This window comes from Xenorhabdus sp. IM139775, assembly GCF_028598745.1.
Lineage (GTDB): Bacteria > Pseudomonadota > Gammaproteobacteria > Enterobacterales > Enterobacteriaceae > Xenorhabdus.
On the sequence record NZ_JAQRFK010000014.1, the window covers coordinates 1 to 57,671 of the forward strand.

General features: G+C 43.7%; 52 protein-coding genes (1 of these 52 running past the window's edge). 31 read left to right on the top strand and 21 right to left on the bottom strand.

Translation table 11 applies throughout. The features are described from left to right. The first annotated feature begins 110 nt into the window (after nt 1-110). Entirely contained in the window at nt 111-2,012 is a 1,902-nt protein-coding gene (locus PSI17_RS04985) for a hypothetical protein (RefSeq protein WP_273550913.1), read from the top strand. 126 nt (nt 2,013-2,138) lie between these two features. Beyond that, complete coding sequence (locus tag PSI17_RS04990; protein WP_273550914.1) at nt 2,139-2,846, top strand: hypothetical protein; 708 nt, start codon at nt 2,139-2,141, stop codon at nt 2,844-2,846. 123 nt (nt 2,847-2,969) lie between these two features. On the opposite strand, the gene argS is transcribed toward PSI17_RS04990, so the two are convergent. Both argS and PSI17_RS05000 read right to left on the bottom strand, forming a co-directional pair. Next, nucleotides 2,970-4,700, bottom strand: coding sequence for an arginine--tRNA ligase (gene argS / locus PSI17_RS04995; RefSeq protein WP_273550915.1), 1,731 nt, complete (start codon nt 4,698-4,700; stop codon nt 2,970-2,972). A 120-nt stretch (nt 4,701-4,820) separates the two neighbouring features. Next, nucleotides 4,821-4,955 carry a hypothetical protein gene (locus PSI17_RS05000; RefSeq protein ID WP_273550916.1) on the bottom strand — a complete coding sequence of 45 codons (135 nt, stop codon included), beginning with the start codon at nt 4,953-4,955 and terminating at the stop codon, nt 4,821-4,823. A gap of 232 nt (nt 4,956-5,187) precedes the next feature. Between PSI17_RS05000 and cutC the strand changes: the two genes are divergently transcribed. Next, entirely contained in the window at nt 5,188-5,940 is a 753-nt protein-coding gene (gene cutC / locus PSI17_RS05005) for a copper homeostasis protein CutC (protein WP_273550917.1), read from the top strand. 75 nt (nt 5,941-6,015) lie between these two features. Here the strand turns inward: cutC and cmoB are convergent, their stop codons facing one another. The 3 genes from cmoB to PSI17_RS05020 form a co-directional block, all read right to left on the bottom strand. Continuing rightward, nucleotides 6,016-6,987 (bottom strand): tRNA 5-methoxyuridine(34)/uridine 5-oxyacetic acid(34) synthase CmoB, encoded by a 972-nt coding sequence (gene cmoB / locus PSI17_RS05010; protein WP_273550918.1) that lies wholly within the window; start codon nt 6,985-6,987, stop codon nt 6,016-6,018. Next, nucleotides 6,987-7,784: a carboxy-S-adenosyl-L-methionine synthase CmoA gene (gene cmoA, locus PSI17_RS05015; RefSeq protein WP_273550919.1), complete on the bottom strand. Its 798-nt coding sequence runs from the start codon at nt 7,782-7,784 to the stop codon at nt 6,987-6,989. The genes cmoB and cmoA overlap by 1 nt, the downstream gene beginning before the upstream one ends. Before the next feature lie 106 nt (nt 7,785-7,890). After that, on the bottom strand, nt 7,891-8,289 hold the full coding sequence (locus tag PSI17_RS05020; RefSeq protein WP_273550920.1) for an MAPEG family protein: 399 nt from the start codon (nt 8,287-8,289) through the stop codon (nt 7,891-7,893). A 266-nt stretch (nt 8,290-8,555) separates the two neighbouring features. Here PSI17_RS05020 and aspS point away from each other — a divergent pair, with 266 nt between their 5' ends. The 6 genes from aspS (at nt 8,556) to ruvB (ending at nt 14,058) form a co-directional block, all read left to right on the top strand. Then, on the top strand, nt 8,556-10,325 hold the full coding sequence (aspS, locus tag PSI17_RS05025) for an aspartate--tRNA ligase (protein WP_273550921.1): 1,770 nt from the start codon (nt 8,556-8,558) through the stop codon (nt 10,323-10,325). Then, complete coding sequence (gene nudB / locus PSI17_RS05030) at nt 10,325-10,759, top strand: dihydroneopterin triphosphate diphosphatase (RefSeq protein ID WP_273550922.1); 435 nt, start codon at nt 10,325-10,327, stop codon at nt 10,757-10,759. Before aspS ends, nudB begins: the two co-directional genes overlap by 1 nt. Before the next feature lie 30 nt (nt 10,760-10,789). Beyond that, entirely contained in the window at nt 10,790-11,533 is a 744-nt protein-coding gene (locus PSI17_RS05035; protein ID WP_273550923.1) for a YebC/PmpR family DNA-binding transcriptional regulator, read from the top strand. Nucleotides 11,534-11,679: 146 nt separating this feature from the next. Then, the gene (gene ruvC, locus PSI17_RS05040; protein ID WP_273550924.1) at nt 11,680-12,201 is read left to right on the top strand and encodes a crossover junction endodeoxyribonuclease RuvC; all 522 of its coding nucleotides are present in this window, start codon (nt 11,680-11,682) and stop codon (nt 12,199-12,201) included. A 218-nt stretch (nt 12,202-12,419) separates the two neighbouring features. Beyond that, on the top strand, nt 12,420-13,034 hold the full coding sequence (ruvA, locus tag PSI17_RS05045; RefSeq protein WP_273550925.1) for a Holliday junction branch migration protein RuvA: 615 nt from the start codon (nt 12,420-12,422) through the stop codon (nt 13,032-13,034). A gap of 16 nt (nt 13,035-13,050) precedes the next feature. After that, nucleotides 13,051-14,058: a Holliday junction branch migration DNA helicase RuvB gene (gene ruvB, locus PSI17_RS05050; protein ID WP_273550926.1), complete on the top strand. Its 1,008-nt coding sequence runs from the start codon at nt 13,051-13,053 to the stop codon at nt 14,056-14,058. 110 nt (nt 14,059-14,168) lie between these two features. On the opposite strand, the gene znuB is transcribed toward ruvB, so the two are convergent. Further along, entirely contained in the window at nt 14,169-14,954 is a 786-nt protein-coding gene (gene znuB, locus PSI17_RS05055) for a zinc ABC transporter permease subunit ZnuB (protein WP_273550927.1), read from the bottom strand. Beyond that, nucleotides 14,951-15,709: a zinc ABC transporter ATP-binding protein ZnuC gene (gene znuC / locus PSI17_RS05060; RefSeq protein ID WP_273550928.1), complete on the bottom strand. Its 759-nt coding sequence runs from the start codon at nt 15,707-15,709 to the stop codon at nt 14,951-14,953. The genes znuB and znuC overlap by 4 nt, the downstream gene beginning before the upstream one ends. Before the next feature lie 76 nt (nt 15,710-15,785). Here znuC and znuA point away from each other — a divergent pair, with 76 nt between their 5' ends. From znuA to lpxM, 3 genes are all read left to right on the top strand, one after another. After that, nucleotides 15,786-16,763, top strand: coding sequence for a zinc ABC transporter substrate-binding protein ZnuA (gene znuA, locus PSI17_RS05065; RefSeq protein ID WP_273550929.1), 978 nt, complete (start codon nt 15,786-15,788; stop codon nt 16,761-16,763). Nucleotides 16,764-16,784: 21 nt separating this feature from the next. Further along, nucleotides 16,785-18,098 (top strand): murein DD-endopeptidase MepM, encoded by a 1,314-nt coding sequence (gene mepM / locus PSI17_RS05070; RefSeq protein WP_273550930.1) that lies wholly within the window; start codon nt 16,785-16,787, stop codon nt 18,096-18,098. Between the two features lie 119 nt (nt 18,099-18,217). Further along, nucleotides 18,218-19,186 (top strand): lauroyl-Kdo(2)-lipid IV(A) myristoyltransferase, encoded by a 969-nt coding sequence (gene lpxM / locus PSI17_RS05075; RefSeq protein ID WP_273550931.1) that lies wholly within the window; start codon nt 18,218-18,220, stop codon nt 19,184-19,186. A 107-nt stretch (nt 19,187-19,293) separates the two neighbouring features. On the opposite strand, the gene pyk is transcribed toward lpxM, so the two are convergent. Both pyk and PSI17_RS05085 read right to left on the bottom strand, forming a co-directional pair. Continuing rightward, nucleotides 19,294-20,736: a pyruvate kinase gene (gene pyk, locus PSI17_RS05080; RefSeq protein ID WP_273550932.1), complete on the bottom strand. Its 1,443-nt coding sequence runs from the start codon at nt 20,734-20,736 to the stop codon at nt 19,294-19,296. 221 nt (nt 20,737-20,957) lie between these two features. Next, entirely contained in the window at nt 20,958-21,806 is an 849-nt protein-coding gene (locus PSI17_RS05085) for a MurR/RpiR family transcriptional regulator (RefSeq protein WP_273550933.1), read from the bottom strand. Between the two features lie 341 nt (nt 21,807-22,147). Here PSI17_RS05085 and zwf point away from each other — a divergent pair, with 341 nt between their 5' ends. The 3 genes from zwf to mdtI all read left to right on the top strand — a co-directional run bounded on the left by zwf (nt 22,148) and on the right by mdtI (nt 24,819). Next, nucleotides 22,148-23,623 (top strand): glucose-6-phosphate dehydrogenase, encoded by a 1,476-nt coding sequence (gene zwf / locus PSI17_RS05090; protein WP_273550934.1) that lies wholly within the window; start codon nt 22,148-22,150, stop codon nt 23,621-23,623. Nucleotides 23,624-24,110: 487 nt separating this feature from the next. After that, nucleotides 24,111-24,485, top strand: a complete 375-nt coding sequence (mdtJ, locus tag PSI17_RS05095; RefSeq protein ID WP_273550935.1) for a multidrug/spermidine efflux SMR transporter subunit MdtJ — start codon at nt 24,111-24,113, stop codon at nt 24,483-24,485. A 1-nt stretch (nt 24,486) separates the two neighbouring features. Then, on the top strand, nt 24,487-24,819 hold the full coding sequence (mdtI, locus tag PSI17_RS05100; RefSeq protein ID WP_273550936.1) for a multidrug/spermidine efflux SMR transporter subunit MdtI: 333 nt from the start codon (nt 24,487-24,489) through the stop codon (nt 24,817-24,819). Between the two features lie 105 nt (nt 24,820-24,924). Here mdtI and PSI17_RS05105 read toward each other — a convergent pair whose 3' ends face one another. Next, nucleotides 24,925-25,269: a RidA family protein gene (locus tag PSI17_RS05105; RefSeq protein ID WP_273550937.1), complete on the bottom strand. Its 345-nt coding sequence runs from the start codon at nt 25,267-25,269 to the stop codon at nt 24,925-24,927. 100 nt (nt 25,270-25,369) lie between these two features. On the opposite strand from PSI17_RS05105, the gene PSI17_RS05110 reads away from it, so the two are divergent. The 5 genes from PSI17_RS05110 (at nt 25,370) to rnd (ending at nt 32,146) form a co-directional block, all read left to right on the top strand. Then, complete coding sequence (locus tag PSI17_RS05110; RefSeq protein ID WP_273550938.1) at nt 25,370-27,286, top strand: ATP-dependent DNA helicase; 1,917 nt, start codon at nt 25,370-25,372, stop codon at nt 27,284-27,286. A gap of 93 nt (nt 27,287-27,379) precedes the next feature. Continuing rightward, nucleotides 27,380-28,075, top strand: coding sequence for a tRNA (adenosine(37)-N6)-threonylcarbamoyltransferase complex dimerization subunit type 1 TsaB (gene tsaB, locus PSI17_RS05115; protein ID WP_273550939.1), 696 nt, complete (start codon nt 27,380-27,382; stop codon nt 28,073-28,075). A gap of 134 nt (nt 28,076-28,209) precedes the next feature. Then, entirely contained in the window at nt 28,210-28,794 is a 585-nt protein-coding gene (locus tag PSI17_RS05120) for a Slp family lipoprotein (protein WP_273550940.1), read from the top strand. Nucleotides 28,795-29,213: 419 nt separating this feature from the next. After that, the gene (gene fadD, locus PSI17_RS05125) at nt 29,214-30,905 is read left to right on the top strand and encodes a long-chain-fatty-acid--CoA ligase FadD (protein ID WP_273550941.1); all 1,692 of its coding nucleotides are present in this window, start codon (nt 29,214-29,216) and stop codon (nt 30,903-30,905) included. 113 nt (nt 30,906-31,018) lie between these two features. Then, complete coding sequence (rnd, locus tag PSI17_RS05130) at nt 31,019-32,146, top strand: ribonuclease D (protein ID WP_273550942.1); 1,128 nt, start codon at nt 31,019-31,021, stop codon at nt 32,144-32,146. Between the two features lie 340 nt (nt 32,147-32,486). Here rnd and minE read toward each other — a convergent pair whose 3' ends face one another. From minE to minC, 3 genes are read right to left on the bottom strand one after another with little or no spacing between them, the layout of a single operon-like run. Further along, nucleotides 32,487-32,756 (bottom strand): cell division topological specificity factor MinE, encoded by a 270-nt coding sequence (gene minE / locus PSI17_RS05135; RefSeq protein ID WP_273550943.1) that lies wholly within the window; start codon nt 32,754-32,756, stop codon nt 32,487-32,489. Nucleotides 32,757-32,759: 3 nt separating this feature from the next. After that, a complete protein-coding gene (gene minD, locus PSI17_RS05140; RefSeq protein ID WP_273550944.1) occupies nt 32,760-33,572 on the bottom strand; it encodes a septum site-determining protein MinD in 813 nt (270 codons plus the stop codon). 23 nt (nt 33,573-33,595) lie between these two features. After that, nucleotides 33,596-34,279 carry a septum site-determining protein MinC gene (minC, locus tag PSI17_RS05145; protein ID WP_273550945.1) on the bottom strand — a complete coding sequence of 228 codons (684 nt, stop codon included), beginning with the start codon at nt 34,277-34,279 and terminating at the stop codon, nt 33,596-33,598. A gap of 189 nt (nt 34,280-34,468) precedes the next feature. On the opposite strand from minC, the gene PSI17_RS05150 reads away from it, so the two are divergent. From PSI17_RS05150 to PSI17_RS05175, 6 genes are all read left to right on the top strand, one after another. Beyond that, complete coding sequence (locus PSI17_RS05150) at nt 34,469-34,756, top strand: YcgL domain-containing protein (protein ID WP_273550946.1); 288 nt, start codon at nt 34,469-34,471, stop codon at nt 34,754-34,756. 53 nt (nt 34,757-34,809) lie between these two features. Next, entirely contained in the window at nt 34,810-35,895 is a 1,086-nt protein-coding gene (locus tag PSI17_RS05155; RefSeq protein ID WP_273550947.1) for a lytic murein transglycosylase, read from the top strand. 37 nt (nt 35,896-35,932) lie between these two features. Then, on the top strand, nt 35,933-36,589 hold the full coding sequence (locus PSI17_RS05160) for a fumarylacetoacetate hydrolase family protein (protein ID WP_273550948.1): 657 nt from the start codon (nt 35,933-35,935) through the stop codon (nt 36,587-36,589). Between the two features lie 18 nt (nt 36,590-36,607). Further along, complete coding sequence (locus PSI17_RS05165) at nt 36,608-37,045, top strand: YcgN family cysteine cluster protein (protein WP_273550968.1); 438 nt, start codon at nt 36,608-36,610, stop codon at nt 37,043-37,045. A 163-nt stretch (nt 37,046-37,208) separates the two neighbouring features. Beyond that, nucleotides 37,209-37,412, top strand: a complete 204-nt coding sequence (locus tag PSI17_RS05170) for a hypothetical protein (RefSeq protein ID WP_273550949.1) — start codon at nt 37,209-37,211, stop codon at nt 37,410-37,412. Between the two features lie 116 nt (nt 37,413-37,528). Beyond that, the gene (locus tag PSI17_RS05175) at nt 37,529-37,840 is read left to right on the top strand and encodes a DUF2622 domain-containing protein (protein WP_273550950.1); all 312 of its coding nucleotides are present in this window, start codon (nt 37,529-37,531) and stop codon (nt 37,838-37,840) included. A 453-nt stretch (nt 37,841-38,293) separates the two neighbouring features. On the opposite strand, the gene PSI17_RS05180 is transcribed toward PSI17_RS05175, so the two are convergent. Continuing rightward, nucleotides 38,294-39,289, bottom strand: coding sequence for a 2-hydroxyacid dehydrogenase (locus PSI17_RS05180; protein ID WP_273550951.1), 996 nt, complete (start codon nt 39,287-39,289; stop codon nt 38,294-38,296). 254 nt (nt 39,290-39,543) lie between these two features. Between PSI17_RS05180 and PSI17_RS05185 the strand changes: the two genes are divergently transcribed. The 3 genes from PSI17_RS05185 to PSI17_RS05195 are packed head-to-tail and all read left to right on the top strand — an operon-like array spanning nt 39,544 to nt 42,720. Continuing rightward, nucleotides 39,544-42,168 carry a YdbH family protein gene (locus tag PSI17_RS05185; RefSeq protein WP_273550952.1) on the top strand — a complete coding sequence of 875 codons (2,625 nt, stop codon included), beginning with the start codon at nt 39,544-39,546 and terminating at the stop codon, nt 42,166-42,168. 44 nt (nt 42,169-42,212) lie between these two features. Then, complete coding sequence (locus PSI17_RS05190) at nt 42,213-42,389, top strand: YnbE family lipoprotein (protein WP_273550969.1); 177 nt, start codon at nt 42,213-42,215, stop codon at nt 42,387-42,389. Nucleotides 42,390-42,399: 10 nt separating this feature from the next. Then, a complete protein-coding gene (locus PSI17_RS05195; protein WP_273550953.1) occupies nt 42,400-42,720 on the top strand; it encodes a YdbL family protein in 321 nt (106 codons plus the stop codon). Nucleotides 42,721-42,754: 34 nt separating this feature from the next. Here the strand turns inward: PSI17_RS05195 and PSI17_RS05200 are convergent, their stop codons facing one another. Continuing rightward, complete coding sequence (locus tag PSI17_RS05200) at nt 42,755-43,393, bottom strand: FMN-dependent NADH-azoreductase (RefSeq protein ID WP_273550954.1); 639 nt, start codon at nt 43,391-43,393, stop codon at nt 42,755-42,757. Between the two features lie 309 nt (nt 43,394-43,702). On the opposite strand from PSI17_RS05200, the gene hrpA reads away from it, so the two are divergent. Further along, on the top strand, nt 43,703-47,608 hold the full coding sequence (gene hrpA, locus PSI17_RS05205) for an ATP-dependent RNA helicase HrpA (protein WP_273550955.1): 3,906 nt from the start codon (nt 43,703-43,705) through the stop codon (nt 47,606-47,608). 201 nt (nt 47,609-47,809) lie between these two features. On the opposite strand, the gene PSI17_RS05210 is transcribed toward hrpA, so the two are convergent. The 6 genes from PSI17_RS05210 to ydgH form a co-directional block, all read right to left on the bottom strand. Then, nucleotides 47,810-48,790: a fimbrial protein gene (locus PSI17_RS05210; RefSeq protein ID WP_273550956.1), complete on the bottom strand. Its 981-nt coding sequence runs from the start codon at nt 48,788-48,790 to the stop codon at nt 47,810-47,812. A gap of 110 nt (nt 48,791-48,900) precedes the next feature. Continuing rightward, nucleotides 48,901-51,465 (bottom strand): fimbria/pilus outer membrane usher protein, encoded by a 2,565-nt coding sequence (locus PSI17_RS05215; RefSeq protein ID WP_273550957.1) that lies wholly within the window; start codon nt 51,463-51,465, stop codon nt 48,901-48,903. Nucleotides 51,466-51,565: 100 nt separating this feature from the next. After that, nucleotides 51,566-52,267, bottom strand: coding sequence for a fimbrial biogenesis chaperone (locus PSI17_RS05220; protein WP_273550958.1), 702 nt, complete (start codon nt 52,265-52,267; stop codon nt 51,566-51,568). A gap of 97 nt (nt 52,268-52,364) precedes the next feature. Further along, complete coding sequence (locus PSI17_RS05225) at nt 52,365-52,898, bottom strand: fimbrial protein (protein WP_273550959.1); 534 nt, start codon at nt 52,896-52,898, stop codon at nt 52,365-52,367. Between the two features lie 769 nt (nt 52,899-53,667). Beyond that, nucleotides 53,668-55,059 (bottom strand): basic amino acid/polyamine antiporter, encoded by a 1,392-nt coding sequence (locus PSI17_RS05230; RefSeq protein WP_273550960.1) that lies wholly within the window; start codon nt 55,057-55,059, stop codon nt 53,668-53,670. A 534-nt stretch (nt 55,060-55,593) separates the two neighbouring features. Then, nucleotides 55,594-56,547 carry a DUF1471 family protein YdgH gene (gene ydgH, locus PSI17_RS05235; protein ID WP_273550961.1) on the bottom strand — a complete coding sequence of 318 codons (954 nt, stop codon included), beginning with the start codon at nt 56,545-56,547 and terminating at the stop codon, nt 55,594-55,596. A gap of 389 nt (nt 56,548-56,936) precedes the next feature. Between ydgH and pntA the strand changes: the two genes are divergently transcribed. Then, nucleotides 56,937-57,671 carry the beginning of a Re/Si-specific NAD(P)(+) transhydrogenase subunit alpha gene (gene pntA, locus PSI17_RS05240; protein WP_273550962.1) on the top strand. It continues 798 nt past the right edge of the window, so only the first 735 of its 1,533 coding nucleotides appear in the window; the start codon lies at nt 56,937-56,939; its stop codon lies off the right edge, out of view.

The window sequence follows — 57,671 nt, forward strand, 5'->3', positions numbered from 1 at the left end:
GGTACTGTCTGGTTTGTTTATGCATATCAGGCCATGATTTCAGGTGTGAGAGCCATGAAATGTATCACAGTTGACTCACTCCTTTTAATACCCCGCCGATTGCACTTAATATGTTAATTCAGCGTTGGAGTGATCCTGCTCTAATCAGGAAAAGAGTATTTTCATATTTTCCTATTTCTACCTCGTCAGGGGAGATTAATGTTTTTTTTGTTGATGATGAACCTGGACATCACTTTTTTATTCGTTCAATGTGGTCACTTGAAAATGATCAATGGATTAATAGTAACATCACACCCGGGAAACCTGAAGCCATAAAAGAGTTTACTTCTTATAGTACCGAGTTATACGTGAAAGATAAAGCAGGATTCCCACTGGTTAATGAGCCTGTAGAGATATCATCATCTGCTCAAACTCAGCTGGTAGTGAATGGTAATATCTATTTCATTGATGAAGATGAAAGAATATCAATCGAAACGAATATGCGAGGGAGTTTTACGATTGTACAACCCGCTGAAAATTTGGGTGTAGCAGCACTATCGTTTACATTACCTCAACGTGATTTTTCTCCTGTTGCAATTCGTCAATACGCTGATATAAAAAATCGTCTATCTAAATTAACGGGTAAGGAGTTAGAAAATGCCAAAGATAGTGATGGAAACCCGTTATTAGATAATATTTCTCCAGATGCTGCTGATCATATAGCGAAAAGCGTAAGACGATGTATAGAAATTGCTGATACTGCACCTAAGTTACGAAGTACATTGAAAAAAGAACCTCATGTTGGAAAATATACAACTGAAACATTACGTCAGCTAGAGACATTGCAGGTATCTAAGCAGTATCAACCATGGATGCTTGATTTAAGTAAGAATACACCAATTTATCGCGAACTAAGTGAAGAAGAGCTTCAAGAAAAAATAGCTAATTTATTTGGCCTGTCAGAGTGGATTAGCAGTATAGGGGATTTTATTTTAAATGTAAAAAATGAAATTTTTAAAATTATTGATATTACCACGAGCGTCATCAGTGATGGGGTTGAAGTTATATTTAAATTTATTGAAAATAGAGCGGAAAAATTTTTTAATGCAGTGGTAAAATCTGTTCAGGATGCTTTGGATATAGCATCGTCAATATTTGATTATATCAAGCTGACAACTGAAAAAATCTTTGAGTGGATTGGGTTTGTTTTTGATTGGAATGATATTCTGAGAACTAAGGAAGCTGTTTCTCATGTTTTATCTCTGCAAAAAGAATTTTTTATAGGAGCCACTGAAAAAGCGAGGCATACTGTTGACCAAGGCTTGGAGTATATTAAAGATGGGATTGATAATTCTTTCGATAAACTTATAGGTCAATATAAGGATAAAAATGTGGGTTATTATTATTCTCAAGTTGAATCATTTAAGAATAAAAATAGTAAGTTATCTGAAAATATGGATAGTGCTTTTTCTAATAATTTTTTGTTAGATCACGTTCTTAATTATAATGTTAACAATGATTTTGAATCAGCATTAAATGTCAATCAATTTCATCTTGAGGTTAATTATGATGGTGATGAATCAATAGAAAATTGGAAAAATCAGGCTGAAAAATATAGTAATGGTTTTTCAAATTCTGATGCTGTTGGGTCTTTGAGTGAAAAATTGGCCAAGTATGGAGATATTGATTCTATTTTCTCAATGACAATGAAAGATGTGTTGGAAATTTTAAAGCTGCTAATAGATGCAGCAATGAGAGGGATAACTGAACTATTTGACTCAACTATGAAAATAATCTCAACTCTTATTGAGAAATATTCTGATTTTATGGAGGAACCCTTTGATATTCCTTTTGTGTCAATGTTTTTCAAACTTATTACTAAAGCTGAAAAAAATCCAAGCATAAATGATTTAATATCATTAATTATTGCTATGCCAATAACTATACTGTCAAAAAATATATTAAATAAAAAATTATTGCCTGATGAAGACAGTGTGTTGCAGGGCGAGAGCACGAACGTTTTTCGACCTTAATTTGTATGCAACACAGTCAATTATAGGGCGAATATCACTCAATTCGGTCTTGTTAAAGTATCAATCAGTGTTTTATTTGCACGGATCGTTCAAAAAACAGGCTTTCATGCTCTCGCCCTGAGTGTGTTGCAGTTCAAAAAAGAAGTTAATTTAACCAGATTGCTCGACATTATAAATTCAAAGGATAATAACCCCACTGGGCTAATAAAACATATTGGGGAGGTACAGAGTAAAAAAAACACCAAGACTGACGAACCTTACATAATAGTATTAAAAATTATTAGTGCAGGTTGCACTACATTATCAGGATTCATTGAAGGCGCTCGTGTGACAACTTCGCTGTTTGAATGGGGTGGCAACCCACATTCCAGCGATATTCTTACAAAAATTAATAATATTATAAACTACTTTAGTATTGTAATAGCCACTATTAATATAATTTGCCTTGCTTTTTATTCCTACAATGATTTTTTTTCAATAATAATGTGGACATTTAGTTTATTTTTGGTTATTATTCTAGTCAGTATTACTGTTTGTAAAATTATTGATCCATCACCTACTGTTATTGGTAAAATACCTATTGAAAATCGAATTATTATTGTATGCAGTACAGTATTTGGAGTAATAATATTTCTTTTTTCTTTAATTTATGGATTGATTACCAAACAAAATTGGACCGATATTGTATTGGGCTGTCTATTTGGATTGTGGTCATTTCTTGATGTAGTTGCTTTGATTAAACTTCCTTTTCCTTGGCCTGTATTTAGTGTGGCTGTTCAAGGGATTGCAGGACTGTCTGCTGGTGCCATTAAAATATATAAACTTACTGCCTGATGGATTTTACATTTGTATACAGCACAAATGAAAACAGATGCACGCAAGCCCACGACTGAGCAACAAGGTAGAAAAGAGAAAAAACTGGCATGATTTGTTCATGCCAGTTTGTAAAGGGCGTTATTACATCCGTTCTACCGTCTGGATACCCAACGTATCCAGACCTTGCTTCAGGGTTTTTGCAGTCAACAGTGCCAATTTCAGGCGGCTTTGGCGGAGTTCTTCGCTATCCGCACTCAGGATTGGGCAATGTTCGTAAAAACCAGAGAACAGGCCGGCCAGATCATAGAGGTAAGCACACATCACATGCGGAGTGCCTTCACGGGCAACGGTGGTGATCGTTTCTTCAAATTGCAACAGGCGGGTCGCCAGTGCCTGTTCGCGTTCTTCGTTCAGCAGGATAGGGTGTGTCAGGCTGCTTTCATCAATTTCTGCCCGTTTGAAGATAGAGTTCACGCGGGTATAGGCATACTGCATATAAGGTGCGGTATTACCTTCAAAAGCGAGCATGTTATCCCAGTCAAAGACATAATCGGTCGTGCGGTTTTTGGAAAGATCCGCATATTTCACCGAACCAATGCCAACGGCATTGACGACTTTTTTCAGCTCATCTTCCGGCATATCCGGGTTTTTCTCGCGGATCAGGGCGTCTGCGCGCTCGATGGCTTCGTCCAACAAATCAGACAACCTGACGGTACCACCCGCACGGGTTTTGAATGGCTTGCCATCTTTGCCCAGCATCATGCCGAACATGTGGTGTTCGAGTGAGAGGGATGCAGGGATGTAACCGGCCTTGCGGACGATTGTCCAAGCCTGCATCAGGTGCTGGTGTTGGCGTGAATCGATGTAGTAAAGCACGCGGTCAGCATGCAGGACTTCATGACGGTATTTGGCACACGCGATATCCGTGGTGGTGTAAAGATAGCCCCCGTCTTTTTTCTGGATGATAACCCCCATCGGTTCGCCTTCTTTGTTCTTATACTCATCAAGGTAAACCACGGTAGCGCCATCACTTTCAACGGCAAGCCCTTGCTGTTTCAAATCCGCAACGATGCCCGGCAGCATATCGTTATACAGGCTTTCCCCCATGACATCGTCTTTTGTCAGTGTGACATTCAGGCGATCATAGGTTTCCTGATTCTGTGACATGGTGATATCAACCAGTTTGCGCCACATGGCACGGCAATATTCATCACCACCTTGCAGTTTTACGACGTAGTTACGGGCACGAACCGCAAACGCTTCATCTTCGTCATACGTTTTCTTCGCTTCACGATAGAAGGCTTCCAAATCCGCCAATGCCATGTCACTGGCATCTTCATTCTGGATTTTTTCCAGATAGGCGATCAGCATCCCGAACTGGGTGCCCCAGTCACCAACGTGATTGGCCCGGATGACTTTGTGTCCCAAAAATTCAAGGGTACGTGCTGCGGCGTCACCAATAATGGTGGAGCGAATGTGCCCAATGTGCATTTGTTTGGCAACATTGGGGGCAGAATAGTCGATAACGATGGTTTGGGGTTCTATCGGGTTGATGCCCAGTTTTTCATCTTTCAGTGCAATTTCGATATTGGCAGCAATCCACGCTTTATCCAGGAAAATATTGATAAAACCAGGGCCTGCGATCTCAATTTTGCTGGCGATCCCTTGCAGATCCAGCAAACTGATGACTTTTTCTGCTAATTGTCGGGGGGGCATACCCACTTTTTTAGCTGCTGCCATGACACCATTTGCTTGGTAATCACCAAACTGAGCTTTTGCCGATTGACGAACGTGCGCTTCGCTGTCAGCCGGAGCGCCCGCAACAATCAGCGCATGGCTGATTTTTTCTGAAAGAATTGCCTGAATATTCACCGCATTACCTTAAGTTACGCACAAAAGCCCCTGCATTTAAACGATGCAAAGAGTTTCAAGCGTGTGGATTATGAGAAAATGACTGGTTTTATATCATATTCAGCATCCTGCATGCTACCATCAGCCGCCGCGGGTGGCAGGACTTTTGGTTTTCAGCTCGTCTTTCAGCCGATTATTCGGCGTCTTGGTGAAAGTGATCATCAAAAGTGAGGCATAGTCGGCAAAAATGACTTTTTTCTTATGCAGATTTAGCAAAAAACTCTAACCTTGTGATTTCCAACAAACTATCAAAGCGAATTAGTTGCCATAGTTAATAAGTTCACTAATAAATATTTTAGGAACTGATAGATCTTATAAATTTCAAGTTGCCGCTCGCAAGGTGAATGCGGCTTATCTTCTCCCCGTGTCGCAGGAAGAGGGGATAAAGGCATCTTGAAGTACGACAACTATAAAAGATGATTGAAAGTTTATATCCGAGAGGCTTTGAATGATAAAGCTGGAAATTTGCTGTTATAGCATAAGTTGTGCTTTAGTTGCACAAAAGGCGGGAGCTGATCGCATTGAATTGTGTGCAAGCCCGTCGGAAGGCGGGGTGACACCTAGCTTCGGGGCATTGCAGCATGCACGACAGTGTTTATCCATTCCTGTGCATCCCATTGTACGTCCAAGGGGGGGAGACTTCTGTTACAGCAACACGGATTTCGACGTGATGAAAAATGATGTTGCACGTATCCGTGATATGGGTTTTTCTGGGGTTGTTTTCGGTGTGTTAAACGAAGACGGTCACATTGACAGGCTTCGCATGAGGCAATTAATGTCCTTGTCAGGGAGTATGCAAGTCACTTTTCATCGCGCGTTTGATATGTGCTTCAACCCTCATGTTGCGTTGGCTCAACTGACAGAGCTTGGTGTACAGCGTATTTTAACGTCGGGTCAGCAACAAAATGCTGAGTTGGGGCTGCCCCTGTTAAAAGAGCTGTTACAGGCTAGCCAAGGGCCGATTATTATGCCGGGGGCCGGGGTCAGGATAAGCAATATCAGTAAGTTTCTGGAAATGGGTGTAACGGAAGTTCACAGTTCAGCAAGCAGGATTGTGCCTTCTTCCATGAAATACCGGAAAGCCGGCATGACGATGAGTTCTGACGATAGTGATGTGGATGAATATGCTTACCACTGTGTTGATGGGCAATTGGTTGAATCAATGAAGGGTGTGATTAGTTTGGTTCGACGGAAAGAATGAAATATTGCATATCAACACCAAAGGCTCGCTTCCCCCGGACACATCGTTAACGGTGTGTCCGGGGGCGTATAAAGGCTAGGGTTTGCGGGCAATAAGAACCGCCCGCAGTGGTGCCGGATAACCTTCTATCGTTTTACTGTGATCGTTTGGATCGAGAAAATCGGCCAATGACTCCGTTTTCATCCATGCTGTCTGGCGCTGTTCATCCAGTGTTGTGACCGCATGATCAACAATGATGACATCAACAAAACCACATTTTTCCAGCCAAACTTTCAGCATCTTGGCTGAGGGAAGGAAGTAGACATTGCGCATTTGTGCATAACGCTCACCGGGCATCAGGCATTGATGTTCATCACCTTCAATCACCAAACTTTCCAAAACTAACTCGCCACCGGAAACCAGTTGGTTTTTCAACTGCCACAAATGGTCGAGGGGAGAGCGGCGATGATAAAGCACACCCATTGAAAATACCGTATCAAAGGCTTTGAGTTCGGGTAACTGTTCAATGCCCAAAGGCAGAAGGTGTGCACGTTGATCGTTGCCCAGTAATTTTCTGACCGCCTCAAATTGGCAAAGGAAAAGCTGCGTTGGATCAATCCCCACGACTAAATCAGCACCTTCGCCCACCATGCGCCACATGTGGTAACCGCTGCCACAGCCGACATCAAGGATGGTTCTGCCGGCTAAAGGGGAAATATGCGGAAGGACACGATCCCATTTCCAGTCAGAGCGCCACTCTGTATCAATCTCCACGCCATACAGCGAAAAAGGCCCTTTACGCCACGGCATCAACAGCTTCAGGATATTTTGAATACGGGCTTTTTCACCGTTTGGTAATGCCGGTTCATGGTTCGCAATCACGCCATTTTTCAGGTCAAGTTGGGTAGGATGAATTTCAGGCAGATTCTCCAGGATTTTTACCCATGAACTGAACTGACCATGCAGTGCGTCTTTCTGCCAATGGCTTAATTGTGCAGGCAGGCATTCTAACCAATGACTCAAGGCGTTCTTGGAGATCAATTGGTAAAAGTTACTGAAATCAATCATTATTCAGCTCCTTTTATCGCCAGTAATGATCCAAAGTTAAAACATTGGAACCAGACTTCAACCTGCTGGAAGCCGGCTTGTTTGAGACGTGTTTTATGGGTTTCAACAGAATCTGTCCGCATGACATTTTCCAGCATACTGCGTTTTTGGCTGATCTCCAGTTCGCTGTAACCGTTGGCGCGCTTAAAATCATAGTGCATATTGAACAGCAATTCGCCAATTTGACTATCTTCAAAATTGAATTTTTCAGACAGAACCAAAACCCCTCCGGGCTTTAAACCGGCATAGATTTTATCCAGCATTTTCTGGCGTTCATCGGGGTGCAGGAACTGTAAGGTAAAATTCAAAACGACCATTGAGGCATTTTGAATGTCGGTATCAAGAATGTTCTGTTCGATGACGTCAACGGGGATGCTGGCCTTGAAAGAATCAATATGACGGCGGCAGCGCTCGACCATTGCCGGTGAATTATCGACAGCAATAATACGGCAACCTTCTGTACGGGGGGGGGTATTGCTGTTTTCGGTACGATTTTTTTCGTCACTAATAGCACGGCGGATTGAGAGTGTGGCTGCCCCAAGGGAACAACCGAGATCATAAATTTGACTGTCTGGCGTGACAAAACGCTCGGCCAGCATACCTATCATGGCGATGATATTGGAATAACCGGGTATTGAACGTTTCACCATATCAGGGAAGACTTCGGCAACACGTTCATCGAAACTCCAGTCTCCTAAATTGGCAATTGGGGCAGAGAACAGGCTGTCCCGCTGATCATGAGATTCTTGATTTGACATAACAACATTGATTTTGGAAACAATAAGAAGCGGTTATTCTAACAGAATGCAGGAAAAGGCAGAAACCCCCAGGCGGTACTACACCGCCTTGGGTATAGGGAAAAGATTATGTATAGAGAGAAAAAATCTGCTCCCACGGTAAATAGTAGATATTATTAATAATCATTATCGCCATTGAAATATAGGTTGCGGCCATCCCCATACGTCGCCAGCGGATATCCCGATGATGTAAGCCAAAGTAGTGAAGTATTCTGCCTGCAAGTAAGACTAATCCACAAATGTGCAGCATCCAAACGGGAGCCCCGTTCATCTCCATCATAACCAATAACAGCATTGAAATTGGAATGTACTCAACCGCATTACCATGAACCCGTATGGCGGTTTGCAATTCATAAAAACCGCCATCGCCATAGGCAACCTGATACTGCGTTCTCAATTTGACTACATTCAGAGACAGTTTAATTAACAATAGTGCGCCCAGTACGATATAAAGCGAGCTAACCATTTTTTAACTCCATTGCCTAACCAAAAAACGGCCAAATGATGATAAACCTCAAAAAGAAAACTGTCGCTATAAATCATAGTATTTAATAATAAATTCTATGAATGTCATCGGATAGCAAAAAATTGTCTTGCCAAGAACGGTGTTATGGCCTTATCTCCGGTCAGAATTTCCAGTATAATGACAGCCTTTTTTGCAATTCTTCCTAAAAGAACAATGCCAAAATTTCCGCAGCAGAAAGCATAACGAGCTGAGTAAAAGGATAGTGTATGCGTACTAATTATTGTGGGCAGTTGAGCCTGGCCCATGAAGGCCAGAAAGTGACTCTTTGTGGGTGGGTAAATCGTCGCCGTGATTTGGGTGGATTGATCTTTATTGATATGCGAGATCGTGAGGGCATCGTTCAGGTATTTTTTGACCCAGGCCAGAAAGAAGTCTTTGCTCAGGCTTCTGAACTGCGTAATGAATTTTGTATTCAAATTACGGGGATCGTGCGAGCGCGCCCTGATAACCAAATTAATCGGGACATGGCGACCGGCGAAATTGAAGTTTTCGCAGAAAGCCTGATGATTTTCAACCGCTCAGAGCCATTGCCACTGGACAACAAACAAAATAACAGTGAAGAGCAGCGTCTGAAATTCCGCTATCTTGACCTGCGTCGTGCAGAGATGTCACAGCGCTTGAAAACACGCGCGAGAATCACCAGTTTTGTTCGTCGCTTTATGGATGAGGCGGGTTTCATCGACGTTGAAACCCCAATGCTAACGAAAGCAACGCCAGAAGGGGCGCGCGACTATTTAGTGCCAAGCCGTGTTCATAAAGGCGAATTTTATGCCCTGCCGCAATCCCCGCAGCTTTTCAAGCAATTGTTGATGATGTCCGGGTTTGACCGCTATTACCAGATTGTAAAATGCTTCCGCGATGAAGATTTGCGTGCAGATCGTCAGCCAGAATTCACTCAGATCGACGTTGAAACTTCGTTTATGACCGCTGAACAAGTGCGCGAAATCATGGAAAAAATGATCCGCGAACTGTGGTTGGCGGTGAAAGGTGTCGATCTGGGTAACTTCCCGATGATGACATTCGAAGAAGCCATGCGCCGCTTTGGTTCAGATAAACCAGACTTGCGCAACCCCCTGGAATTGGTGGATGTTGCTGATCTGGTTAAAGATGTGGAATTCTCTGTTTTTGCCGAGCCAGCCAATAATCCAAAAGGCCGTGTTGCGACACTCTGTGTTCCCGGTGGTGCAGAGTTAAGCCGCAAGCAAATTGATGAATACAGTAAATTTGTCGGCATCTATGGTGCGAAAGGCTTGGCGTGGATAAAAGTGAATAACCGCGCCGCTGGGCTGGAAGGGATACAAAGCCCGGTTGCCAAGTTCCTGTCCGCCGAGGTGGTTGAAGGCTTGCTGTCCCGTACCGATGCGCAGGATGGTGATATCCTGTTCTTCGGCGCTGACAAGAAAAATGTTGTCACTGATGCCATGGGGGCGCTGCGCCTGAAACTGGGCCGTGACCTGAACCTCACCGATCTGGCAAGCTGGAAACCACTTTGGGTGGTTGACTTCCCAATGTTTGAAGACAATGGCGCTGGTGGTTTAACGGCAATGCACCATCCATTTACCTCTCCGCGTAATCTGTCGGCCCCTGAGCTGGAAAGTGACCCGGAATCCGCTATCGCGAATGCTTATGACATGGTGATTAATGGCTATGAAGTGGGGGGGGGCTCTGTCCGTATCCATCGCAATGAAATGCAGCAAGCGGTATTCCGCATTCTGGGGATTAATGAGCAGGAACAGCAGGAGAAATTTGGCTTCTTGCTGACCGCCCTGAAATACGGCACACCTCCGCATGCAGGTCTGGCTTTCGGCTTGGATCGCCTCGTTATGTTGCTGACCGATACCGATAATATTCGTGATGTCATTGCGTTCCCGAAAACAACGGCAGCGGCATGTTTGATGACGGATGCACCAAGCCCGGCGAATTCAACGGCATTGGAAGAACTGGCTATTTCAGTGGTTAAAAAAGAGAACGAATAATGGCTTATAAGCGCCCTGAATCTGTACTGGTTATGATTTATGCCGTTGACAGCAAAAGGGTGCTGATGTTACAGCGACGGGATGATCCTGAGTTTTGGCAGTCTGTGACAGGTAGCCTTGAAAAGGACGAAAAACCGCGTGAGGCGGCGTTACGTGAAGTTCAGGAAGAGATAGGCATTCATATTCTCAATGAAAATCTTGAACTGATAGATTGTCAACGCTGTCTTTATTATGAGATTTTCTCGCATTTACGCCATCGATATGCTCCGGGGGTAACGCGGAATAAAGAGCACTGGTTCTCTTTGGCGTTACCTGAGGAGCGAGAGATCTTGCTGACTGAACATTTGGCTTATCAATGGTTGGCCGTGGAAGACGCGGCCAAATTGACGAAGTCATGGAGCAATCGGCAAGCAATTGAAGAATTTGTTATTTAGTCTACAAGACGTTTTACCGGAGATATTTTCATGGCAGGTCATAGTAAATGGGCCAATACGAAACACCGCAAAGCTGCACAGGATGCAAAACGCGGTAAAATTTTCACTAAAATTATCCGTGAATTGGTCACGGCTGCGCGATTAGGCGGTGGTGATCCCGATTCTAACCCACGTTTGCGAGCTGCCATCGATAAAGCGCTGTCCAACAACATGACGCGTGATACGTTGAATCGCGCGATTGCCCGTGGGGTTGGCAATGACGATTCAGATAACATGGAAACCATCATTTATGAAGGCTACGGCCCTGGTGGTACAGCGGTGATGGTTGAGTGCCTGAGTGATAACCGTAACCGTACCGTTTCTGATGTTCGTCATGCGTTCACCAAAACTGGCGGTAATCTGGGCACTGATGGCTCTGTTTCTTATCTGTTCACCAAAAAAGGGGTGATTTCCTACGCACCGGGTCTGGATGAAGATGCAGTGATGGAAGCCGCGTTGGAAGCAGGTGCTGACGATGTTGAAACTTATGATGATGGTGCGATTGACGTCTATACTACTCCAGAGTCCTTCGGGGATGTGAAAGACGCATTGGATGCCGCCGGCTTCAAGGCCGATTCCGCAGAAGTTGCGATGATCCCATCCACCAAAGCGGAACTGGATGCAGAAACTGCACCGAAATTACTTCGTCTGATTGACATGCTGGAAGATTCTGACGACGTGCAAGAAGTTTACCATAATGGTGAAATCTCTGATGAAGTTGCAGCATTGCTGTAATTAAGCATTAGGGGTCACAGCGTAGAGAAAGTGTTCCTCAATTCAGGGCACTTGCAATTCAGGGCACTTTCTCTAACGTTTTTATCCCATATCACAGACGAACCGATTTAAGCGAAATTTAACGAAATTTAAGCAAATAGTTCGATATGGCGATTATTCTTGGTATTGACCCTGGCTCTAGAGTCACGGGGTATGGCGTTATTCGCCAGCACGGACGGCAACTTATTTATCTCGGTAGCGGTTGTATTCGAACGAAAGTCGATGATTTACCCGGTCGTTTGCAAAAAATCTATGCCGGAATTACCGAAATTATTACTCAATTCCAGCCCGATGCTTTTGCCATAGAGCAAGTTTTCATGGCGAAAAATGCCGATTCTGCCTTGAAACTGGGGCAGGCGCGCGGCGTCGCGATTGTCGCTGCATCTAACCAGTTTATTCCTGTATTTGAATATGCCGCCCGTCAGGTTAAACAGACCGTGGTCGGTACGGGAGCGGCCGAAAAAAGTCAGGTTCAGCATATGGTTCGTTCGATGTTGAAATTATCGGCTAATCCGCAGGCCGATGCTGCCGATGCCTTGGCGATTGCTATTACGCATTGTCACCTCAGCCAAAATTTACTTCGGATCGGTGATGCGCGGTTAAATCTGACGCGAGGTCGTTTGAAATAGTCGGGGCTGGATATACGTCCAGTTTTTTTTGTGCTATAAGCTAAATAGTTTTCAATAACAGTGGTTCTCAATAACAGTGGTTCTCAATAATAGTCGTTTTCAATAGTAGTGAGAATTTGCAATCTTGCTCCGCGCGCCGTGCGGAACAAGATTAACTCCGATTAATTTTAAAACGCTATTTAGCGAATGATTTAATTTTTATTTTCAGGGGGTAAACAGTGATAGGGCGTTTGAGAGGAACTGTGTTGGAAAAACAGCCACCATTGGTTTTATTAGAAACGAATGGTGTCGGTTATGAAGTTCATATGCCAATGACCTGTTTTTATGAACTGCCTGAAATTGGTCAGGAAGCGATCTTGTTTACCCAGTTTATTGTGCGTGAAGATGCCCAGTTATTATACGGTTTTAATGATAAACAAGAACGGGCGCTTTTCCGCGAACTGATTAAAGTCAATGGCGTTGGGCCAAAATTAGCGCTGGCAATCCTGTCGGGCATGTCTGCCCAGCAATTTGTCACCGCCATCGAGCAGGAAGCCATCGCTTCACTGGTTAAATTGCCGGGAGTCGGTAAAAAAACGGCTGAAAGGCTGGTCGTAGAGATGAAAGACCGCTTTAAGGGGCTTAATGGCGATCTGTTTAACCAAAGTAGTGATATGAGTTTGCCGGTTGCCGCCAAACAAGCGAATGCTGCTGATATTGAAGCAGAAGCCGCAGCCGCACTGGTTTCCCTGGGATATAAACCGCAGGAAGCCAGCCGGATGGTGAGCAAAGTTGCTAAACCGGGTGCAGATTGTGAAACCCTTATTCGAGAAGCGCTTCGTGCGGCTCTGTAATCACAGGAGTTAAGTGATGATTGAAGCTGACCGTCTGGTTTCAGCAGAAGTTCTGCAAGATGATGAAACCATTGATCGTGCGATCCGGCCGAAATTTCTGTCTGAATATGTCGGGCAACCCCATGTTTGTGAGCAGATGGAAATTTTTATCCAAGCGGCACGTCAGCGTGGTGATGCTTTGGATCACTTACTGATTTTTGGCCCTCCCGGATTAGGTAAGACTACACTGGCAAATATTGTTGCCAATGAAATGGGGGTTAATCTTCGTACCACATCAGGGCCGGTATTGGAAAAGGCAGGGGATCTTGCTGCCATGCTCACTAATCTGGAACCGCATGATGTGTTATTTATTGATGAAATTCACCGTTTATCGCCGGTTGTGGAAGAGATCCTCTATCCCGCAATGGAAGATTACCAACTGGATATCATGATTGGCGAAGGGCCAGCCGCCCGATCCATCAAAATTGACCTCCCTCCATTTACGTTGATCGGTGCGACCACGCGAGCCGGTTCTTTAACTTCACCCTTGCGTGACCGCTTCGGTATCGTACAGCGCCTTGAGTTTTACAATGTTGATGATTTACAGAGTATCGTTTCCCGTAGTGCGCGCTATATGGGATTGGATATTTCCAATGACGGGGCACGACAAATCGCCATTCGTTCCCGTGGCACACCCCGTATCACGAATCGGTTATTGCGTCGGGTGCGGGACTTTGCTCAGGTGAAAGGTGATGGCTCCATTAATAACCATATTGCATCTCAAGCCCTTGATATGCTGAATGTGGATTCCGCCGGATTTGATTACCTTGATCGTAAGTTGCTACTGGCCATTATGGATAAATTTATGGGCGGCCCCGTTGGAGTGGATAACTTAGCCGCAGCGATTGGTGAAGAGCGGGAAACTATCGAAGATGTGCTGGAGCCTTTCCTGATCCAACAAGGATTTATCCAACGAACGCCCCGAGGACGAATTGCGACCCATCATGCTTATCGGCATTTTGGGTTGAGTAAGGAAAACGAATAATAGTCATTTGGCATAGAAAAGGGCTATAACTTATCTCAGTTATAACCCTTATTAGTCATATTTGAGTTGTCGCCAAAAGGCAGTAAATTGAAATGCGGAGGCGATAAATATTAGCTTCTTGCCTTACTGGTTAAACTCAATGCAAATAACACCGCCGAACAAAGCACAACAGAAGGCCCTGCCGGTGTGTTATAGAATGCCGATAACGTTAATCCTCCCGTCACAGAAAGCATACCGACAATAATGGCAAAAACGGCCATTTGCTCAGGAGTGCGGGAGAAACGACGTGAAGTCGCGGCAGGGATAATCAGCAGGGAAGTAATAATTAATGCACCAACGAATTTCATTGCCAGCCCAATCGTTAATGCGGTCACTAACATCAGCAGAACACGCAAACGTTGGATTTTTATGCCATCGACAAAAGCCAAATCCTGACTGACTGTCATGGATAACAGAGCACGCCATTGCCATGTCAGTAATCCGGCAACCATCGCGACACCTACCGCAATCAACCACAGATCTTCATAAGTCACAGACAGTAAATCGCCAAATAAATAAGCCATCATATCGACCCTGACACTGGTCATAAAACTGACGACGACCAAACCCAGCGACAGGGCACTGTGAGCCAAAATACCCAATAGGGTATCAACCGCTAATTGTGGCCGTTTTTCCAGCCAGACTAAAAGAATGGCCAAAATGAGTGTCACCGCAATCACGGTATAAAATGGATTAACATTCAGTAAGAAACCAAATGCAACACCCAGCAGTGAGGCGTGTGCCAACGTGTCACCAAAGTAGGACATTCTGCGCCAAACGACAAAAGAACCAAGAGGCCCTGCGGCAATAGCCAAAAAAATACCGGCCAGCCAGCCGGGCAACAATAATTCAATCACCGATGTGATCCCCCAACATTTTTCAAAATAACTTTCCCTTTAAGATCATGATGATGATTGTGGTGATGGCGGTAGACGGCCAGTTGCTCTGCACCATGACGCCCAAACATGGCAATAAATTCTGGGTGCATTGACACGACTTCAGGTGTGCCAGAGCAGCAAATGTGTTGATTAAGGCATAAAACTTCGTCTGTTTTTGCCATCACTAAGTGCAGGTCATGGGATACCATAAGTACAGCGCAATGAAGCTCGGTCCTGATTTGGTTGATTAAATCGTAAAGCGCCAACTGACCATTGACATCAACACCTTGTGTTGGTTCATCAAGGACTAAAAGCTGAGGGTGATTAAGCAAGGCTCTGGCGAGTAGCACTCGCTGAGTTTCTCCACCAGACAGCTTTTGCATCGGGTGTTCCAGTAAGTGTGCAGCGTTGACCCGATTTAATACCGGCAGGATATCTGCGGGTTTTACGTTGGGCCTTAGCATCATAAAACGCTTAACCGTCAAGGGCAGAGTGGGATCAAGGTTAAGTTTCTGCGGAACATAACCAATTCTCAATGCCGGGCTTTGCTCGATAGTACCCGAAGTAGGTTGTACTAAACCAAGGACGACGCGAACCAGAGTGGATTTCCCTGCGCCGTTTGGGCCGATCAGGGTCAGGATTTTCCCTTGTTTGAGATTGAATGAAATATTGTTTAATACCTTGCGGTGACCAAATTCAACCGTAATGTTTTTTAGGGTGATCATAGTTGACATGTTAAAAGTGTCTTGCAGAATCATTAAGATGTTATAATATAACATTACTCAGTTTTCTGCATGGAATATTCATATTATGTTACACAACTCACAGAAATACGCGCATAAATTTTTTCATAAGATCGCACTGACAACGGTATTGGTGGCAGGAGTTAATTGCGCTGCACAGGCAGATGTCATTACCTCCATCCGTCCATTGGGTTTTATTGCTGCTGCCATTGCTGATGGTGTAACAAAGACTCAGGTACTTCTGCCTGATGGCGCATCTCCACACGATTATGCGTTACGGCCCCTGGATGTACGGAAAATTAATCAAGCTGATTTGGTTGTCTGGGTGGGGCCAGATATGGAAACTTTTTTGGCTAAACCGATAGCTAAAATTGAAAGCAATAAACAACTGGCACTGGCTGAACTATCTACGATTAAGCCACTCTTATTGAAAAATAGTGAGGAATTGAAGAGTCGTGAGGACGGTAATAATTCGGGAGCTGAATCATATCAGTATAAACATGAGGAAAATCACGGACATCATCATCACGGCGAATATAATATGCATATCTGGCTTTCTCCAGAGATTGCCGAAGAAGCCGCTAAGGCAATATATAATCAGCTTGTTGAGCAGTATCCTCAACAAAAACAGCAATTAGAAGTAAACCTACGTAAATTCAATGGACAGCTTGCACAAACTGATAAGAATATTGCTCATGTTTTAAAGCCCATACGAAAACAGGGTTATTTCGTTTTTCATGACGCATATGGCTATTTTGAAAAACACTACCAATTAGCTCCGTTAGGGGTTTTCACGGTCAACCCTGAAATACAACCTGGTGCGCAGAGATTACACAAAATACGAACACAACTGGTTGAGCAAAAAGCGAGATGTATTTTTGCTGAACCTCAATTCAGGCCAGCCGTTATTCATGCCGTAGCAAAAGGTACTGATGTACGTATCGGAATACTTGACCCGTTAGGGAGCGGCATTGCATTGGACAGAGATAGCTACATGGAATTTATAACCCGGCTGTCAAAACAATACGCGAGCTGCCTGAATTAGTACAATTAAGGAATTTTATTAGTGCAGCAGATAGCGAAAACTATCGTTCTGGTATATAACAACCTGCCCAAACCGCACAAGATCATGCTTGGATCTTTAACGCTGGTCACTTTGGCTATCGCGATATGGCGGCCTGTTGTTTATCATGAACAAGAACGGACAGGTAGCATTATTCTCAGTACTCCCGATAGCATTCCGGATGCAACGGATGATGCTGCTGGGGATGCTGATGAACAACTCCCCAATGAAGGCATTGGGGATGATGACGGCAATGCTGCTGATACCGCAGCGAATGTGCCGCATCAGTATGTTGTTTCCAGTGGTGATACACTGAGTTCGATTTTAACTCAGTTCGGCATTGATTCCTCTGATGTTGCGTTGTTGGCAAACCAATATAAGGTATTGCGTAATTTAGGTATTGGTCAGTCATTGTCTTGGACTACTGACGATAATGGTAACTTAAAAACGCTCACGTGGGATATATCACGCCGTGAAACCCGAGTTTATACCCGTGAAGGGGATACTTTCAATGAAACGCAAGAATTCCAGAAGGGAGAATGGAAAAACAGTGTTATCACCGGTACCGTCGATGGTAGTTTCAATAATAGTGCCCTGATTGCTGGATTAACAAGCAGTGAAGCCAGAGAAGTGACAAAAGCGCTGCAATGGCAGATAGATTTCCGCAAATTGCGTAAAGGTGATCGTTTTTCTGTATTGATGTCCCGTGAACTGCTTGATGGGAGAAGTGAACAGAGCCAGTTGTTAGGCGTTCGCTTACAGAGTGGCGGCAATGATTATTATGCCTTCCGTGCCAATGATGGACGTTTTTATGACAGCAATGCTTCCGGTCTGGAGCGTGGCTTCCTGCGTTTTCCTACGACTAAACAATTCAGGGTATCCTCTTCTTTCAATCCGCATCGCTTAAATCCGGTCACCGGTAGAATTACAGCCCACAAAGGGGTTGACTTTGCCATGCCGGTAGGAACGCCGGTTCTGGCGGTGGGTGATGGTGAAATCGTTGTCGCCAAATTTGATGGTGCAGCGGGTAATTTCATCGCCATCCGGCATGGTCGTCAATATACTACGCGATACATGCACTTGAGGAAAATATTGGTAAAACCAGGCCAGAAAGTAAAACGGGGTGAACGTATTGCGCTATCAGGGAATACGGGGCGTTCAACCGGTCCACATTTGCACTTTGAATTCTGGGATAATCAGCGGCCGGTTAACCCGCTCACGGCAAAATTGCCGCGTTCTGGTGGGTTGAGTGGCAAAGAGCGCACGGAATATGTCGCAATGGTTAAGGAGATGAAACCGCAATTATTGCTAGATTAAATGCGCCAGTTTCAGATTATTGACAGACATAAAAGCGGATGATTGCTATCATCCGCTTTTATGTTTTTGTTGTAAACTTGCGCCTTGAGAGTAAATGTCGGGATCATCAGAGTCAGCCCATGAATAAAGAAAAAGACACAGATAGTAAATTGGGATATGTCCCTCGGTTTCATCGAGCTTATTTACACCCCCGTTATTGGGGGCTTTGGGCAGGCGTAGGCATATTGGCGGGATTATCCTATGTCCCTGTAAAATGGCGTGATCCATTTCTGGCTAAAATAGGCACTTGGGCGGGCAGAAAAGCAAAAAGTGCGCGTCGTAGGGCGAAAATCAATTTAATTTACTGTTTTCCTGAGTTAACGGCACAACAACGCGAAACGCTGATTGATCGTATGTTTGCGACTGCACCTCAATCATTTGTTATGCTGGCGGAGCTTTGCCTCAGGGGGACAAAATCGACTCTTGCACGAACCCAATGGCATGGTGAAGACATTATTCAAACCTTAAAAGCACAAGGCAAGAATGTGATTTTTATGGTTCCACATGGGTGGTCTGTTGATATTCCCGCTATGTTGCTGACAGCACGCGGTCAAAAAGTGTCAGCCATGTTTCATCATCAAAGTAATCCTGTCGCTGATTACTTATGGAATAAAGCACGTCATCATTTTGGCGGGCGTTTGCATTCCCGTGACGCAGGGATTAAACCCTTTATCGCTACAGTGCGTGAAGGTTTTTGGGGCTATTATTTGCCCGATCAGGATCATGGTGAAGAACATAGCGAATTTGTCGATTTTTTTGCCACTTATAAAGCGACACTGCCTGCACTTGGGCGTTTAATGAAAGTTTGCCGCGCCGCCATTGTTCCGTTATTTCCGGTTTATAACTGCCAAACACATAAGTTGGATATTTATATCCGTCCACCCATGGATGATATTGCCGGGCAGGATGATGATTATATGGCACGCCGCATGAACGAAGAATTAGAGGAATTGGTTAAACCTAATCCTGAGCAATACACGTGGATCTTAAAACTGCTTAAGACGCGGAAAGAAGGGGATATTGAACCTTATAAAAGGAAAGATCTTTGATTAGCGGCCTGTTAATTTTTGAGAACGTGAATTGATAATCAAAATATAGGGTAATGATGATAAGGGGCAGAATAGTGCCCCTTATCATTTGGTGTATCAGTAGATTATTATTCTACTTCAAGTACACGGCAGGTATTGGTGCTGCCAATAGTACCCATTTGGTCACCTTGAGTCACGAGTACGAGATCCCCAGAGATGAGATACCCTTTATCGCGCAGGCGATTCACCGCTTCGTTTGCCGCCGCGATCCCGTCAGTATGTGAACTACAATAAACGGGCGTCACACCACGATAAAGGGCGGTGCGGTTTAAGGTTGATTCATGGCGGGACATGGAGAAGATAGGCAGGCCGGAACTAATACGGGACATCATGCGGGCTGTGCGGCCAGATTCAGTCATGGCAATGATCGCTTTAACGCCTTTCAGATGGTTGGCCGCGTACATGGTGGACATTGAAATTGCTTCTTCAATGCTATCAAATGTCATATCCAAGCGATGTTTGGAGACATTAACGCTTGGCACTTTTTCCGCCCCAAGACAGACTTGTGCCATAGCAGCAACGGTTTCCGCAGGATATTGACCCGCCGCCGTTTCGGCAGAGAGCATCACCGCATCAGTCCCATCCAGTACCGCGTTGGCGACATCCATCACTTCAGCACGGGTTGGCATTGGGTTGGTGATCATGGATTCCATCATTTGCGTGGCCGTAATCACGACACGATTCAGTTGGCGGGCACGGCGGATCAGTTTTTTCTGCACACCAACCAGTTCAGGATCACCGATTTCAACACCGAGATCACCACGGGCGACCATCACAACATCGGACGCCAGAATGATTTCATCAATAATTTCGTCGCTGCTGACGGCTTCCGCCCGCTCAACTTTTGCGACGATTTGGGTTTCACAGCCGGCATCTCGTGCAAGACGGCGGGCATAATTCAAATCTTCACCTGAACGGGGGAAAGAAACAGCAAGGTAATCAACACCAATTTTGGCGGCTGTCATGATGTCTTCTTTATCTTTTGCCGTCAGCGCTTCGGCTGATAACCCGCCACCCAGTTTATTGATACCTTTATTGTTGGAAAGGGGGCCGCCGACAGTCACTTCCGTGAAGACTTTCATACCCTGAACATCCAGAACCTTCAATTGGACGCGGCCATCATCCAATAGCATGATGTCACCGGTCGTTACATCTGAAGGCAGGCCTTTATAGTCAATACCGACTTTTTCTTTATCTCCTTCTCCTTTACCCAGATTGGCATCCAGCAGGAATTTATCCCCAATATTCAGGAAAATCTTTCCTTCCTTAAACGTGGATACGCGTATTTTGGGGCCTTGGAGATCACCGAGGATAGCAACGTGGCTGCCTAAACGGGCAGCAATTTCGCGCACTTTATTCGCACGCTGGATATGATCTTCCGCAGTACCATGAGAGAAATTAAGGCGGACGACGTTGGCCCCCGCTTTGATAACATCTTCTAGATTGTTGTCACGATCTGTAGCCGGGCCAAGTGTAGTGACGATTTTTGTTCTTCTGAGCCGTTTGGACATGTATTACTCCGTTGACCTGTGAAGTATACCTTCCGTTTTTCAAGTTGCTTGCTGTAACTTAAAATCCATTGGGTATCTGAGTTTTCGATTACCGTAAGATAACCATTTAATTTATTGATTATTAACCCTGTACTGTGAATATGCAGTTGGGGAAAGTCTACATATGCTATCAGTCTGGGGAGTTGATAAATAGTGAACAAAAACACAGTCTATTTTCTGGTTTATTCATGCTTATCAAAGCGTGAATTGCGCAACGCTTCTTTGACTCTCTTCAAATTATCCCTGAATTTTGAGCCTCGGCGCAGTGTAAACCCTGTTGCCAGCACGTCAATGATGGTTAATTGGGCAATTCTTGAAACCATTGGCATATAAATATCGGTATCCTCGGGAACATCCAGCAGGATGGAGAGAGTCGCTTCGTGTGCTAATGGGGAACCGGTTGAGGTAATGGCGATCACGGTTGCATCATTTTCGCGGGCCAGTTTCGCAATTTCGACCAGGTTTTTTGTTCTTCCGGTATGGGAAATCAGGACGACAACATCGCCTTCGCTACTGTTAATGCAGCTCATTCGTTGCATCACAATATCGTCAAAGTAAGTTACTGGGATATTGAAGCGAAAAAATTTGTTCATGGCATCATGGGCGACAGCGGCTGATGCCCCTAAACCGAAAAAAGAGAGTTTTCTGGCTTGGGTTAGGAGATCAACAGCCCGGTTAATTGCCGCAATATCCAAATTACCCTTGACCGTCTCCAGATTTGCCATCACTGATTCGAAGATTTTGTTTGTATAAGAGGTGACACTGTCACTTTCTTCCACATTACGGTTCACATAAGGGGTACCATTGGCGAGGCTCTGTGCCAGATGCAATTTAAAGTCGGGAAACCCTTTGGTGTTGAGGCGGCGACAAAAGCGATTAACCGTCGGTTCACTCACATTCGCCATTTTAGCCAGAGTGGCAATACTTGAATGGATGGCAGTCTGTGGTGAAGCAAGGATAACCTGCGCCACCTTTTTCTCTGACTTACTCAAAACATCAAGACTATTTTGGAGCCGTTCCAGTGTATTCATAAGACGAAGTTCAACCTCGGTTTTAATGATTTCATTAACAGGAGAAATCGATGTCATTTTTATGAAAATATACTACTTGTTATTGCAAGCTGGCAGTGGCAACAACCGGATAACTCGGGATTTTTCATCAAAATATGACAAGTGTCTAACTTTCAACTTGGTAAGATTACTTCTTAATCGTTGTAAATTTTCAATTAACAGTCATCGGTCGGTATGAATTTTGACCATGCTGCTGGCGGATACAAAATGATAATCAGTATTTACTGCCTATAACCAAAAGAGTACATTACCCGCAGGTTCTGTAAAAAAATTACAATATCCCGTAATTGAGGAGATGCAACATGGCGGTGACGTCTACAGCTCAGGCTTGTAATTTGGTAATTTTTGGGGCGAAAGGAGACTTAGCCCGCCGGAAATTAATGCCTTCCCTTTACCAGTTGGAAAAAGCAGGTTATATCCATCCTGATACCCGAATTATCGGCGTCGGCCGAGCTGACTGGGATAAAAAAGCCTATACCAAAGTTGTTGAAGAAGCGTTAGCTACATTTATGTCTGAGAAATTGGACTCAGAATTGTGGAAGAAGCTGAGTTCGCGTCTGGAGTTTTGTAATTTGGACGTCAATGAAACGGAACATTTCACCGAATTGGCAAAAGTACTTAATCAGGATAACTTGCCAGCTATTCACTATTTTGCCATGCCGCCAAGTACGTTTGGCTCAGTATGTCATGGACTGGGTGCCGCAGGATTGAATACGGCACCCAATCGGGTCGTGATGGAAAAACCACTGGGAACCGATCTTGCTTCTTCCAAGGCGATTAATGATGAAGTTGCAAAATATTTCAATGAAGGACAAATTTACCGCATTGACCATTACTTGGGTAAAGAAACGGTATTGAATTTGTTGGCACTGCGTTTTGCCAACTCACTTTTCGTCAACAATTGGGATCATCGCACTATTGATCATGTGCAAATCACCGTGGCTGAAGAAGTGGGTATTGAAGGGCGTTGGGGTTATTTCGATCAGGCTGGGCAGATGCGCGATATGATCCAGAATCATCTTCTGCAAATCCTGACCATGATTGCCATGTCACCACCGTCTGATCTGACAGCCGATCGCATTCGTGATGAAAAAGTGAAAGTGTTGCGTTCATTGCGTCGAATTGATCAGACCAATGTCAGGGAAAAAACGGTTCGTGGGCAATATACCGCAGGTTTCGTGCATGGTAAGAAAGTGCCGGGTTATCTGGAAGAAGAAGGGGCGAATAAGGCCAGCAAAACGGAAACCTTCGTGTCGATTCGTGTCGATATTGATGACTGGCGTTGGTCAGGCGTGCCTTTCTACCTGAGAACCGGTAAGCGCTTGCCAGCTAAATGTTCTGAAGTTGTTGTCTATTTTAAAGAGCCGCCGCTGAATCTGTTTGCTGAATCCTACCAGCAGTTACCGCAGAATAAATTGACGATCCGTTTGCAGCCAGATGAAGGCATTGATATTGAAGTGCTGAATAAAGCGCCGGGACTGGATCATAAACACCGTTTGCAAACGACCAAACTGGATCTGAGTTTCTCTGAAACATTTAATCAGACGCATCTTGCCGATGCTTACGAAAGATTATTGTTGGAAGCGATGCGTGGTATTCAGGCATTGTTCGTCCGTCGTGACGAAGTGGAAGAAGCGTGGAAATGGGTTGATTCTATTATGGAGGCATGGGCGGCAGATAATGAGCCACCGAAGCCTTATCAGGCAGGGACTTGGGGACCCGTCGCGTCTATCGCCATGATTACGCGAGATGGCCGTTCATGGAATGAGTTTGAGTAACGAACGGTATTTTCTACGATTATTATCTGGCCGCGCGCCCTGCGGTCAGATCCCATTCAAATTCATAAAATGGGTAATTTAAAAATTCACCTGCCAGTTGTGTTTATTGTTTGGATATGCTAAAAGTAAAGATAATCAATTCCATAATGAGGGTTCGTAGTATATCACGCGGTAATTATTGTGTGATGAAAGAATAAAATATCATGAATAGCGCCAAAAGCGTCAACATTCAACATAGTAACAAGATCCAACGTTGTACCCATGTTTTTTTCCTCTCAACTATCTTATCCAGTGAGCACTACTGGTGCGGCGCCCTTTAGGGCCTTCTCCTGATAACCGGTTCTTCACCGGCAATTTTCGTTCGCCAAAATATTTCGCTAAAGAGTCAGTTTGATACTGGTATTGCGTAGTTGCATTTGTTGCCGCTCTTGTTGGCATTTATAGCTTGATATCTTGGCATGCTTATCAGTATGTTCAGGAGAAAAAAATGATTTATTGGATGTTTCTTGCACTGGCGATTATGGCAGAGGTAGTTGGTACTTTGTCAATGAAACAAGCCAGCGTTTCGGGTGATCTTACCGGTATGATCGTGATGTATACCATGATCACAACTTCTTATGTCTTGTTGGCAATTGCCGTGAAAAAAGTGGCATTAGGCGTCGCTTATGCACTTTGGGAAGGTATTGGCATTCTGTTTATTACCACTTTTAGTGTGATGTGGTTCAACGAATCACTGTCATTGATGAAAATAGGTGGGTTGGCATTGTTGATAGCAGGAATTGCCTTAATCAAGATAGGAACGAAAAAGCCCCAAGGCCATGATCAAAATAATATTTTGAACCAGCAAATTAAGGAAGCATGATATGCTAACTCAATTTGAATGGTGGCATGGGGCATTTCTGGTTCTGGCAGTGGTTTTGGAAATTTTAGCGAATATCTTATTGAAATTATCCAATGGTTTTCAGCGCTTCTGGCTCGGTATTTTATCCTTGGTTGCGGTGTTGGGCGCATTCAGTGCGCTGGCCCAGGCTGTGAAAGGAATTGAGCTTTCCATTGCTTATGCGTTATGGGGGGCATTCGGCATTATTGCTACAGTTGCTGCTGGCTGGATAATGTTTAATCAACGACTGAATTTTAAGGGATGGAGTGGTATTGTGCTGCTGTTGATTGGCATGATTATAATTAAGATGGCTTAATTTTTTGCGCTCCATACCTTAAATTTCATTTTGTAGATTCATTTCCAAAATGGCATTGAAGGGGTTATAGCTCCTTCAATGCCATGTTTGTTTGATGAATACAAATTATAAAGCGGCGATAATTTTAATTTCTACTTTATAGTTAGGGTTTATTAATTCTGCCTGAACAGTACAGCGGACGGGCGCGCTTCCGGCAACAACCCACGCATCCCAGGCGATGTTCATGCCTGCAAAATCAGCCTTATCCGCCAGAAAAATCGTCGCATCCAAAATTTTGCCCTTATCTGAACCAAGACGATGTAACAGGGTATCAATGGTTGCCAGAGTCTCGGCGGTTTGCTCCGTAATATCGCCATCCAGTTGTTCTGGCACACTGGTATAATAGATAGTGCCATTGTGAACGACCGCTTCTGACCAGCGGGTATCTGGATCAATGCGTTTAATAGTCATTAAATCTCCTGTTAATTTGTACAGTTTTTTGCTGAATTGGGTGGTTATTACCATTCAGTATTGGCATAATTCTGCCACATTTTATTGAAAGAGACGGCTTGTGTCAGACGATTTTGCGAAAAATGGCATACTTGCCAAAGCCATACCGGGTTTTAAGCCGCGAGATGCTCAGCGGGAAATGTCTTCGGCGATTACCGTTGCGATCAAAAAACAGCAACAATTGGTGGTGGAAGCAGGGACGGGAACTGGTAAGACGTTTGCTTATCTGGTGCCTGCTTTGCGCTCCGGTAAAAAAGTGATTATTTCTACAGGCTCTAAGGCGTTGCAAGATCAGCTCTACAAGCGGGATCTTCCCACCATCGTTAATGCTTTGGGTTTTACAGGCCACTTAGCGCTATTAAAAGGGCGTTCAAATTATTTATGCCTCGAACGCCTTGAACAACAGTCAGTCGGCCATTCCCAGCTTGAAGCTGAAATATTGGCGCAAGTTATCAAATTAAGGCATTGGTCATCCCATACAGAAGAAGGCGATATCAGCACCTGTCATCAAGTGGCGGAAGACAGTCCTGTTTGGCCGTTGGTCACCAGTACCAATGACAATTGCCTTGGCAGTGATTGCCCTCGCTATCAGGAATGTTTCGTTCTGAAAGCCCGCCGCAAAGCGATGGAAGCGGATGTGGTGATTGTTAACCATCATCTATTCATGGCGGATAGGGTGGTTAAGGATACCGGATTTGGTGAATTAATCCCGCAGGCCGATGTGGTGATTTTCGATGAGGCCCACCAGATCCCCGATATTGCCAGCCAATATTTTGGCCAGCAGTTAAGCAGCCGCCAATTGATGGATTTATCACGCGATATCATCATCGCTTACCGTACTGAAGTCCGAGATCAGGCGCAATTACAAAAAAGTGCCGATCGTCTCAGCCAAAGTGCGCAAGATTTTCGTTTGTCATTGGGTGAAAACAGCTATCGGGGCAATCTTCGAGAAGCCTTACAACAGCAACAGGTTCAGCGGGCATTCGTGCGTTTGGATGATGCCCTTGAGCTTTGTTATGATGTGATGAAGCTCTCTTTGGGGCGTTCAGCCATGTTGGATGCGGCTTTTGAACGGGCAACGGTTTACCGCAATCGTCTTAAGCGCCTGATTGATGTCAGCATACCCAATTACAGCTATTGGTTCGAAAGTTATGGGCGGCATTTTTTGCTGGCGCTGACACCATTATCTGTCTCCGATAAATTCAGTGAGATGATCCGTGAACAATCGGGTTGCTGGATTTTTACATCAGCAACACTGTCGGTCAATGAACAGCTAAACCATTTCACCGAACGCTTAGGGTTGAAACAAGCCCAAACATTACTTCTGCCCAGTCCATTTGATTATCAACGGCAAATGTTATTATGTGTCCCGCGTCATTTACCCTCACCTAACCAAAATGGTGGTGCAAAATGGCTGGCTCGCATGTTGAAACCATTGATTGAAAGCAACAAAGGGCGTTGTTTTTTCCTCTGCACTTCCCACCAAATGATGCGCGGTTTGGCCGAAGAGTTTCGTGCCAGTATGACATTGCCGGTATTGGTACAGGGGGAGACAAGTAAGACACAATTGCTGGCACAGTTTATCTCTGCGGGTAATGCATTACTGGTGGCAACAAGCAGCTTTTGGGAAGGGGTCGATGTCCGTGGCGATGCGTTGTCCTGTGTTATTATTGATAAATTACCGTTTACTGCGCCGGATGATCCCTTGCTCAAGGCACGCATCGAAGATTGTCAACTTAAGGGCGGAGATGCCTTTAATGAAGTTCAACTTCCCGATGCCGTGATTGACTTAAAGCAGGGCGTTGGACGGTTGATCCGTGATATTGATGATTATGGGGTTGTGGTGATTTGTGATAATCGTTTGGTGATGCGTCCATACGGTGAGGTTTTTCTGAATAGCTTGCCTCCTGCTCCCCGTACCCGTGATTTATCAAAAGCCATTGCGTTTTTGAAATCACGCCCACCGCGGTTTGAGTAAAATGCAGTTTGAATAAAATGACGGGGCGATGATGTTGGGGCTATGGTAGTATAGCCCCTTGTTTTTGATTCTATATCTTGCCGGAGTTAAGGCATGTCCACGCGAATTTTAGCTATTGATACTGCAACTGAAGCCTGTTCTGTTGCACTTTGGAATGAAGGGGCTGTCGAAGCACAGTTTGAAATTTCCCCACGAGAGCACACGCAGCGTATTTTACCGATGGTTCAAGCGGTATTATCGAAAGGCGGGGTGAGCCTGCAACAATTGGATGCGTTAGCGTTTGGACGCGGGCCGGGCAGTTTTACCGGTGTACGGATTGGTGTTGGCATTGCCCAAGGTCTGGCTCTGGGTGCTGAATTACCGATGATTGGTGTTTCTTCCCTGAAAACAATGGCACAAGGTGCTTTTCGCCTGAAAGAAGCAACAAACGTTTTAGTTGCCATTGATGCCCGGATGGGCGAAGTCTACTGGGGACAATATACCCGCAATGCACAAGGTGAGTGGCAAGGCGATGCAACGGAAGCAGTGTTGAAACCTGAGCAAGTGCAAGAGATTATGAGTTCCTTGTCAGGTGAATGGGTGATTGCCGGAACAGGGTGGGAAGCCCATCCTCAATTATTGAACAGCCACTTAACGCTGACAGCCAGCGATATGACGTTGCCTCATGCGCAAGATATGCTGCCTCTGGCAATCCAGATGTGGCAAGCGGGGGAAGCCACCGCCGTTGAGCATGCCGAACCGGTTTACTTACGTAATGAAGTGACATGGAAAAAATTGCCGGGCCGTTAAGGCGCTTCTGTCAGGTGCAATAAAATTCATGCAACTTGTGGCAGAAAGCAGTGTCCATGAGTATAGAAAGAGTCAGGGTATGGCTAACCAAGTTTATCGTTAGCTTAAAAAGATTTTTCTGTATTGGAGGATTTATGCTCAATGGAACATACTATCGAAGCATACTGCAAGCGGTGCTACTGGCGGGAGCCTTAGTACTTGTGGGCTGTGTGTCTGTTCCTGATGTTATTAAAGGAACAACTAAAACACCGGTGGAGGATCTGCTTTCTGTCAAAAATGCACCTGAATTATACATTGGGCATGAAGGGCGATTTGGCGGAAAGGTACTGAGTGTCTTAAATGAAAAAGACCAGACCCGACTGGAAATATCTGCCATGCCACTGGCAAGCAATGCCGCCCCACGGTTGGATACAGCTTCTCTGGGACGAGTTTATGCTTATGTGAATACTTTCTTAGAACCCAGTGATTTTAAAGATCATTATGTCACTGTTGTCGGTTTGATGACTGGCCTTGAAAAAGGAAAGGTCGGCAATAGCCCGTATCGTTACGTTGTGATGAATGCCACGGGAGTGAAACGTTGGCATGAATCTCAGCGAATGATTTTTCCTTCTGCTGTCGCCACTGATCCGTGGAGCTATTATGGCAATCCTTATGATCCGTTTTGGCGTGGTTACTCATCACTTCAACCTGTATCCGTTGAAACGGTTTTAACGGAATAAATTTTCATAATAGTGAGAGTTTGTAACCTTGTCCCCCGCGCCGCGGGGGACAAGGTTTACTCCTATCATTTTGAAACACTATTTAGGGGTAGTTTATAACCATTTGGAATAATGATAAGACTTTGAGTCAGAAAATTAGTAAATTGATGTATAATCAATGAATTATAAATAAAAGCGCTAATAAGTTAACTAATTAATTGATAAATAACAAGAATATTCAGGCGGCAAAGTCCGCCTTATTTTTTTGCAATAATTGATAGTATTAAAGATAGTATTAAATTAGTGATGTGCATCGCCAACCTGAACATTGTTCCTTTTCAAACTGGTACGCTGAGTTAATAATTTGTTAAATGCATAAGTCTGGTTTGTTTATTTGTGGTCAGTTGTTACATCGCAATTAGATTTCAGGAGTATTCAACTTGGAAAAAGTTTGGCTAAAACATTATCCGGCAGATGTTCCGGCAGAAATCGATCCCGACCGTTATTCGTCGTTGATTGAGATGTTTGAGAATGCTGTGGCACGTTATGCCGATCAAAGCGCATTTATCAATATGGGCGAGGTAATGACTTTCCGTAAATTGGAAGAGCGTAGCCGTGCCTTTGCTGCCTACTTACAGAATGGTTTGGGGCTGAAAAAAGGGGATCGTGTGGCATTGATGATGCCAAATTTATTGCAATATCCCGTGGCACTGTTTGGCGTTCTGCGTGCAGGTATGATTGTTGTCAATGTGAATCCGCTCTATACCCCGCGTGAATTGGAACACCAGCTTAATGACAGTGGCACATCGGCCATCGTTATCGTTTCTAACTTTGCTCATACCTTAGAAAAGATTGTCTTCAACACGCAAATCAAGCACGTCATTTTGACGCGCATGGGTGACCAACTTTCCCGGCCTAAAGGCACCCTGGTTGATTTCGTCGTGAAATACGTCAAACGGCTCGTGCCCAAGTATCACTTACCGGATGCCATTTCGTTCCGCAGTGCGATGCATAAAGGCTACCGTATGCAGTATGTCAAACCGGATGTGCAAAGTGAGGATTTGGCGTTTCTGCAATATACGGGGGGAACCACAGGGGTAGCAAAAGGTGCAATGCTGACTCACCGTAATATGCTGGCAAACCTTGAACAAGCCAAAGCCTGTTATTCTCCGTTATTGAAGCCGGGGCAAGAAGTGGTGGTAACGGCATTACCGTTGTACCATATCTTTGCTTTGACGATAAACTGCCTGTTTTTTATTGAACTGGGTGGGCAAAATCTGTTGATTACCAACCCGCGTGATATACACGGTACGGTCAAGGAACTCGCACGTTACCGTGTTACCGCGCTATCAGGTGTTAACACACTATTCAACGCTTGGCTGAATAATGCAGAATTCCAGAAGATGGATTTCTCCTCATTACGTTTATCGGTTGGCGGCGGCATGGCTGTACAGAGAGTGGTGGCCGAAAAATGGCAAAAACTGACCGGTTGTCATCTACTGGAAGGTTATGGACTGACAGAATGTTCCCCTCTGGTTTCAGCCAATCCGCATAACTTGACCCATTACAGTGGCAGTATTGGTTTCCCGGTTGCTTCCACAGACATTAAGCTGGTAGGGAATGAGGGTAATGAAGTTTCCCCGGACGAAGTGGGTGAAATGTGGGTGCGTGGGCCACAGGTAATGAAAGGTTACTGGAACCGCCCTGCTGCGACGGATGAGGTATTGAAAGATGGTTGGTTGGCCACCGGAGATATTGCCAACGTAGATGAAAAAGGCTTTTTTCACATTGTTGATCGGAAAAAAGACATGATTCTGGTTTCAGGATTTAATGTCTATCCAAACGAAGTAGAAGAAGTTGTTTCTTCCCATCCTAAAGTGTTAGAGTCGGCAGCAGTAGGCGTTCCGAGTGAGAACTCAGGAGAAACTGTCAAAGTATTTGTTGTGCGTAAAGATCCCAGCCTGACTGAAGATGAACTTAAAACGCATTGTCGTCGTTACCTGACCGGATATAAGGTGCCAAAACTCATTGAATTCCGTAATGAGTTGCCAAAATCCAATGTAGGTAAAATTCTTCGTAAAGAACTGCGCAATGAAGAATTGGCAAAAGTGGATAATGCTGCTACAAATTGATCCTGTTTATTGCTATATCCGATTGATTTTAAACCATAGGCAGTCAACAAAAGCGCCGGTTTTTTTACCGGCGTTGTTATGCTTGTCTTATGAATGGCTAAGAGAATGATGTTTTGAACTATCAGTTGATTAACACCGATGCCCAGTTGCAGTCAATCTGTGAGCAGGCAAAAAAACACGCAAGAATTGCACTCGATACTGAATTTGTACGTACACGGACGTATTACCCCCAATTAGGTTTGATACAACTGTTTGATGGTGAACAGCTTTCTCTGATTGATCCCCTCGACATTTCGCAATGGCAGCCCCTTAGGGCGCTATTGACCGATCCGGACGTATTAAAATTCATCCATGCTGGCAGTGAAGATTTAGAGGTTTTCAGTAATAGTTTTCAGTGCTTGCCAGAACCGATGATTGATACTCAGGTATTGGCTGCATTTATTGGTCATCCCATATCATGTGGCTTTGCGACACTGGTTGCTGAGTATTTGCATATCGAATTGGATAAGAGTGAATCCCGTACGGATTGGCTGGCCCGGCCATTGAGCGAAAAGCAATGTCAATATGCTGCGGCAGATGTCTATCATTTATTACCGCTCGCCGATATGTTGATGGAAAAAACAGAGCGGATGGGGTATTTGGATGCGGCAAAAGATGAAAGCAATCTGATAGCCCAGCGCCGTAAAGAAGTATTGATGCCGGAGTATGCTTATAAGGATATTGGTAACGCATGGCAATTACGGCCAAGGCAATTGGCCTGTTTGAGAAAGTTAGCCGCATGGCGTTTAAATCAGGCGAGGGAGCGTGATCTGGCGGTTAATTTTGTGATCCGTGAAGAAAATTTATGGCAAGTTGCCCGTTATATGCCAACTTCTTTGGGCGAATTAGGTGCGCTGGGATTGAGTGGGCAAGAAATTCGTTGTCATGGTCGTCGGTTGTTGGCGATGGTGGCGGAGAGCCGGAATATTCCAGAAGAAGAATGCCCGGATCAAATTGTGAATTTGATTGATTACCCTGATTACCGCAAGACATTCAAGGAAATTAAATCTCTGGTCACTCAGGTGGCGGAATCCCATCATTTCAGTGCCGAACTGCTGGCTTCCCGTCGCCAAATCAATCAATTCCTTAGTTGGCATTGGAAATTGAAATCGGCGAAGTATCAACCTGAATTAATCAGGGGCTGGCGTGGTAAGCTGCTGGCTGAACCTATGGCTGAAATATTGGCAAACTATTCGGAGTAATACCTCGAATTCAATGGCATTAGTGCAATGATATTAGTGCAATAACGGTCACGGTTTTTCTCTTTAAGCGATGTCATTTTGCTCTCCTGTTTGATATACAGGCAGGGGAGTAAGAAGTCAGATTGTTTTGTGCTGTTACTACTGCAAATAATATGAATACGCTTTTCTTTGATATTTAATGCGTATTATTAGGTAAAAAGAATGTTTGTATTTTGTTTTGCCATCTTGTCTTATAGATAGGTATTTCTCATTCTGGATCTTAAATCGGGATACTACTGCACCCCGATTTATTATTCTCGAAAAATCACCGTATTAAATTAAATAACGTGATTTGATCCGGTTATTTTGTCGATTCTTCAACCTCAGGTAAGGTGACATTAAGCTCCAGTACAGAAATGTCATCATTTTTCTGCTCAAATTGCACAGAAAGCATGTCTGGATCAATTTGCACATACTTACAAATAACAGCCAGGATATCCCGTTTCATTTCGGGCAAATAGGCAGGCTCAGAGTCACCACGGCGCCGCTCTGCCACGATGATTTGTAGCCGCTCCTTGGCGATATTGGCCGTCGGTTTTTTTCTCGACAGGAAGAAATCTAACAAAGCCATGCGTTACCCCCCAAACAGGCGTTTTAAAAAGCCCTTTTTTTCTTCTTCGATGAAACGGAAAGGCCGTTCTTCACCGAGTAAACGTAAAACCGTGTCTTCGTATGCTTTACCCGCGTCAGAATCTTTGTCCAAAATGACGGGTTCCCCTTGGTTGGATGAGCGGAGAACCGATTGATCTTCTGGAATGACACCAAGCAAAGGAATACACAGAATTTCCAGTACATCTTCCATACTTAGCATATCGCCGCGGTTCACGCGCCCTGGATTATAACGGGTCAGCAGAAGATGTTCTTTAATCGGATCTTTACCTTTCTCTGCACGGCGTGATTTGGATGCCAAGATACCTAAAATACGATCAGAGTCACGAACAGAAGAAACTTCTGGATTTGTCGTGATAATTGCCTCATCGGCAAAATAGAGTGCCATTAATGCGCCGCTTTCAATACCGGCGGGTGAATCACAGATAATAAACTCAAATCCTTGTTGATCCAATTCATTCAGAATTTTATCAACGCCTTCCCGAGTCAGGGCTTCTTTATCACGAGTTTGGGACGCAGGCAGAATGTAGAGATTATCGGTGCGCTTATCTTTGATCAGTGCCTGATTCAAACTGGCATCACCTTGAATGACGTTCACGAAGTCGAAAACCACACGGCGTTCACATCCCATGATGAGGTCGAGGTTCCGCAAACCGATATCAAAATCGATAACAACGGTTTTTTTTCCTCTTTGGGCGAGACCGGTAGCAATGGCCGCGCTTGAAGTGGTTTTGCCAACGCCACCTTTACCAGATGTAACAACAATAATGCGTGCCATGAAGCGATTCCTTGTTATAAGGGCTAGACTAAAGTTTCAATAGTTAATTCATTGTTCACCAGACGCAATTTTGCTGCTTTGCCAACAAAATTCTCTGGGATTTTTTCGCTGAGCCAATATTGACCTGCAATAGAGGTGAGTTCAGCGTTTAAATGGGTGCAGAAAATCTGGCTTTCTTGATCACCAGATGCGCCTGCTAACACTCGTCCACGCAGCACACCATATATATGAATATTTCCATCAGCGATTAATTCAGCACCAGCGCTCACATTATTTGTCACAATAAGATCACTGTTTGGTGCATAAATTCTTTGTCCTGAACGAACAGGCGTATTAATTATACGAGTTTTTTTGAAAATAGGTTCAGTCGGCTTATTTTCTTTAGTAAGAACTTTCTGACTTTTACCTTCTTTCAATAAAGGGAGTTCAGATTTCAGAACAATTTTTCGTTGTTCTTCATCTTGACAACCACTGATGCCAACGATACGCAATCCCACTGACTCAATGGCCCGGTGGAGTGCACCGAGATCTGCGCCAACAGGCAGCGCAGATATATTGATAACAACGGGCGCATTTTTCAGGAATTCAGGGGCTTGCGCCATTTTTTCCTGCATGGCTTTATGAATAACTTCCGGCTGGTCATCATACAAATGGACGACCGAAAGCGTAAAATTACTGCCTTTTAGCTCAATTGGCGACTGTGACATCGATATTTTGACTCAGCAAGGTTAAGTTTCCCAAAAGTGATTTACACGAATTCGTTTACACAATTTCGTTTACACAAACATTTTCCCAGAACCGCCTCTGGGAGACGATATTCTTAAATATAATAAGCATGTTATAGTTAGTGAATTATTCAAGCAAGTCGCAGAGTTAATTTAAAAGAGTTTATGACAATGATTTGTGTAATCTACAGAAGCCTAAAACGTGACCAAACTTATCTGTATATTGAAAGAAGAGGTGATTTTTCACGCGTTCCTGAAGACCTGTTAAAAACATTTGGTGAACCTCAATATTCAATGATGATTTCATTATCGGAAAGAAAAAAACTGGCAAATGCGGATATTGAAAAAGTGAAAACTGCATTGCGTGAACAAGGGTTTTATCTGCAAGTACCACCGCCAGTGGGCAGTTTGCTCAGTGAACATCTGGCATCAGACAACTCATCTAAACCATCCATCTAACCGATAAAAATTGCTGGCAATGGCTTGATCCTGAATTGAAGGGGCACTGATTTATGAAATTAATCACCGGAATAACGTTATTGACGGCAACTTTGCTGGCAGGGTGCAGTACATCAAGTGGTAAACAATTACACCATCAATCCGAGTTGACGTCACGTTCTCAAGCAGAAGTCAGGACATTGGAACACGATTTTCCCTTGAACTCCCGTGAGCCATCACAGTTTCCTGCTTATGTGGCCTTGCTGAAGCAGCAAGCCCTGACGCAGGGGATCAGTGAAAAGACCTTGGATCAGGCCTTTGCCAATATCCATTTTATTCCGCGTGTCATTAAAGCGGATCGTAATCAACCAGAGAAAAAAATCACGCTGGATGGTTACCTGAATCGTGTTTTGTCAGTCTGGAAGATTGAACAGGGGGTCAAGGAATATGAAGATAATAAACCCCGGTTAGAGAAGATCAGCCGCCAATACGGTGTGCCCAAAGCCTATATTGTTGCTTTGTGGGGCTTAGAAAGCGGTTTTGGCAAATTTCAGGGAAAAGAAGATGTCATTTCGGCATTATCCACGCTGGCTTTTGAAGGTCGCCGAGAGGTGTTTTTTATTAAACAGTTATTGGCAGCGTTAGAAATCATTGAAAATCAATATATTAATGAAGACCAGACGTTAAAAGGCTCTTGGGCTGGCGCAATGGGGCAAAGCCAATTTATGCCAAGCTCTTACTTAACGTATGGCGCTGATGGCAATGGTGATGGCAAAATTGATATTTGGCACAATAAAGACGATGTATTTGCTTCGACGGCCAATTACTTGCATAAGGAAGGGTGGAAACAGGATTTACCTTGGGGATATGCTATTTCGTTACCTGCGGGCTTTAATACAGCCTTGGAGGGCATTAAGCCAGAACAGGGAAAAACCATCACCCAATGGCAGGCATTGGGCATTTCATCCCCCCATTTTGCTAACCTGCCTGCAAATACCAAAGGTTGGATAGTCATCCCCGATGATTCGGCACAACGGGCATTTTGGGTAACCCAAAATTTCCGCACTATCATGCACTGGAATCGTTCTTACTATTTTGCGCTCAGTGTTGGTATGATGGCGGACGGTATTATGCAGCGTACTCATTTTCTCGCTCGTTGAAAATCAGCTCCTGAAAACAAGATAAAGGAACAATGTTATGTACCAGCATCGGGATTGGCAGGGCGTATTATTGGACTTTCCTGCTAATAAAGTCGTTTGTGTCGGCAGTAATTACGACAAGCATATGAAAGAGATGGGCTCCCAATCGACGGAAGAGCCTGTGATATTTATCAAACCTGAAACGGCGCTGTGTGATCTGTGCCAGCCTGTTTTCATCCCGCAGGAATTGGGCTCTGTACACCATGAAATAGAATTGGCTGTTTTGATTGGCTCGACACTCAAGAATGCCAATGAGGAGCGAGTCAGTCAGGCGATTGCAGGCTTTGCCGTTGCGTTGGATTTGACATTACGTGATTTGCAGCGCGAATTTAAACAATCGGGGCAACCGTGGGAAAAAAGTAAAGCATTTGACCGATCCTGCCCGATATCGGGGTTTATTCCGGTCAATGCCTTTGGTGATCCACAAAATGCCCAACTTTCGTTGACAGTCAATGGCGCATTGCGCCAAAACGGTAATACGAGTGACATGCGAACACCTATCATCCCGTTGATTAGCTATATGTCACGCTTTTTTACCCTGCGCCCGGGCGATATTATTTTGACGGGAACGCCTGAAGGCGTGGGGCCACTGCAATCTGGTGATATATTAGGCGTTTCGCTCAATGAACATGTCTTAACAACCAGAGTGATTTAACCACGAGGAACGACAGAAATTATGTCCCAACCTTTCTGGCAGGTGAAAACCTTAGAACAAATGACCGATCAAGAGTGGGAAGCATTATGTGATGGCTGTGGCCAATGCTGCCTGAATAAGTTGATAGATGAGGACACGGATGAAATTTATTTCACCAATGTTGCCTGCAATCAACTGAATATTAAAACCTGCCAGTGCAAGAATTATGAAGATCGTTTCAGGTACGAACCTGACTGTATCAAATTAACCCGTGAAAATATGAATACGTTTGAATGGTTGCCAAAGACCTGTGCCTATCGTCTGATTGGCGAGGGAAAACGGCTTTTTCCGTGGCATCCATTAGTCAGTGGTTCAAAATCGGCCATGCATGCGGCGCGTATTTCTGTCCGGTATATCGCGGTGCGTGAAGCGGATGTGGTGGATTGGGAAGATCATATCCTTAACAGGCCTAAGTAATTATTTCCCCGCATCGCGGGGAGATTAGAGTGGCAGCCGCAATCCCACGTCACGGATGGCGTTAAACAAACCTTATAACCAACAGCTAATTAATGGAATGGCAAAAGAAAAATACGCAATGTAGTGTTGTCGTGGGTACAAAACAAAATGAAGGAGTAAATGTATGAGTAAATATATTATTACTTATAACGGCCTTGATAATAACAATGCCGTTATAGTTAGCTCGCAGATTTCTCTGGATATTGATGTGAACCTGGCCACTGCGGCTGACTTTTTAGGTCAATTTTCTACCAATGCGTACAATCAGGCTGTCGCGTTAAATGGCAATGTAGTTAGAGTGGTAATTGTGAGAATATATGGGCTGTAATTAAACCCTATCCTTAATAACCCGCTCCGGCGGGTTTTTTCCCCATTTTTCTGACTTTTAACAGTAAAGAAAATCTGATAACTTGTTTGTTCAATCGTCAAAACAAGGAAAGAAAAATGGCAAGTTATTTGATTCGTGTGGAGCTTTATGGCACAGGCCTTGAGGGTTATGATAAATTACATAAAAGGATGACGGCGAATCAATTCAGCCAATCTATCCGTTTTCCTAATGGGAAATGGCATCGCTTGCCGAGTGGAACGTATATTGGTTATTCGACGATGGAATCTATTCAGTTGGCGGAAAAAATCAAATCCATGGCTGTGCCATTTTCAGACAGGGATCCTGCAGTATTTGTTTGTACATACAGTAACTGGAGTGCATCGTTATATCCTGAAAAACCGAGAACTGAATCCGGCTCAGGCGAGTGATTGAGAAAACGCATTGACACCCTGTATGGCTTAACTTTCTTATTCTGGTTAGTCTGATTACCTAAGCATTGTCTTATTGCTACAACAACCTAGCTAATTTAATACCCGCTGTAATAAATATTAGTATGGAACTTATGCTGCATACCTAATATATATTAAATACGGTTTGTCTGTTTTCTACGTCAGACAGTTAAGGCCACTACTGTGCAGCTATGGATGTTTGTTTGATAATGAGGGAAAGCAAAATGAAAAACAGATTGATGAGCTATGTAGCGTTTGTAGGGGTTTGGATTACTGTAACATTGACAATTGGCATCCTGTTGTCATAAGCCGATAAAAAATAAGAGAAATGAGTGCTAAAACCTCGCCAAAGCGAGGTTTTATTGTTTCATGCCATGAATTACCCAGCCGATACGGGGTAATGTTGGTGCGGTGATTGGTGATCTTTATTCTTTATTCAACACTATTTGGGCAAGGCTTTCCGGAAATTAATTGTTGGATATTTTGTAAAGTTGTTTCACTGATGCTGGTTAAGGCTTCTTCGGTTAAAAATGCCTGATGACCAGTGAACAGGACATTATGACAAGAAGATAAACGGCGGAAGATATCATCTTGGATAACGTCATTTGATTTATCTTCAAAGAATAAATCCCTTTCATTTTCATAAACATCCATACCCAATGCGCCAATTTTTTGTTGTTTTAGTGCATTAATGGCAGCGACGGAATCAATCAGCGCGCCTCGGCTGGTATTGATGATCATCACGCCATCTTTCATTTTGTTGAATGCCGTTTCATCCAGTAAGTGATGGTTTTCTGGTGTCATGGGGCAATGCAGGGAGATCACATCAGATTCAGCGTATAATGTATCTAAATCCACGAATTCCACGCCCATATTCACCGCTTCAGGATTGGGATAGGGGTCATACGCCAGTAAACGCATACCGAAGCCTTTCAAAATCCGTAACGTAGCAATGCCGATTTTTCCCGTTCCGATAATGCCTGCGGTACGTTTGTACATATTGAAACCGGTTAATCCTTCAAGGGAAAAATTAGCATCGCGGGTACGTTGGTAGGCACGGTGAATGCGTCGGTTAAGGCACAGCATTAAGCCAACGGTATGCTCCGCAACCGATTCAGGCGAATAAGCCGGTACTCGAACAACCTGAATACCAAATTCTTTCGCTGCATCCAGATCGACATTGTTGAATCCGGCACAGCGTAATGCCAAAATTCTGATGTTCATTTCGGCCAATTCTTGCAGCACTTCCCGCCCGGCATCATCATTGACAAAAATACAGACCGCATCCGCACCAATGGCATTTTTGGCCGTCTGTGGACTTAAGGGGAAATCAAAAAACTCGATATGATAGTCAAAGCCCATTTTTTGGTTGAGCATTTCAAAATGCTTACGGTCATACTGCTTTGTACTGTAAACAACCAATTTCATAACAACATCTCCACCATACGGTAACTACAGAATCATTCGAGCCATTCATTAAATTCACTTTGCTGCAAAAAATGCCGGCAGTGGCAATAATGATGTCTATTGAAGGTTCTAAGCGTATCTTTCGCTATACTCGAATAAATCGCCTGATAAGCTATTCATAGTGATAGCTTCTATCATAAATCGGCTTAGAGCCTGATATGAGATTATCATAACAGGAAGTCGTTCTCAGGTTGAAAAGAAGAGATAAGGAATTAATGGCAAAGATACTCAAAGTGTTTGCAGTAATGGTGATACTGCTGACGTTGTTAGTGCTGGTGGGATGGTATACGCTTCCACGCTGGTTGCCATTGATTGCCAGTCATTGGTTGCCACAGGGCGTGACTTTTTCTTTGAGTCAACCTCGGTGGACAAACAGTACATTATGGTTCGATGAACTGTCATTAAAGGCAAAAGAGTGTGAGTGGATGAACGTCTCCGGACTCTCTGTGGCGTATTTATCCGGGGAAAATCGTGACGATCGCCACTGGAATATTCATGCTGCCAATATTGACAGCCAGAGTCAGTGCCTGGCGAAACTGCCTGCAACAGAAAAACCATCAGCCCCATTCTCTGTTCAAGCGATATTATCCGCGATCCCGGCAATGAATATTACGGTTGATCGTCTGGCCCTTTTGCCCTGGCAAGCGTTTGCCGGCAAACTCCAATTCAGTTCATCACCTCAGGGGCAAAAGTTCTCTTATCAAGGCGAAAAATTAAAACTCGATGCGCATCTTACCGATAGACAACATCTCATTGTTCAGCATTTTTTCATGAAGTTACCTGAACAGGTGATTTCCCTGAATGGAGATATCGCATTACCCGTGAATACGGCAACGCTGCCGGAACAAGGCCAAATCATCGCGCATTTATCTTTAAGCCAATATCCCGACCCATTACAACTGGCATTAAAATGGCAGGGACAACATGGACAACTCACGGTTATTGCAGAAAAAAATCAGCAAATATTGGCCGAATTACCTTGGTTATTCGATGAATCTCAGTTCCGGATAGTGAATGGTCAATGGCAATGGTTGGAGAATAACCAAGCATTATCTGGCAGGGTAAATATCACGCTTGAACAGTGGAAAAAAGGGTTATCTGGCATGTCTGTCAGTGGGCGGGTAAATCTGGTCACTCAAAATCAGCAGGGTAAAGGCAATATTGTACTTTCGGTGGAACCAACCCCTGTCAATATAACCAATGCCCATATTCCATTTCAGCTAACCGGGCAAATGAACCGTGGCCGGATGGTGATGACCATGTCATTGCCTGCCGTTATGACAGGACCATTGATTAACCCTAAAGTGACTTTCCATTCCGGGGCGTTGTTCCGGGCATGGGGAAAGATCAGTGACACATTGGCTATCAAAGAAGTCCGATTACCTTTGGCGGGGACCTATCTGACCCGTGAGGGTTTTACGGGGCGTCTGCAAGCCATTTTGACGGCACAAGACAGTTATTGGGGTAAATTTAAGTTACATCTGGATGGTTCCGCAAAAGATTTTATCCCCGATCAGGGAAATTGGCATTGGCGTTATTGGGGGAATGGGCAATTACCACCGTTACAAGCGAAATGGGATATTGCGGGCAAGGGAAGCTGGAATCAATCACAGATAATGGTGGAGACATTAAATACCGGCTTTGATTCGATCCAATATGGCCTTATTAAGATGCAAGCACCGCGTTTAAAACTGACTCAGCCGTTAACTTGGGAGCGTGCGGCAAATCGACCTAATTTAGCGGGAGATTTGCAGTTATCTGCCCAGAAAACCGAATTTCGTTCCGGCGGTTTTCTGCCTGCCTTTGATTTCAAAGCCACGCTGACAGGGGCGTCGCCGGATAACTTTATGTTGAATGGCAAACTGTACTCCGCTGGCATTGGCCCAATTCCCTTTTATGGTCGCTGGGATGGCGAGCGATTGAGGGGAGAAGCCCGGTGGCCGAGACAATCTTTAGTAGCGTTTCAATCTCTGATCCCGCCAGAACTGGGTATTACCGTGCTGGGTGGAAATATTTATGCTCAAGCCGCTTTCTCTGCTGCAAAGGGGCAGGGATTACGTGCGGGCGGTCATTGGGTGGTGAAAAACGCGGGCATGTGGCTGAAAAACGGGGAAGTTAGTGGCCTGGATTTTGTGTTGCCCTGGCGTTTGCAGGAGCACACATGGCAATTAGGGTTGGGATCTCCCGTCCAGTTGCGGATCAAAGCCATTAAGGGGCTGTTTGATATGCAAAATGTGACCGCCGATCTGTTGGGCTACTATCCGGCAACGGATACGCAGCCATTGAAATTGACCAATGTGAATGTGGATATACTGGATGGTAAATTGGAAATGGGTCAATTACAGATCCCACAAAAAGAAGCGGCTGTATTACGGTTTAACAAACTCAATTTGAGCAAATTGTTTGGCGTATTAAAAGTCAAACAAATGGCGATGTCAGGCAAAATTAGTGGTGAATTACCCGTATTATTAAATGATGAGCGGTGGATTATTCAACGGGGATGGGTAGCCAATGAAGATTACCTGACATTGCGATTGGATAAAGATACGGTTGATTCTATAGGGAAAAATGACTTATCAGCAGGTATGGCAATGGATTGGCTGCGTTATTTAGAAATCAGCCGTTCAAAAGCCTATGTGACGCTCGATAATTTGGGGATCTTAACATTGCATTCAGAAATCAGTGGGGTAAATCCCGTGGTAGATAGAAAACGTGAAGTCAGACTCAATTATCATCATGAGGAGAACGTTTTTCAGTTATGGCGCAGCCTGCGTTTTGGCAGTAATCTGGAAGAATGGTTACAGAAAAATATATCTGTAATGGGTAGGAGTGATAAATGATAAAGCATATCGGCTTCAAGTTGCCAACGGTTAGAATAGGGGTGATGCTGGTCAATGTGGCCTTACTCAGTATGGCATTAGTGGGCTGTGTCAGACTGGAAGTGGCGACACCGGATAAGCCCATTAACATCAACATGAACGTGAAAATTGAGCATGAAATTCATATTAAGGTCGACAGGCAAATTGAAGATATGCTCAAAAACAACGCTAATTTATTCTAAGGATGAGAATATGAAAAAAGTAGGCGTGATACTGCTGTTGAGCCTGTTATTCAGTCCCTTTGCCGTGGGCATGACGCTGGGTGAAGCCAAACAACAAGGGCTGGTGGGTGAGACATTCAGTGGCTATCTGGGTTTGGTCAAAAATACCCAAGATGCTCAATCGGTGGTTAAAAGAATTAACGACGAGCGGCAAAAGAAATACGCTGAGATTGCGGCCCAAAATAACATGACGGCAGGGCAAGTTGCCAAAATAACAGGCGAAAAATTGGTACACCGTGCAGCGTCAGGAGAATATGTGCTCGGCATTAATGGTCACTGGGTGCGGAAATAAGCGCGCTGGTTGGCGCGCCTCTTTGGGAACGATATTAAGCCACGATTTTTTCGGGTTGCTTTTGCCCCATTTTCGCGACGATATTATCTATCGTGTCACGGGCATTCTGATGGGTTTGGGTGGCAGATTCTGCCCCCAGCGCCAAACCTTCAGCAAAGACAAATTCCACATCGGTAATACCGATAAATCCAAGGAAAGTGCGTAAATAGGGTGTCATCACATCTGTTTGGCTGTTCTTGTGGATGCCGCCACGGCTGGTCAAAATAACTGCGCGTTTGCCTTTCAGCAACCCTTCCGGGCCTTTTTCAGTATATTGGAAAGTCACTCCCGCACGGGCAATCAGATCAAAATAGGTTTTTAATTGAGTAGGGATAGTGAAGTTATACATTGGCGCAGTGATGACAATAACATCATGTGTTTTTAACTCGCTAACCAACTCATCTGACAGCGCCAATACGGTTTTTTGGTGCTCGGTCAGTGCGGCATCGCTTGGACGCAAGGCACTGACTAACTCCCCATCGAGTACCGGAACCGGGTTTTCAGCCAGATCACGGGTGGTGATGCTGCTTTCTGAATGGCCAGCTAACCACGTTTCAATAAAATAGTCGGCCAGTTTACTGCTTTGGGAATATTGTGCCAGGATGCTGGATTTCAGAACCAGTACTTTACTCATTCTCTATTTCCTCAGTTATCTAAGATCCTAATAACTTCATTGATAATATTGTTTGTGCATCACATCTTATACAGAGAGTTATTCAGCAAATAGCTCAATATTTTGAGATATTCGTTCAAATTCATTGAATCAATACAGGGAAAATATTATCACGGATAGGGAGCTTCGCCTGAACCATTGACGAGGTGGAGAATATATATGGAGTTGCACAAGATATGTTACACTTCTCATTGTTAAGCTATAAAAAACAATCCCCTGAGCCTGCAAAAACAGCGCTAGTCAGTTAAGAACGTCACAAGGATTTATCACGTGGAATCACCTTTGACAGCACCATTTGCTGAATTATTCGCTGAACTTGATCACACACCGCTGCGCGATCAGTTCCGTTTAAAAAAACGTCTGCATGGAGCAGCAAAAATTAAGAATCAAGTCTCCTTGCAGGCGGTAACACAATCCATTGCCGTGGATATCGCTACGGCAAAACAGAAAGTCATCAATCGTCAGACGGCATGTCCTGCAATCCAATATCCTGAAAACCTGCCGGTGAGCCAGAAAAAAGACGATATCTATCAGGCCATTCGGGATAATCAGGTGGTCATTATTGCCGGGGAAACGGGTTCGGGTAAAACCACCCAAATCCCCAAAATCTGCCTTGAGTTGGGAAGGGGCGTTAAGGGGCTAATTGGCCATACCCAACCCCGTCGTTTGGCAGCACGTTCTGTGGCTAATCGCATTGCGGATGAATTGGAAACGCCGCTGGGTTCAACCGTCGGTTACAAAGTCCGTTTTAATGATCAGGTCAGTGACAACACGTTAGTTAAATTGATGACTGACGGTATCCTGTTGGCAGAATTGCAGCAAGATCGGTTGTTATTACAATATGACACGTTAATTATCGATGAAGCTCATGAACGCAGTCTGAATATCGATTTTATCCTCGGTTACCTGCGTCAATTACTGCCTAAACGCCCTGATCTGAAAATCATCATTACTTCTGCAACCATTGATCCGGAACGTTTCTCCCGCCATTTTAATCAGGCACCGATTATTGAAGTCTCCGGGCGGACTTATCCGGTAGAAGTGCGCTATCGCCCGGTGGTTGGTGATGATAGTCACAGTGAGCGGGATCAGCTTGAGGCCATTATTGACGCAGTGGATGAATTGGGGCGTGAAAGCGCAGGTGACATACTGGTTTTCATGAGCGGTGAACGGGAGATCCGTGATACCGCGGATGCACTCAACAAGCAAAATTTCCTGCATACTGAAATTTTGCCGCTTTTTGCCCGGTTGTCTAACAGCGAACAGAACCGCATATTCCAGCCTCATGTTGGTCGTCGCATTATTCTGGCCACCAACGTGGCGGAAACATCGCTGACGGTACCGGGTATCAAATACGTGATCGATGCCGGTTTTGCACGTATTAGCCGGTACAGCTATCGAACCAAAGTCCAGCGTTTGCCGATAGAACCGATATCGCAGGCATCGGCTAATCAGCGAAAAGGGCGCTGTGGCCGTGTTTCGGACGGGATTTGTATTCGTCTCTATTCGGAAGAGGATTTTTTATCACGCCCGGAATTTACTGATCCTGAAATTCTGCGAACCAATCTGGCTTCCGTTATTTTGCAGATGACATCGATTGGCTTAGGCGATGTCAGCGCATTTCCATTTGTTGAAGCACCGGATAAGCGCAACATTCAAGACGGTGTTCGTCTGTTAGAAGAGTTAGGGGCGATTGATCCTGAATCATTGTCAGATGGCGCTTACCGATTAACGCCAATGGGACGGCAGTTGGCTCAGTTGCCTATCGATCCCCGCTTGGCGCGCATGGTCTTGGAAGCCAGGGCACAGGGTTGTGTTCGCGAAGTGATGGTGATTGCTTCCGCGCTGTCGATTCAAGATCCACGGGAAAGGCCGTTGGAAAAACAGCAGGCTTCTGATGAAAAACACCGTCGTTTTGCGGACAAGGATTCAGATTTCATTGCCTTCCTGACGTTGTGGGATTTTCTGCTGGAACAGCAGAAAGCGCTGTCCAGCGCCCAATTCCGCAAACTTTGCCGGCAAGATTACCTGAACTATCTTCGCGTCAGGGAATGGCAGGATATTTATACTCAACTACGGCAAGTGGTGAAAGAGATTGGTTTGCCGATCAACAGTCAGGAAGCGGATTATCGCAGTATCCACATTGCCTTGCTGACAGGATTGTTATCCCATATTGGTCAGAAAGACACGGATAAACAAGAATATACCGGTGCACGGAATGCCCGTTTTTCGGTTTTTCCCGGTTCCGGATTATTTAAAAAGCCGCCTAAATGGGGGATGGTTGCTGAATTAGTGGAAACCAGCCGCTTGTGGGGGCGCATTGCTGCGCGTATTGAGCCTGAATGGGTAGAACCTCTGGCGACCCATTTAATCAAAAAACACTATAGTGAACCGCACTGGCAGAAATCTCAGGGCGCGGTGATGGCAACAGAAAAAGTGACCTTGTATGGCTTGCCGATTGTGGTCGGGCGTCTGGTCAATTACAGCCAAATAGATCCTATGTTGTGCCGTGAGCTTTTTATTCGCCATGCTCTGGTTGAAGGGGATTGGCAAACCCGTCATTCCTTTTTCCGCACTAATTTAAAATTGCGTGAAGAAGTGGAAGAGCTGGAACACAAATCTCGTCGGCGGGATATTCTGGTTGATGATGAAATTTTGTTCAGTTTCTATGATCAGAGAATTGGCAAAGACGTTGTTTCATCGCGTCATTTTGATCGCTGGTGGAAAGAAGCCAGTAAAGATCAGCCGGAATTGCTCAACTTTGAAAAAAGCATGTTGATCAAGGGAGATGCCAACAAAGTCAGTGCGTTGGATTATCCGAATTATTGGTATCAGGATAATTTGAAATTCCGGTTGAGTTATCAATTTGAACCGGGAACCGATGCTGATGGTGTGACGGTACATATTCCTTTACCCGTATTAAATCAGGTCAGGGACGAAGGCTTTGACTGGCAAATTCCGGGCATTCGCCATGAATTGGTGGTTGCGCTAATTAAATCATTGCCAAAACCCATACGCCGTAATTTTGTCCCTGCGCCTAACTATGCACAGGCATTTCTGGAGCGGGTGACACAACCTCAGGCGCCTTTACTGGACAGCCTTGAGAAAGAACTGCGGCGGATGACCGGCGTGACGGTGTCACGTGATGACTGGCAGTTGGAACAAGTACCAGATCACTTGAAAATAACATTCCGTGTGCTTGGTGAGAAAAACAAACCGTTGGCTGAAAGCAAAGATTTGTCAGCATTGAGACTGAAATTGAAAGGAAAAGTTCAGGAAACGCTTTCAGCCGTTGCCGATGACGGCATAGAACAAAGCGGGCTACATATCTGGAGTTTTGGTGCATTGCCCGAATGCTACGAACAAAAACGGGGGGGGTATTCCGTTAAGGCATTTCCGGCGTTGGTCGATGAAAAGGACAGTATCGGCATTAAACTGTTCGAAACTGAATTTGAACAACAAAATGCCATGTGGGCAGGCACACGGCGGCTATTATTGCTGAATATTCCATCACCGATAAAATATCTGCATGAGAAGTTACCCAACAAATCCAAACTGGGTCTGTATTTCAATCCCTATGGAAAAGTACTGGATTTGATTGATGACTGTATCTCTTGCGGTGTGGACAGGCTGATCGCAGAAAATGGTGGATTGGTATGGCATGAGCAGGCGTTTTCCGGTTTACAGGATAAAGTGCGTGCTGATTTGAATGATGCTGTGGTGGATATTGCCAAACAGGTAGAACAGATCCTGACTGCGGTCTTTAATCTCAACAAACGGCTGAAAGGGCGGGTAGATATTGCCTTGGCACTGGCGCTATCGGATATTAAAGAACAAATCTCCGGTCTGGTCTTTAATGGATTTGTCACTTCTCATGGTTGGAAACGTCTGGCCGATGTTTTGCGCTATTTAAGTGGAATTGAGCGTCGATTGGAAAAATTGGCGGTTGATCCTAACAAAGATAGGGCACATATGAGCCGGATTGAACATATCCAGCGCCAGTGGCAACAATGGTTGGCAAAATTGTCGGTTCAACAGAAACAGTTGCCGGAAGTAAAAGAAGTTCGTTGGATGATCGAAGAGCTGCGGATTAGCCTGTTTGCCCAGCAATTGGGGACGGCGTATCCCATCTCAGATAAGCGTATTTTGCAGGCGATGGAAAATATCGCCTTGTGATTTTGCTGTTTATGGGCTTAGTCGTTTTACTATAGCCCATAAACTTATTTCTGAATTAGAAGACGAGTCTCACCCTTCTATCAATTACGGTTACAACAAATTATAGTTACAACATGCTTATTGATTACCAAACCAACAAACTCAGCCAGCCAAATAACCCCCATAACAACACTGCTATGAAGGCTACAGGAAAGGGCGCTTTTATTGATAAGTTAACGTAATTGTCGCTGTTGCATCTGCTTTGCCGGGAGTCATTCGCGTATCAGTCTGGATATAACGGGCACTCAATGGAATTCGAATATAGCCCCCTGACTGGGTTGAATCGGATACAACGGGAGAGCGCATTGATATGGGGCGGTTTCGATATAAGATCTGTAAACCGACACCCGTTGCCGTGACGTTGTCACTACTGTAATCCAACGCCCAAATATTGTTGGTGTTGCTCTTGGCAGGGCGCCCATCTAACAAGACTTGAACATCAAGATTTGCATCGCAATCTAATCCCAGATCGAAACTTTGGGTACCGGCAGTACTATTAATCCCCCGAAATTCACTTTTTCTGATATCTCCCATATTAACAAAAGTCGTGTTCTGTTTAAGAGAACACCCTTGAGTCACAATGTGAGTATTTTCCAAATAAAAAGTATTAATAGATTTATGGCCTACTCTGGCTCTGGTTAATACCTGTCTATGAGTGTCTCCTGAGCCTGTGCTAGGCGCAATTTTGATTAATTGCACGGTTAAATAACCCAATGTACTTCCGCAATAGAGTAGTCCATTTTGATAAGTATATTTTGTTGAATTACAGGTGGCAGGGCGTTCCACTCTTCTGGGCAACCAGTCAATGCCGTAACCCGGCCCCCAGGTATTAATACGTATTCCCACGCCGGGGACACCGGATTCATAAATAGCGTCATTATTATAGTTTGCTCTTATAAAATCAGGCGCATCCCACGAAGCCGGCAACGGCTGATAACAAACCGCGATATCGCCTTGGTCATTTACTTGATCGAGACGGATTTCCCCGATGGTGGTTCCGAGAGGGTGATCTCTGGAAATGACAATAGTTCCGAAAGAGACGGGTGTCATTTTGTTGAACATATTTTCATTAGCATAATTGCACTGGTTGCGTGCCTGACCGTCAAAACTGCTGATTATGCCGGCTATAAATAAACCTGCCATTAATGGTCTTAGGTATGGTTTTAAGAATAATTTTAAGCTGCTAGCCATAAATAATTTCCATAATATGTAAAGATATCGAATCAATATCCCATATTGTTATTCACAAATTATTACTCACAGGATGTATTCAGAATGTACAGGCCAGATTCTGGTATTTTTTCTGGAAGTTGATAATTAACATGACATTCCTGAACATCTTTATGACCCCATTTCACCCAGATACGGCCTGACCGAGGAACACCGCTGAGATAAACCTGACCATCATTAGCGACAATAGTGCTATTGATTTCATCGGACTCATTCTTCGGATCTAATGTTGCGGTTGCGCCAAATGGAATGGCTTTACCTTGATGGGAAAGTATCAGTAAAGCACGATAGCCAATACGAGTCTGGAAATTGGCCAGCGTTAGTGAACCCTGAGTTGGAATGATCGTTTGCGTATTGATATCAATATCAACGTTATTGCCCATTGAATACGTATCCAGAGCAATACGGCTTTTCCGGTAGCTACTGACATAAGGCACAATGGCATGGCCTTGCCAGTCAGTCCTGATGCCGGTATGGTTTTGCACTTTGACGCCTGACGCACCATTAGCACGCACTAATACTGGTGTCTCCCCCAAAGACTGCGAAAGGGTGATGCCATAAGGATGGGCAACGATCCCGCCATTTAAACCATAAGTCAGTTGTCTGGCGTGTTTGTCGTAATTGTAACCCGCGTTGATTTGGCCATATGTTCCTTTGTATTCTGCACCGATATTTCCGCCAACATCTTGATTGCGGCTGGTATAACTTTGCTGAATGTTATAAGTCAGATTGTTATTTTCAAGAGCTGTACCATTTAGACTGACTTGATGAGATGTATCGCCGTTTTTACTGTTCGTCATGTTATAGCTTATCCAGCTATTCTTCAGCCAACGATCAAGGGGGATTTGAACGCCGAATGAGACAATCTGCTCATTGCGGTTTGCTCCAGGGAAAGCACTGTGAGAATAATTCAGGCTATAATTAATGGAATTGTAACTTGTGTTATAACCCGCACTGATATTTCTCTCGTAGCCTTTTTGCTGCCAATAATCCTGTTGGAAAGCCGATAAATAGATAGCCCCCCAGTCACCAAGAGACTGATTAATATGTAGCTGTAATTTACTGCGTTTATTGGTGCTATTGTGGGTTGTTCCATCGGTTTCATTCCCTAACTCATTCGCCTCTTTAAAATCGTAAAAATTTTGTGTCGAGTAACGATAGCCTGCGAGAGTAAGGCTAGTGCCTGTTTGGGACAAATCTTTGGTATATTGGAAGCGATAAGACTGACCATACTGGCTGGAATTCGATATTAAATTGGTTTTGGCATAAGACACATCAAAGGAAAGTGAACCCCAATCAACAAGACTGTAGCCTGTACCCAACGCGATAGATTGATAATCTTTTGCGATCGTTGTTCCGCCATAGGCAGTCACACGATTGGAAATACCATAAATCATCGTACCCTGCATAAAATAGGGTTCTTTTCCTCGCAGAGAGTTAGATCGGTATTTTCCCAACGTCAGCGAATGTCGCAGGCTATTTTCCCGTAACATGACGGGCACAGTAGAAAAAGTTTGCACAGAACGATGTTCACTTCCATCGGCTTCTTTGACAATGACTTCTATATTTCCTGTCGATGTTGTTGGATAGAGATCATTGATGACAAAAGCCCCCGGAGGAACATAAGATTCATGGATAATGTAACCATTTTGTTTAATAGTGACTTGGGCATTGCTTTGGGCTATTCCTCTAATCGTTGGCGCAAATCCTTTTAAGCTATCAGGCAACATATTGTCATCAGAAGACAACTGGACTCCACGAAACTGAAAACCATCAAAAATAAGGGAGGAGGTATAATTGTCTCCAAATATGAGCTGGCTTTTCAGCGCATGAATATCTCGCTGAAGATACGTATTGATATTTTGCCATTTTTTATTCTGACTGCTGTAAGTGGAATAGTTCCGCAAACGCCATGCTTGCCAATTGGCACCTGTCCTGAGGCTGAGGAAATGGTTGTTTGTTGAGCCGGGTTGATTGTTTTGCCAACTCATGGAGCCACTGTAGTGATAATTGACCAACAGGGAAGTTAATCCCTGATCCCACAAATGAGGTGGTACATAATCCCTTGCCTGACTGTTCAAGGCTGCTTGGGGAACACTGATATCCAACCGCTGTTGTTTGAAATCAAACGATGTTGATGCAGATGGAATATATTGTCCGAGATCAGAAATTTCCGTTTCTTGTGGCAACTCAAGTAATGTGGGAAATGCCTCAATATTGACACCCATTTCCTTGAGTTGAGATATTTTAAGTTTGGGTAATAACTTATTATTTACGATAACAAAATCGATATTACCGGTATCTGATTTTTCCTGATTAAGATAAATGTCTACCCAATAACGGCCGGGAGGTTGTTGATCATCTTGAGTAAAGATCGACAAATCAATATCTTCAAAACCTGAATAGGTTTCCAATGCATTAATGTTGAAATACTCTTCAGCGTGAGCTTTATTGTTATACGCCCAAAGGGGAGTACTTAACAACATATAGAGAGATGCCTGACTATATAGGCAACGCCAGCTTGGTTTGAAAAATAACGCCCAATTATCAGAAAGATTTTTTTGAAGATAATGACGATAGTTACTCATAATAATTTTCTAATTTTGATATACCCTCCATCTTTCAGGCTGTATCTTGAAATCTATTGGGTATATAGGTTGTATAATTTCTTATTACAATAAATTTTAATTACAACTGACGTCTTTCCTCTGGCGTTACACCACCAAAATCATTAATCGTTTTCCAGCTTACCTGATTGATGTTTTTGATAGGAACATCCCAACTCACTTGGCCCAAAGGCGCAATCATCCCTGCGGGTTTAATTTCATGATTTTTCACGTTATTGCCAATGATTAATGTAGAAAGAGAAACATAGTAAGGGGTTGGGTTTTCTACAATAAGTTTGTGTCCATCAACCTTGAATTTCAGTGCCTTATAAGCAGTGCCGGCATTGTCAATCAAATTGGCAGGGCGATAGAACAGCTTAAACCGGGATTTTACCGTGATTTGTAATTGGTTCTGTGCTGATTTAGTGGTCGCCGGAATAGACTTAATATTGAGCCAGAACAGAGATTCTTTGTCTTCAGGTAAATTGTTTTCAGGTAAATTATTTCCGGTGTTAACAATCCGTAAAACATTCTCATCCCCGGCCTTTAATTTAAAAAGTGGGGGAGTGATGATAAAAGGTGCTTTAGTTTTACCATCTTCACCTTCAACCCATGATTGGATCAGATAAGAAATATCATTTTCTGGATTGTTAATAGAGATAGACGCTTCTTTTTGATCGCTGATATAGATAACACGTGTACCACCAATAACAACACCGGCAAAAGAGACATTAGTATTAGTGCTGAAAATGTAGACTAAAATTAAAATGCGAAAATATTTCAAGGTGGTTGCTCCAAACAATATTATTTAAACCTGAGTCATATTGTCCTGAATGATATTGTTTTAGCTTCCTTGCCATGATTTCCATTACATATAAATATTAATTATAGGTGATAGTAAAGTTAGCGACAGAGTCACCTGCACCTGGAGTAACCGTGTTAGATGTCGCAATATATTTGGCAACGAAATTCAGAGTATTCGTTTTCTGGCCTTTTATCAGTTTTTGATACTGTGAATTTTCAGCGATATTAATCATGGTGTTACTGTCATCTTCATAAAGAGCAAGTGCAACACCTTGAGCCGCTCTTCCTTCTTTGTTACTGGCTAACGCTAAAAACCGACTATTCGCTCTGTCTGTCTGACCATCAAATTTGACTTGAGCTTGGTTATATTCTTCTGGACAATCAGTCAATTTAATACTAAAGCGGGTAGGCGCAGAGGTACTATTCGCGCCGTTAAATGAACTTGAGCTGATAGTACCCATATTGACGGTTTGATTAGCAGAATTTGAATCGATTTTACAGGCAGTCGCCGTAATCTTTCCCGTAAATTTGATTTGTCCATCGGCAGCGTGCGCAGCGGACATGAGTACAGATGAAACAAATAAGGATGAAATAATTAACTTGGTTTTCATTTTCTAAAATATCCCATCTCTGACGAACTGATTCGACAGAGAAACAGATTATCGAGTTAGTGTTAATGTTCACTGCTGCATATTATTGCAGCAGTGAATTACTTAGGTTTACGTCTGAAAATAACAAAGACACAACAGTTCATATTTCCTTATCAACGATAAGGTAAGAATATAGTAGCGATTAATTAACAAAGATAAAAATAATAACTTGACTAATCTCATAATTTGGAGTTTTGAGCTATTAAGAAACATTTAATAGAATTGTTATGCATAACATCGATTTTTTTATGAACATCAATGAACTTTTATTCTGTTTTATAAGATTAATTATTAATTAAGGCGATTCTGTAAAAATAAATATGCTGAAAAATAGAGATTTTTCTGTTTTTGCAAAATCTTTAAATAAATATTACGTAATTGTAACGGATGTTTTTCTTTTGATCTTTATCTCTAATATTGTGATTATGTTAGATGTTATATCTACCTTTAAGTAAAATCAAGATGAGTTGATTCTGCTTAAAGTTAACTTATTGTTGGTAATATCTTACTAATAAATGCGCATTTATAGGGCGCAACCTATATATTTACAAAATATATAGGCATGAAAACAGAATGAATTCTTATGTGTTGGGTGTTAATTGAACTGAACCCCTCACTTTAGTTACAACATACTGATTTTAAAAAAATAAGAGGGGAATTTAATTCCTCCTCTTAAGCCACTCATTTGAAAGTCAATTAAACTGTAAAATGACAACGTTGCGAATGATTTTTAGTGCATTAATTGCCACATAGACGGGAATACCATCAGAAACAGAATCACAATGGCTGATTTTTCCACTACCGTTAATGGTGCCTTTTCCCGATCTTGTTTACGGGCATATAAGAAAACCAATAGCCCTGGTGCGTATAGCACAACAGAAAGCAAAAGGTGCATTAATCCCGAAGCATAAAGTAACCATAATCCATAAGTGCAAGCGCCAAAGGCAATAAAGAGTAAAGCCCGGCTACTGCGTTGGAAGGCGACTTTTACTAAAAATGCACCAACCAGAAAGTAGGGCACAAGGATCATTTCAGATGCAATGGAAAGTAACGTGTTGTAGTTACTGCCGCTTAACCAAATCACAATCAAAGAAAGTTGAACCGCGCCATTTGTGATCCAAAGTGATGATTCAGGTGCTTTTTTACTATTTTGTTTTTTGAATACCTTAGGAAATGAGCCATGTAATGAAGCGATAAAGGGGACTTCCGCTGCCATAATTGTCCAGCTTAGGTAAGCGCCGCAAACAGAGACGATCAAGCCGGCAATAATTACAATTTCACCCGCAGACCCCATTAACCCAACCATCAACGTTGCCATAGAGGGATTACGCATAGCCGCTAATTCAGGTCTGGTAACCAAGCCCAATGAAAGCAGGGTAACCAGTATATATACCCCTAATGCTGAGATAACAGCCAACAACGTTGCGATACCAATGTCTTTGCGTTTTTTGGCTCGGGCTGAAACCACAACCGCACCTTCAACACCAATGAAAACCCATAGGGTAATCAGCATCGTGTCTTTAACTTGCTGCCAAACAGGAACGCCCATTTCAATTCCATGAAAATCAAAGGAAAATACATCCATTTTGAAAGCAATGACAGCTAAGATAATAAACATGCCCAATGGTAATAATTTTGCCATTGTCGCCAGCAGGTTGACTCCCGCGGCCGTTTGTACACCGCGTAATACCAGCCAGTGAACAAACCAAAGTAAGATGGATTCACCTATCAACGATTGCCAGGTATTGCCATCACCAAAGATAATTGAGTGTTCAGTATCAGTGAAAAAACTTAACGCGGCGAAGACGATAACTAAGTAAGAAACATTGGCAATGATGGCACAAAACCAATATCCCCATGCAGAACAAAATCCCACTAGCTCGCCAAAACCTTCTCTTGCGTAAGTAAAAATACCGCTATCTAAATCAGGGCGAAGTCGTGAAAGTAAAAGTAAGGAGGTGGCTAAAAAGAGAATCCCTATACCTGTTATTCCCCAACCAATCATTAATGCAGCAGGACTGCCTGCTTGCGCCATGTTTTGCGGCAAACTGAATACGCCGGCACCGACCATAGAACTGAGAACCAGTGCAGTCAAAGACGTAAGGCCTAATTTTTTTTCCAAAGATACGTTCCTAAAAATAATATAATCGACACGATTAGCCAGAACACTTGCCCTGAATATCGAACACATATTGGACATTTATTGCATCCATGCGATGGATTGCAGTACAGATTTAGCAGATAAATCTAAAAACAGGGCGATTCTACGGAGTGAAAGGATGGTATGCAATGGTTGACTATGCAAAAAAATATAAATTTTATGCATAAAATTGTGTAGAGGAGTAAGAACATAAATTACAGATAATTTTTCTAATCCACATTATCACCTTAATAAACATTTTGTATAACGTTGATTGTTGATTTTACCTGAAAGAAACAAATAAAAAACAATCATGCAAAAATATCAACAAAAAGGGAGATTAAACGGGATTATCTGCAAATTACACCGAAGTATAACGTTAATTAATTGTTGATTATCGGAAGGATATTGATGCAAATAAAATAATAAAATTCTCAAAAGGAGAAGACAAAAAAAGCACAAAGAAGATTTGTGCCTTTTTTATGAACAACTAAACGAGAATATTTAACTATGTCATTATTTGAATAAATCAGCACTGATGGTCACGTTACCACCATTAGACTGCCATTCTCTCGTGATATGGTAGTATTTTGCGCCTTTCTCTGCCGCACGTTTAGCAACCTGATAAGAAACCTCAGGCGCGGTAGTGTAATAACCAGAAAAAGTGATGGAATCGAACGGTGCCATCTGAGCCGCAGATGTTTTATTCAATTCTTGAATTTTTGTATCATCAGGCAAGGTGACGGTGTAACGCCCACCTTTTGATGACTGGGTTTCAAAAAAGTGACCAATCACATTATTTGTTGACGCTGAAGAGGCGACACCTGGAATTTCAACTTTCTTGGCTTCTTCTCCACCTTGTGCCAGAGCCTTGCGTCCTGCTTCAGAATCGGCTGGGATCACGGCTTCACTGGACTGAACTTTACGTTTTGGTGCATCTGCTTTATAAACATAGGCTGTGACTATTTGGTTTCCACCATTATTTGGTGCAATATCACGGACAATAAAGAAGGATGCGGCATCTTTCTTTTTAGTCTCTTTAGCGATAGCTTCTTTCAGGTCAGGATCAGTAGGGAAATAACCATTCACTGTTACAGTGTCGAAAGGTTCCAAGGTAATGGCTTCAGATTTAGGTAACTCTTTGATACCGCGGTAGATACGATAATTAGGTGTCTTATCTGCTTTTTCCGCATCTTTATGGTACAAATCGGCGACAACACGTAAGTTACCGCGTCCATTGAGATCATCGAGACTCTGAATATAAAAACTGTCAGCGCCTTTTTTATCGGCCTGACGGGAAACTGCGTCAGCAGCTTCATAAATAGCATTAAAACGACCAGTCACCGAGATCCGCTCAAAAGGTTTAATCTCTGCGGCTTGTTCCGGCGTTAACTCTTTAGCCGCATGAGCAGCAGTCATCGTGGTTAGTGAGAGCACCGCGGTAGCGATGATCGTTGTCTTCAGCTTCATAAAAAATCCTTTCGCCTTGCGCATTAAAATATTTATAACGGGCTGAACATTGTTATGTATCACATAGGGCGCAATTATTACATGTAATAATGCTAATTGTCGCAATAAATTATGCCCTCTAAGAAACGATTACCTGTTTTTAGTATATGACACTAAGAATTTTAATAAATATAGTAAGTTATACGAATTAAAGAATGGTCTACCTTAAAAGGACATTTTATTTTTTCTGCCTTTATAATGATAATTCGTTGAAATTATTTTCATTGAGTTACTATTTGGTATTCTATTGATAGATTTCACTGATAGCAGCAATAAAATCAAACTAATCGTTAAATAGGCTTCAACAAGGTCATAATCAGCAATATTTCATTCTTAAAGAAGGAAACATTATGCGTATTGGTGTACCAAAAGAGCAATTTGCTAATGAAGCGCGCGTTGCTGCCACACCATCCACCGTGGAGCAATTGCGTAAATTGGGATTTGACGTCACCGTTGAAACGGGAGCAGGGAAACTGGCCAGTTTTGATGATGTCGCTTATCAAAAAGCGGGGGCGGATATAGCGGAAATCCACCCGGTTTGGCAATCTGATATCATTTTGAAGGTCAACGCCCCTGACGATGATGAAATTGCCTTGATGAAAGAAGGTGCCACGCTGATCAGTTTTATCTGGCCGGCGCAACACCCGGAGTTAATGGCAAAACTGGCAGAACGCAAAGTTACTGTTCTGGCGATGGACGCCGTGCCACGAATTTCCCGCGCGCAATCTTTAGATGCACTCAGCTCAATGGCAAATATTGCCGGTTATCGTGCCATTGTTGAATCCGCTCATGAATTTGGCCGTTTTTTCACGGGGCAAATTACCGCAGCAGGCAAAATACCACCAGCAAAGGTCATGATTATTGGCGCAGGTGTAGCGGGATTGGCGGCCATTGGCGCAGCCGGTAGCCTCGGTGCGATTGTCCGCGCTTTTGATACGCGTCCAGAAGTGAAGGAACAAGTACAAAGCATGGGCGCTGAATTTCTGGAATTGAATTTCAAGGAAGAGGCCGGCAGCGGTGACGGTTATGCAAAAGTGATGTCAGAAGCCTTTATCGAAGCTGAAATGGCGTTGTTTGCTGCGCAG

Excerpts from the sequence above, each read along its gene's own strand:
- PSI17_RS04985 (WP_273550913.1), top strand. The coding sequence starts at position 111 with ATGTTAATTCAGCGTTGGAGTGATCCTGCTCTAATCAGGAAAAGAGTA.
- cutC (WP_273550917.1), top strand. The coding sequence starts at position 5,188 with ATGATAAAGCTGGAAATTTGCTGTTATAGCATAAGTTGTGCTTTAGTT.
- cmoB (WP_273550918.1), bottom strand. The coding sequence starts at position 6,987 with ATGATTGATTTCAGTAACTTTTACCAATTGATCTCCAAGAACGCCTTG.
- cmoA (WP_273550919.1), bottom strand. The coding sequence starts at position 7,784 with ATGTCAAATCAAGAATCTCATGATCAGCGGGACAGCCTGTTCTCTGCC.
- PSI17_RS05020 (WP_273550920.1), bottom strand. The coding sequence starts at position 8,289 with ATGGTTAGCTCGCTTTATATCGTACTGGGCGCACTATTGTTAATTAAA.
- aspS (WP_273550921.1), top strand. The coding sequence starts at position 8,556 with ATGCGTACTAATTATTGTGGGCAGTTGAGCCTGGCCCATGAAGGCCAG.
- nudB (WP_273550922.1), top strand. The coding sequence starts at position 10,325 with ATGGCTTATAAGCGCCCTGAATCTGTACTGGTTATGATTTATGCCGTT.
- PSI17_RS05035 (WP_273550923.1), top strand. The coding sequence starts at position 10,790 with ATGGCAGGTCATAGTAAATGGGCCAATACGAAACACCGCAAAGCTGCA.
- ruvC (WP_273550924.1), top strand. The coding sequence starts at position 11,680 with ATGGCGATTATTCTTGGTATTGACCCTGGCTCTAGAGTCACGGGGTAT.
- ruvB (WP_273550926.1), top strand. The coding sequence starts at position 13,051 with ATGATTGAAGCTGACCGTCTGGTTTCAGCAGAAGTTCTGCAAGATGAT.
- znuC (WP_273550928.1), bottom strand. The coding sequence starts at position 15,709 with ATGTCAACTATGATCACCCTAAAAAACATTACGGTTGAATTTGGTCAC.
- znuA (WP_273550929.1), top strand. The coding sequence starts at position 15,786 with ATGTTACACAACTCACAGAAATACGCGCATAAATTTTTTCATAAGATC.
- lpxM (WP_273550931.1), top strand. The coding sequence starts at position 18,218 with ATGAATAAAGAAAAAGACACAGATAGTAAATTGGGATATGTCCCTCGG.
- pyk (WP_273550932.1), bottom strand. The coding sequence starts at position 20,736 with ATGTCCAAACGGCTCAGAAGAACAAAAATCGTCACTACACTTGGCCCG.
- PSI17_RS05085 (WP_273550933.1), bottom strand. The coding sequence starts at position 21,806 with ATGAATACACTGGAACGGCTCCAAAATAGTCTTGATGTTTTGAGTAAG.
- zwf (WP_273550934.1), top strand. The coding sequence starts at position 22,148 with ATGGCGGTGACGTCTACAGCTCAGGCTTGTAATTTGGTAATTTTTGGG.
- mdtJ (WP_273550935.1), top strand. The coding sequence starts at position 24,111 with ATGATTTATTGGATGTTTCTTGCACTGGCGATTATGGCAGAGGTAGTT.
- mdtI (WP_273550936.1), top strand. The coding sequence starts at position 24,487 with ATGCTAACTCAATTTGAATGGTGGCATGGGGCATTTCTGGTTCTGGCA.
- PSI17_RS05105 (WP_273550937.1), bottom strand. The coding sequence starts at position 25,269 with ATGACTATTAAACGCATTGATCCAGATACCCGCTGGTCAGAAGCGGTC.
- tsaB (WP_273550939.1), top strand. The coding sequence starts at position 27,380 with ATGTCCACGCGAATTTTAGCTATTGATACTGCAACTGAAGCCTGTTCT.
- PSI17_RS05120 (WP_273550940.1), top strand. The coding sequence starts at position 28,210 with ATGCTCAATGGAACATACTATCGAAGCATACTGCAAGCGGTGCTACTG.
- minE (WP_273550943.1), bottom strand. The coding sequence starts at position 32,756 with ATGGCTTTGTTAGATTTCTTCCTGTCGAGAAAAAAACCGACGGCCAAT.
- minD (WP_273550944.1), bottom strand. The coding sequence starts at position 33,572 with ATGGCACGCATTATTGTTGTTACATCTGGTAAAGGTGGCGTTGGCAAA.
- minC (WP_273550945.1), bottom strand. The coding sequence starts at position 34,279 with ATGTCACAGTCGCCAATTGAGCTAAAAGGCAGTAATTTTACGCTTTCG.
- PSI17_RS05150 (WP_273550946.1), top strand. The coding sequence starts at position 34,469 with ATGATTTGTGTAATCTACAGAAGCCTAAAACGTGACCAAACTTATCTG.
- PSI17_RS05155 (WP_273550947.1), top strand. The coding sequence starts at position 34,810 with ATGAAATTAATCACCGGAATAACGTTATTGACGGCAACTTTGCTGGCA.
- PSI17_RS05160 (WP_273550948.1), top strand. The coding sequence starts at position 35,933 with ATGTACCAGCATCGGGATTGGCAGGGCGTATTATTGGACTTTCCTGCT.
- PSI17_RS05170 (WP_273550949.1), top strand. The coding sequence starts at position 37,209 with ATGAGTAAATATATTATTACTTATAACGGCCTTGATAATAACAATGCC.
- PSI17_RS05175 (WP_273550950.1), top strand. The coding sequence starts at position 37,529 with ATGGCAAGTTATTTGATTCGTGTGGAGCTTTATGGCACAGGCCTTGAG.
- PSI17_RS05180 (WP_273550951.1), bottom strand. The coding sequence starts at position 39,289 with ATGAAATTGGTTGTTTACAGTACAAAGCAGTATGACCGTAAGCATTTT.
- PSI17_RS05185 (WP_273550952.1), top strand. The coding sequence starts at position 39,544 with ATGGCAAAGATACTCAAAGTGTTTGCAGTAATGGTGATACTGCTGACG.
- PSI17_RS05190 (WP_273550969.1), top strand. The coding sequence starts at position 42,213 with ATGCTGGTCAATGTGGCCTTACTCAGTATGGCATTAGTGGGCTGTGTC.
- PSI17_RS05195 (WP_273550953.1), top strand. The coding sequence starts at position 42,400 with ATGAAAAAAGTAGGCGTGATACTGCTGTTGAGCCTGTTATTCAGTCCC.
- PSI17_RS05200 (WP_273550954.1), bottom strand. The coding sequence starts at position 43,393 with ATGAGTAAAGTACTGGTTCTGAAATCCAGCATCCTGGCACAATATTCC.
- PSI17_RS05210 (WP_273550956.1), bottom strand. The coding sequence starts at position 48,790 with ATGGCAGGTTTATTTATAGCCGGCATAATCAGCAGTTTTGACGGTCAG.
- PSI17_RS05215 (WP_273550957.1), bottom strand. The coding sequence starts at position 51,465 with ATGAGTAACTATCGTCATTATCTTCAAAAAAATCTTTCTGATAATTGG.
- PSI17_RS05225 (WP_273550959.1), bottom strand. The coding sequence starts at position 52,898 with ATGAAAACCAAGTTAATTATTTCATCCTTATTTGTTTCATCTGTACTC.
- ydgH (WP_273550961.1), bottom strand. The coding sequence starts at position 56,547 with ATGAAGCTGAAGACAACGATCATCGCTACCGCGGTGCTCTCACTAACC.